Here is a 57,315-nt window from a genome sequence, read left to right on the forward strand (position 1 = left end):
ATAAAGTGGTTGAGGTCAACAACCTGCGCAAATCTTACGGTGACCGTCTGCTGATTGACGATCTCTCCTTCTCTGTTCCGAAAGGTGCGATTGTTGGCATCATCGGTCCGAACGGCGCGGGTAAATCGACCCTGTTCCGCATGATGTCCGGTCAGGAACAGCCTGATTCCGGCAGCATCGTACTGGGCGAGACCGTGAAGCTGGCGTCAGTGGATCAGTTCCGCGACAGCATGGATGGGTCTAAAACCGTATGGGAAGAAGTGTCCGGCGGTCAGGACATCATGCGTATCGGCAACACCGAGATGCCAAGCCGTGCCTACGTTGGCCGCTTTAACTTTAAAGGGGTTGATCAGGGTAAACGCGTTGGCGAGCTGTCCGGTGGTGAGCGTGGTCGTCTGCATCTGGCTAAACTGTTACAGGTTGGCGGCAACATGCTGCTGCTGGATGAACCAACCAACGACCTGGATATTGAAACCCTGCGCGCGCTGGAAAACGCCCTGCTGGAGTTCCCGGGCTGTGCCATGGTGATCTCGCATGACCGTTGGTTCCTGGACCGTATTGCCACCCACATTCTGGATTACCAGGATGAAGGCAAGATCGAGTTCTTCGAAGGTAACTTTACTGAATACGAAGAGTACAAGAAACGTACGCTGGGTGCGGAAGCGCTTGAGCCAAAACGTATTAAGTACAAGCGTATGATCAAGTAAGCGACCGGGCTTACGGGGCGACCAAAAAAAGGTCGCCCCCCTACGTATAAAACTCCCGAAACACCGGCGACTGCATCGCAAAATCAATAAACCGCGACAGCGCAGGCGAGTTCAACTTACGGCTTGGGTACACCAGCCACAGCTCATTGCCCTCCACTTCCCACTCCGGCAGCACCTGCACCAGATCGCCCTGCGACAACACCTCATCGGTTAAAAAACGCGGCAACAGCGTAATACCCGCTTTGCCCAGCGCACACTCGCGCGCATACACCAGATTATCGGTCATATGCGTGGGCGGCAGCAGCCAGCGATAATATTCCTCATCACGTTTAAGCACCCATTCGGTCCAGGCGCGGTGCGCAATGCAGCGGTGTGCGGAGAGCTGGCCGGGATGGGTCAGCGGCGGCAACGATGCCAGATACTCTGGCGATGCCACCAGCAGGCGCTGGCAGTAGCCAATACGGCGGCCAATCAGCGACGAATCCTGCGGCCTTCCGGTGCGCAGCGCCACATCAAAGCCATCCTGCACCAAATCGCGGATTTCATCGGACACCGACACATCCAGCGTCACATCGGGATATTCCTGCTGAAAAGCCGTATTGAAACGCGCCAGCAGCGTGGCACCAATGCCGGCAGGAGAGGTAATGCGCAGCCGCCCGCTGGGATTATCGCGCAGTCGCTCAATCGCCATACCGGCGCGTTCACTGGCCTGCAGCATCTCCTGGCAGTGCACCAGATAGCGCTCGCCCGCAAAGGTCAGGTTGAGCTGGCGCGTGGTACGGTTAATCAGCCGCAACCCCAGCGCCTGCTCCAACTGGCTGACGCGCTGGCTGACGCTGGATTTCGGTAAACCCGCACGATTCGCCGCAGCGGTAAAACTCCCGCACTCGGCCACCAGCGCAAACAGCGCCATATCCTGCAACTGTTTAAACATGATTGTTCACCTCAAACGAACACTGCGTGCATCATTGTCCATCTTATCATTCGTTTGCTGATTACCTACACTGAGAGACAATTATTCAGGTATTCAGGAGAAACACTATGACCATTAAAGCCATTGCCATCAGCCCGGAAAACCCGCAGCAGTTTATTGAAATCCAGCAACCCCAGCCAACGCCGGGTGAATACGATCTGCTGGTCGACGTCAAAGCCGCATCAGTCAACCCGGTGGATACCAAAGTCCATAAAGGCGCACAGAAAAATGGCCTGCAACAGCCACGCGTGCTCGGCTGGGATGCCAGCGGTATCGTGCTGGCCGTGGGCAGCAAGGTCAGTGGTTTTAAAGCGGGCGATGAAGTCTATTACGCAGGCGACATTACCCGGCCAGGTAGCAATGCCAGCCAGCAGTTGATTGATGCGCGGATTACCGGCCACAAGCCTCGCTCACTGGATTGGGCAGAATCTGCCGCCATCCCGCTGACTGCACTGACAGCGTGGGAAGGCCTGTTTGATCGTCTGCAACTCGAAAGTGCCACAGCAGGCAAAACGCTGCTGATTGTAGGCGGCGCAGGCGGCGTCGGTTCGCTGGCGATCCCTCTGGCCAAACTGCGCAGCAAAGTGACGGTGATCGCCACGGCATCACGCCCTGATTCAGCACAGTGGTGTCAGGATCGTGGCGCCGACCTGGTGATCGACTACCGTGATATGGCTGGAGAGCTCGCGAAGCATGATATCAAACAGGTGGACTACATTTTCTGCCTGAACGATACCGATGGTCACTGGGAAGCGATGAGCACACTGATCGCACCACAAGGGCATATCTGTACCATCGTTGAAAACGAGAAACCGTTAAACATGGATCAGCTGAAGCTGAAAAGTGCCGCGCTGCATTTTGAGTTTATGTACACACGAAGCATGTTCACCACGCCGGATATCGCCCGTCAGGGAGAGATTCTGGATGTCACTGCCGCGCTGCTGGATGACGGTAAGCTGGCAGGTTCACTGAGCAAAACCCTGCATGGGCTGAGCGTAGAAACACTGACAGAAGCCCACCAGCTAGTGCTGGACGGCCATATGCGTGGCAAAGTGGTGATGGTGTATTAAGTTTCACCGTGGCGGGCCGATCGGAAAAAAGGATCGGCCCCTGCGGCGGGGCAGCGATGTTTAAGCGCCCAGCATCTCTTTCACCAGTTCGACGCAGCGCAGGAAGCGCTCGTCGTAGTTGTCCTGCTCAACGTGAACATAGTTGATGTTATTCTCGCCAAGCATGGCGATCAGCAGTGACTGGAACTCTTTGCGATCCACCGAGCTGCCCAGGCTGCGCAGCCCATCGGCCACCCAGGGCACGTTGTTTTCCACCAGGATCACCAGATCGAAACGATACTCGTCAATCAGCGCCTGAACAAACGGATGCTCACGGCCTTCATACTTTTTACAGAATGCCTGCGTGGTCACAAAGTCAGTGTCGATAAACGCCACTTTATTGGCGTATTTGACCGCAAAGTCGATGTACTGCGCCTGGCCGAGGGCGATCTTATCGTAGTCAGAATACTGTAACGCCATCTCGTCGCCGCCCAGATGCGAGAAGACGTAATCGCGGCCAAACTCCCAGGCACTGGTGGTATTGAAGATATTCGCCAGCTTATTGACCAGTGTGGATTTCCCGCTCGATTCACCGCCGAGTATCGCCACAGTGCGCACGAAGAAGGGCTTCACTTCAGTGGGAATATATTCCCAGTAGCGGAACGGATCCTGACGAATCTGCCCGCCGCTAATGTTCATAAATGAACGTTTTGGATCAATAACAATGGTCTCGACACCGAGGTGGGTACTGAACTGCTCGGCATCCCCCTCTTCACTGGTGTAGATACAGTTCGGCACAATGCCGTGATCGTCCATAAACGACTGCACGCCGTGGCTCCAGACGTCCCAGCCGTACGGATACGGCTCCATTCCCTCTTCATTGAATGAGTGAATACGGATGTTTTTCTGGTATTTAAAGGTCTGGAGCAGCCAGCGCAGACGGTCGCTGACCGTGGGCTGCTGTGACATGGCGCTGGCTTCAAACAGCTGACGATCGCGCGGCTCATCGTAACCCATGATGATATGCAGCTCGTCCACCTGGCTACAGGCGCGCTGGATCAGATAAATATGGCCGGTATGAAGCGGATAGAATTTACCAAACACCACGCCAATGGTTTTCTCGCGACGCGGAAACTCCAGCCCGAGAAAACGGTGCAGCGCCTCCAGCTTCTGCGCGCTGGGGCTTTTGATTTTCGCATTCAGCAGCTGACTGAGGTACCCCTTGGTCATACCGCTGGCATCAGATACCTGCTGTAAGGTGCAGCCCTGCTGGCGAATGGCGGTTTTAAGGTAGTCAAACGATGACATGGACTCACTCCATTATAATTCGTCAAGTATAGACAACGCGTCAGCCAGCTTCTTCACACCGTACACTTTCATATTTTCCGGTGGCTTCTTCGGCACATTCGCTATCGGCACAATGGCGCGGCGGAAACCATGTTTAGCCGCCTCGGAAATACGCTCCTGACCACTTGGCACCGGGCGGATCTCCCCCGCAAGCCCCACTTCACCAAACACCACCAGATCGTGCGGTAACGGGCGGTCACGCAGACTGGAAACCATCGACAGCATCAGGGCCAGGTCGGCACTGGTTTCCGTGACTTTCACTCCACCCACGACGTTGACGAACACATCCTGATCGGCCATTTGCAGGCCGCCGTGGCGGTGCAATACGGCCAGCAGGATCGCCAGACGGTTCTGCTCCAGGCCCACCGCAACGCGCCGCGGATTACCCATCATCGAGTGATCCACCAGCGCCTGAATCTCCACCAGCAGCGGACGTGTTCCTTCCCACAGCACCATCACTGAACTGCCGGAGGTGACTTCGTCGCCACGACTTAAGAATATCGCCGATGGGTTGCTCACTTCACGCAGCCCCTGCTCGGTCATGGCAAACACGCCCAGCTCATTCACCGCACCAAAGCGGTTTTTATGGCTGCGCAGGGTACGGAAACGCGAGTCCGCATCACCATCCAGCAGCACCGAACAGTCAATACAGTGTTCAAGCACCTTCGGCCCTGCCAGGGAACCGTCTTTCGTCACGTGGCCCACCATCACGATGGCGACACCTTTGGTTTTGGCGAAACGGGTCAGATAGGCTGCGGTTTCACGCACCTGCGCGACACTACCGGGAGAGGACTGGATATCGGCCATATGCATCACCTGTATCGAGTCGATCACCATCAGTTTCGGCTGCTCCTGCTCGGCGATCAGGCAGATTTGCTCGATGCTGGTTTCCGACAGCATATTCAGATTTTCAGTGGGTAATCCCAGACGATGGGCGCGCATCGCCACCTGTTGCAGCGACTCTTCCCCGGTGACATACAGGGTTTTCATCCCTTCTGACAGCTTGCACAGGGTTTGCAACAGCAGGGTACTTTTCCCCGCGCCGGGGTTACCCCCGATCAGAATCGCACTGCCCGGGACCACACCACCGCCCAGCACACGGTCAAACTCTTTAAAACCGGTGGAAAACCGCGGGAGTTCGTCGAGACTGATGTCCGACAGTTTCTGCACGCGGCTTGGCCCGGCGCTACCGGCGTAACCTGTCAGGCGCTCATTGCGCGCAACAACAGGCGATGCCGCCAGACGCACCTCAGTAATCGTATTCCATGCATGGCAGGCGCTACATTGGCCCTGCCAGCGAGGATAATCTGCGCCGCACTCGTTACAGACAAAGGCGCGCTTTACCGCTTTGGCCAAATCTACCCCTTAACGCTCTTCGTGGATCAGGCTGCCGCTGAGAATACAGAAGACGCCCATCAGGTCAGCATGACGAATAATCACTTCGGTCTGCTCGTTCACTTTCGGTTTGGCATGATAGGCGATGCCCAGCGCTGAGGCTTTGATCATCGGCAGATCATTGGCGCCATCACCGACGGCCACCGTCTGCTCTGGAGCAATCTCAAACCGGGCAGCCAGCTTACGCAACGTGTCTGCCTTATATTGTGCATCAACGATGTCGCCCAGCACTTCGCCGGTCAGCTTGCCATCGCGGATTTCCAGCACGTTGGCGGCAATCGCCGACAGGTGCAGCGTATCGCGCAGGTATTCAGCAAAGTACGTGAAGCCGCCGGAAGCAATCGCTACATGCCAGCCCAGCGCCTGCAGCTTAGCAACCAGCGAAGTCAGGCCCGGCATCAACGGTAGCTGGTCACGCACGGTTTTCAGAATGTTGGCATCGGCATCTTTCAACGTGGCCACACGCTGACGCAGGCTGGCAGCGAAGTCCAGTTCACCGCGCATCGCACGCTCGGTGACTTCCGCCACCAGCTCGCCGCTGCCCGCCAGTTTGGCGATCTCGTCGATGCATTCGATTTCAATCGCCGTGGAGTCCATATCCATCACCAGCAGACCTGGCGTTTTCAGGTGGGGAATGCGCCCTAACGGAGCAACATCCATGCCCGCATCGTGGGCCAGCTTCATCGCACGCGGTGTCAGGGAACCGGCCAGGCGTACCACCTGATAATCCTCCACCACCCAGGCACTGACGATCACCATCGCAGCGCCTAACTGGCGCTGATATTCTGTCAGTCGGGCCTTATCGAGTTGGCGCCCATACAGCAACCAGCCGGTACGGCCAGCACGGTAATCCAACGGCATCACTTCATCACCGCTCAAAGATAGAGGTAACCCCGGCCAGAGAGAGACTTCGGCAGGCAGGTCGCACCAGGTGAGGCTATTTGGCATCACAGCTCCTGTAAGGACTTAATTATCACTATTGTTGCTCAACATAGGCAGAGCATTAAAACCACGCAAGAGGCTACCCTGTAAGCCCGCCTTCTGGCAACATAAAGCTAATGACCGAAAAGCGGTTCTTTCTCCAGGATTGAAGGGTTGAGATGGCAAAAGCCAAACTGAAGTTTCGTCTTCACCGTACGGTGATCGTCCTGATTTGCCTGACACTCCTGGTCGTGCTGATGCAGGGCGCCTCGTGGTTCAGTCTGGGGCACCAGATGGCGCGTTCTGAACAGGTTGAAGAACTGGCCCATACGCTGACACGCCAGGTCGCCTGGACGCTGACGCCGCTGATGGACAATCCGGATGATAATCATCAAAAAATTATCGATTCACTCGACCAGATGACCCATGAAAGCCGCATTCTTGATGCTTCACTGTATGACAGCGAGGGAAGTTTGATCGCACACAGCGGTGAAAGCATTAACGTACGCGACCGCCTGGCACTGGATGGCCAGCGTGCCGGTAGTTACTTTAACCATCAGATTGTCCAGCCGCTGGCTAGCAAAGACGGCCCGCGCGGATTTCTGCGCGTCACGCTGGATACCCATGTACTGGTCACCGAAGCTAAGCAGGTGGATAACACCACCAATATACTGCGCTTAATGATGATCCTGGCGTTGGCCATCGGCATTATTCTCTCCCGTACTCTGCTGCGCGATCGTCGTACCCGCTGGCAGCAGTCGCCGTTCCTGCTCACCGCAAACAATCCGGTGAAAGAGGATGATGACGAGAGTGAAACAGACGCTGAAACAGTCGGTAGCCCTCCGGCTTCCGATACAGAAAATAAAGCGACGTCTTCCTTATCTAACAGCAAATAAAGCTATTCCGTTGAAATAGCTTTTCGTGTTCTGTACTCCTTTTCACCTCCGCTGCATCTTAAACACTCCCGAGCGCTTATGCGTTCTTGATGCCTGAAAACTAAGGAGTACAACGATGAAACGGAGCTTTATTATCATCACGATGACCACTGTGGGCCTGTGTTTTTCTGCTGCTGCTGTTGCCGCAGATCAATCCGGGATCGCTGTTTATTCCACTCAAAAAGAGTTGAAATCCCTGTCGTCAGATGGCCTGGATAATTACGGGAAAACGTTTAACGTTACGCTGAAAAATACCACAGCGAAAAATATCGACTTGCAGATGTTTTGCCTGAAAGGGTATTCGCATGATGGCCGGGTATTCCCGGTTGACCGTGTTGACGATCATCTGGCGCACGGGAAATTAAAACCTCAGGGCAAAGTCACAGGTCCGGTGATTTTCTCTGCCGCTGATGACAGTGTGTTTGATATCAATCAGGTGAAGATTACGGACAAATGTCGTTAATGAAGGTCGGCTGTGCGGGGCATTTCGCGTAATTTTTTGACAGGAACGCTGATAAACGGAGGCTGGCTGAATGCCAGCCTCGCGGGAGAAATTACTCTTTATCGCCCAGTAACACAGACTCCAGTGCGATTTCAATCATCTCGCTGAAGGTGGTCTGACGCTCTGCTGCAGTGGTCTGCTCATGGGTACGGATATGGTCAGATACGGTGCAGATGGTCAGCGCTTTGGCGCCAAACTCTGCGGCCACGCCGTAGATACCGGCAGCTTCCATTTCCACACCCAGAATGCCGTACTTTTCCATCACGTCGAACATCTGTGGGTCTGGCGTATAGAACAGGTCAGCAGAGAAGATGTTGCCCACACGCGCTTTCACACCCAGCGCTTTCGCTGCATCAACCGCGTTACGGACCATGTCAAAATCAGCAATCGCTGAGAAATCGTGGTCTTTAAAACGCATGCGGTTCACTTTGGAATCGGTGCAGGCACCCATACCAATGACCACGTCACGCAGTTTCACATCGGCACGTACCGCACCGCAGGAACCCACACGGATGATTTTCTTCACGCCGAACTCGGTGATCAGCTCTTTCGCATAGATAGAGCAAGACGGGATGCCCATGCCGTGTCCCATCACAGAGATCTTACGGCCTTTGTACGTCCCGGTGTAGCCCAGCATACCGCGCACGTTGTTCACTTCCACGGCGTCCTGCAGGAAGGTTTCAGCAATGTGCTTTGCACGCAGCGGGTCGCCCGGCATCAGCACAACATCAGCGAAATCGCCCATCTCAGCGTTAATATGTGGCGTAGCCATGTTTCATCCTTATCTCAAAAAATAGAGTGTTACTTCAACCTTCAGAATAACGACTTACCGTATTCCATGGGTGAAAGACCAAAATAGTGAGCGACCGTCTGACCGATATCGGCGAAGGTATCGCGATAACCGTAATCACCCGGCTTCACGCCCGGCCCGTAAATCAGCACAGGAATATGCTCGCGGGTGTGTTCGGTGCCCGCCCAGCTTGGGTCACAGCCGTGGTCGGCGGTGAGGATCAGGATATCCCCTTCTTTCACCTGCGCCATCAGCTCCGGCAAACGGCGGTCGAACAGCTCCAGCCCACCGGCATAGCCAGGAATATCGCGGCGGTGTCCCCAGGTTGAGTCAAAATCAACAAAGTTAGTGAACACAATACTGTTGTCCGGCGCTGTTTTCATTTCAGCGACAGTGGCATCAAACAGCGCATCCAGGCCGGTCGCCTTCACCTTTTTGGTGATACCGACATGCGCATAGATATCCGCAATTTTACCCACTGAAATCACTTCACCGCCCTGCTCGTCAACCAGCTTTTTAAGGACGGTTGGCGCAGGCGGCTCTACCGCCAGGTCGTGACGATTCCCGGTACGCTCGAAGTTTCCTGCTTTGTCGCCAATAAACGGACGCGCAATCACGCGGCCAATATTGTACCCCCCTTCGGTAAGCGCTTCACGGGCAATCTCACAAAGTTCGTAGAGGCGATCAAGGCCGAAGGTCTCTTCGTGGCAGGCAATCTGGAACACCGAGTCGGCAGAGGTATAGAAAATCGGCTTACCGGTTTTCATATGTTCTTCGCCCAGTTGGTCGAGGATCACCGTGCCGGAAGAGTGGCAGTTGCCGAGATAACCCGGCAAATTGGCTTTTTCCACCAACAGATCGAGCAGCTCCTGCGGGAAGCTATTTTCCAGATCGCTGAAGTACCCCCAGTCAAACAGCACAGGTACACCGGCGATTTCCCAGTGACCCGACGGCGTGTCCTTCCCGGAGGAGAGCTCGCTGGCGTATGCGTAAGCGCCAATAATCTCGGCGTCTTTATCCAGCCCCAGCGGGAATTTACCGCTGGAGGCTTCCGCCGCTTTACCTAAACCCAGTGCCGTGAGGTTGGGCAGATGGAGTGGGCCTTTACGCCCTTTGTCTGCTTCACCCTTGAAGCACGCCTCAGCAATATGTCCGAGGGTATCCGAGCCTTTATCGCCAAACTTGTCGGCGTCTTTGCTGTACCCGATCCCAAAGGAATCAAGCACCATGATAAATGCACGTTTCATCCTGATCTCCTGCGCGATAGTCGCGATGAGCGTTAAAAAAATGCGATCAGAACAGAATACTCCTTCTCAGGATATTCTGCGATAAATAACTGGCGTTGAGGCGGGTACGCCCTCCCCAACGGCAACGGCGCGTTTTACCGCGCTGGCCGCTTCCTGCCAGCTGGCTTCATCAGACGCGTGGATCACGGCCAGCGGACGCTGACCGTCCACCGCATCACCCAGTTGCGCCACCTCGCTGAAACCTACGCTGTAATCAATACTGTCACTGGCGCGACGACGGCCGCCACCCAGCGATACTACCGCCATGCCAAGTGCACGCGTGTCCATGGCATTAACGATGCCAGGCCTGTCGGCAAACACCGCTTTGCTCAACATCGGTGCAGGCAAATAACTGTCCATCCGTTCAATAAAGTCTGTCGGTCCTTTCTGTGCTGCCACCATACGGGCAAATATTTCAGCCGCACGGCCATTATCCAGCACAGCCTGAAGCTTGCTGCGCGCATCATCTGCCGACGTTGCCAGGCCACCGGAGAGCAGCATCTCGCTGCACAGCGCCATCGTCACTTCCAGCAGTCGCGGATTGCGGTATTCACCGGTCAGGAACTGCACCGCTTCGCGCACTTCCAGCGCATTTCCTGCACTGGATGCCAGCACCTGATTCATGTCCGTCAGCAACGCGGTGGTCTTGCATCCCGCGCCGTTCGCCACGCCAACAATCGCCTGCGCCAGCGCCTCTGATTTTTCAAACGTCGGCATAAACGCACCTGACCCCACTTTCACGTCCATCACCAGCGCATCCAGGCCTTCAGCCAGTTTTTTGGCGAGGATCGACGCCGTAATCAACGGGATCGAGTCAACTGTGGCGGTAATATCACGTGTGGCATAGAAACGTTTATCTGCCGGTGCCAGTGAGTTGGTCTGGCCAATGATCGCCACACCCACGTCTTTAATGATCTGACGGAAACGATCGTCCTGCGGGAAAATATCAAATCCAGGGATCGCCTCAAGCTTATCCAGCGTACCGCCGGTATGACCGAGGCCACGGCCAGAGATCATCGGCACATAGCCGCCACAGGCCGCGACCATTGGCCCCAGCATCAGGGAGGTCACATCGCCAACGCCCCCCGTGGAGTGTTTATCCACCACCGGGCCATTGAGATTAAGCGCTTTCCAGTTGAGTACCGAACCGGAGTCACGCATTGCCATGGTTAACGCCACGCGCTCAGGCAGCGACATATCGTGGAAGTAGATCGTCATTGCCAGTGCAGCAATCTGCCCTTCAGAGACCGTGTTATCACGCACACCATTGATAAAAAAGCGAATCTCTTCTTCGCTTAATACCTGCCCATCACGTTTTTTTCGAATAATTTCTTGTGGCAGAAACACGGTAACCCCCGGTATTAATAGCGAAAATGCTTAAACGGGTCGGGCATGCCCAACCCCTACAAAGGCCAGGCAGACCTGACCCGACAGCTGTTAGTATTTGCTGTCGCTGGTTGCGCCTGAGAAGCCCGCCGCATTTAACAGGCTGGCCAGCAGACTGGAAGCACCAAAACGGAAATGACGGGCATCGGCCCAGTCGCTACCCAGAATGTCATCAGCCAGTTTCAGATACAGTGCAGCATCATCGGCGGTGCGTACGCCACCGGCAGGCTTGAAGCCGACCTGCTGCTTCACCCCTTTTTCGGCAATAACACGCATCATGATTTCCGCCACAGCAGGAGTGGCGTTAACCGGCACTTTCCCCGTTGAGGTTTTGATAAAGTCAGCGCCCGCATCGATGGCAATTTCGGAAGCTTTACGGATCAGCGCTTCCTCTTTCAGCTCACCCGTTTCAATAATCACTTTTAACAGCACGTTGGCGTCTGAACACGCCTTTTTACAGGCTTTTACCAGTTCAAAGCCGACCGTTTCGTTACCCGCAATCAGTGCGCGGTACGGGAATACCACATCCACTTCATCCGCACCGTAGGCGATCGCTGCACGGGTTTCCGCCAGCGCAATATCAATATCATCGTTGCCGTGCGGGAAGTTGGTCACCGTCGCGATGCGAATATCTGGGGTCCCCTGTTCACGCAATGTCTTGCGGGCAATCGGAATAAAACGCGGGTAGATACAGATGGCTGCCGTGTTACCACCCGGAGATTTAGCCTGATGACATAACGCGATCACTTTAGCGTCAGTATCATCCTCATTGAGCGTGGTTAAATCCATCAGTTGCAGCGCACGCAGCGCCTGAGTTTTCACATCGGACATCATTCTCTCCAGACAGGTTTTATGAGGGCGGGGTCGACATATTCTCAACCCGCGACGCCCTGTAATGTTAAAATTATAACAGTCAGCATGAAACTATTTTGTGGGTAATTTCACAATAAAAGGATTCTTGTTTCATCATTTCCGTAAGAAAATTGAAGCCCATCACACCAAGAGGCGCCATGGAGGCAAGTGACGGCGCTCAGCGACATCATAAGGAAATGTTATAATTATAACATTCTGTTTTTCGTGATGTGGCAGGATAAAAGTATCGTCAGCTCACACGCCAAATAGCGTACGGGTGTTTTCTCGCAGAGTATCAGCAATATGTTGCGGGGATTCGGGTCTGAGCGCACACAACGTTTCCCAGACATCCCTGACCCGCTCCGGGCGGTTGGGCTGCCCCTGAAATCCCTGTAAGGGCATGTCGGGTGCATCCGTTTCCAGCAGCAGCGAGGTCAGCGGCAGCCGGGAAAGTGTCTGCCGGGTTTTACTGGCGCGTTCATAGGTGATAGTACCGCCCACGCCAATTGCATAGCCCGCACGGATAAAGGCCAGCGCCTGCTGTTCGCTGCCGGCAAAACCATGTACCACACCGCAACGCGGCAGGTTGATACGGCGCAGATGCATCGCCAGCTTGTCATGAGTGCGGCGTGAATGCAGGATCACCGGCAGGTCATAATCACGCGCCATCCTTAGCTGCGCATCCAGCAGCGCCTGCTGTCGTTCGAATTGCGGATTGTCGATGTAGAGATCGAGGCCAATTTCCCCAATCGCCACCAGCTTCGGGTGCCGCCGTTGCAGATGCTGCTCCAGCGCCTGCAAATCCTCAGGCCGATGCTCTGCAATCGCCATTGGATGCACGCCGAGCGCGGCATAAACCGCATCATGGCACTCAGCCAGCGCAATCACCCCATCAAAGCGCTCTGCGGAGACGCCAACAGCAATAATTCGCTCCACGCCTGCGGCAGCCGCCCGTTGCAGGCTGGCCGTTTCATCCCCCACAAACGGCGGAAAATCAAAATGGCAGTGGGTGTCTACAAAGCGCAGCGTCATGCCAGCGATCCTTTATCAAAATCTTCATCATTACCCGGCAACGATGGCAGGTTAATCCCCTGCCGATGCGGTTCATTGGCAACGGGCAGCAATGGCACCACCGGCCGCCGGATAAGACGGTTGCCGTCGTTTAGCCACTGACCGAGCGTGGCAAGAAAATAACGCCCACAGCGGCGGCCAAGGTGATAATCCTGATTGAGCGCAGCAATCCGACTGCCGAGCGCGTTGCTGGCCAGTGGGCGCGGCGGATAGATTTCAATAATGCGCAGCGAATCCGGCGGGTTGTCGATAAAGCGCTGGATCTCGCGATAGCTCTCTTCATGCACCTGCAAAACGTTGATCAGCGGTTGCAGTGCGCCCTCACTCAGCCAGCGTTCAACGCGTTTCAACCACAAAGGAGTATAGGTCATCTGCGAGGGCACCGTGCGGATCACCACAATGGTTTCCGCCCCGCGCCGTGCGGCTTCGCGCACCGGGATGGCATCGCGGATGCCGCCATCAAGATAGCTGACGCCGGAGAGATCAACACCCGGCCGGTAAAAACCCGGAATGGCGCTGGAAGCCTTGATAATGTCATGCCAGGTATCGGCGGTCGGTGAAAAATAATCAGGCGTATAGTCGTCGCTTCGACAGGCGCACATATAGAATTCCCGCCCGCTGGAGAACAGCTTCTCTCCGGCATCAACGGCCAGTGGAAATTCCTGGCGGGTGATATCGATCAGCCAGTCGAGATCGATCAAATGCCCCCCACGCACAAAGCGCAGCGGATCGAAAAACTGTTTACAGGTGGTGTAACGAGTGATGACGCGGCGAGCGTATCCCGGCTGGGCGCAGACAAAGGCAGACAAATTTTGCGCACCGGCAGAAGTGCCGAGCATCAGATCAAAGGGGTTGAAGCGAGCCTGCTGGAAAGCGTCCAGAACACCGGCGGTGAAAATACCGCGCTGCCCACCGCCTTCGCATACCAGGGCAAGTTTACCTGGCCGGAAGGGGGTTAACGCCAGTGGCTCAATATTGCCAAGGGTTATCGGAATGCGTGTGCCCAAGCCAGGTATCCTCTCGAGGTAAAGAGAAAGAGGATACCTGTTCTTGGTCAGGTGCGTGAGGCGCTTATTGCTTAATTAGCGACTCAGGCCAGGGACTAGAGTTTTTTACGCCCGGTAAACAGGCTGACAAGGAAAATAATAATACCGACGAAAAACACAATCTTAGCTGCGCCTGTAGCCGCACCCACTAAATTACCGAAGCCCAGGACTGCGGCAATCAGCGCAATGATCAGAAAAATAATACCCCATCGAAACATATGTCTCTCCTTACCAGTAGTGAAGTCTAACTATTTTTTATCATTCACCTCTCCTGCCAGGCAGGGGGAATGTTTGTTCTGTGCAGATGAATCAACTGGCGGCCCCGGTAAACCAGGGCCGCTGGTTTATCACGATTTAACGGTCAAATCGTTTTTAACGCTCTTAACGCCTTCAATCGCTTTGGCAATGCCTTCAGCGCGTTCAGACTGCGCCTGTGTTTTCACCGTACCGGAAAGCTGTACCACACCATTGGTGGTTTCCACTTTCACATTGCGCGAAGGAACGATGTCATCAGCTAACAGTTTAGCTTTAATTTCGCTGGTCGTTGCTGCATCACCGGCATAGCCGCTAACTGTCTGTTTTGTGCCGTCTTTTACGTGCAGTTTGTCACTAACGGATTTCACACCTTCCACTTTCTTCGCAGCGGCAACGGCCAGTTCAGCCTGCTCCTGCGAGGTCACGAAACCGTTAAGTGTCACCACACCACTGTGTGTTTCAACGGAGATATCGGTGCTTTTGATCGCATCGTTATCCACCAATGCGGCTTTTACCTTAGCGGTAACGCCGCTGTCATCCATGTAGCCACCGACTTTTTTCATAGAGCTATCGATTTTCGAACCCGCGCTATCCGCCGTAGACTCTGTTTTGTTCATCAAAGTGCCTTCTGCCAGAGCAGAACCGCTTACCAGAGCAGAACCTACCACTAACGCCATCAGGGTTTTTGTCATCTTAGTCTTCATCATCGATTCGTTCCTTTTGTCTTTTACCACTCACAACGGTGAGCTTTTCAGTCACAAACGGCGTGACTGTAGTTGTCGGCAATTCGTGCTGCTTTTGCCATCGAACGTTGCAGCCATCGCGCCGCATATTTTTCGTCCTGTAGACATGAATATAGTCGGTAATGAGGATTTCACCGGGAATGGTGGTTGATTTGATGGATAAAGAAGCAAAAAAGAGGGGTTTTAGGAGGAGTCTGTAACTATTATTCAGGGCGGACCGGGAAACAAGGTCCGCCCCTCTGCGGGATTAATGCTCGCGGGTTTTGCGGAACACCACGTCAGGATAACGCTCCTGGGTAATATTCAGGTTCACCATGGTCGGTGCGATATAAGTGAGGTTGTCACCGCCATCAAGCGCCAGGTTGACCTCATTTTTACGCTGGAATTCATCAAACTTCTTCGCGTCACTGCACTCCACCCAGCGGGCGGTAGAGACGTTGATCGCTTCGTAGATCGCTTCCACGTTGTATTCGCTTTTCAGACGCGCAACGACCACATCGAACTGCAATACCCCGACAGCGCCAACGATCAGATCGTTGTTGTGCACCGGGCGGAACACCTGCACTGCTCCCTCTTCTGACAGCTGTACCAGCCCTTTCAGCAGCTGTTTCTGCTTCAGCGGGTCGCGCAGACGAATACGACGGAACAGTTCCGGGGCAAAGTTCGGAATACCGGTGAACTTCATGTTCTCACCCTGGGTAAAGGTGTCGCCAATCTGGATGGTACCGTGGTTATGCAGACCGATAATATCGCCCGGATACGCTTCTTCAACGTGCGAACGGTCACCCGCCATAAACGTCAGCGCATCGGCGATCACCACATCTTTCCCGGTACGGACCTGACGCAGTTTCATGCCTTTTTCATATTTACCGGACACCACTCGCATAAAGGCCACGCGGTCACGGTGTTTCGGGTCCATATTGGCCTGGATCTTAAACACGAAGCCGGTAAATTTCTCGTCCGTGGCGCTGACGGTACGCACGTCAGTGTCACGCGGCATCGGTGAGGGTGCCCACTCCACCAGCCCGTCCAACATATGGTCAACGCCGAAGTTACCCAGCGCCGTACCAAAGAATACCGGGCTTAGTTTACCTGCCAGGAAAGCATCGCGGTCGAACTCATGCGAAGCCCCCTGCACCAGCTCCAGCTCATCACGCAGCTGTGCCGCCAGATCTTCACCAATCGCCGCGTCCAGCTCCGGATTATCCAGCCCTTTGACGATGCGCACTTCCTGAATGGTATGGCCCTTACCGCTCTGATAAAGGTAGATTTCATCTTTGTACAGGTGGTAAACGCCCTTGAACAGTTTGCCACAACCGATAGGCCAGGTGATTGGCGCGCAGGCGATTTTCAGCTCACTCTCAACTTCGTCCATCACTTCCATCGGGTCGCGGATGTCACGGTCAAGTTTGTTCATAAACGTCAGGATCGGCGTATCACGCAAACGGGTGACTTCCATCAGCTTACGGGTACGATCTTCAACGCCTTTTGCGGTGTCAATCACCATCAGACAGCAGTCAACCGCCGTCAGCGTACGGTAGGTATCTTCGGAGAAGTCTTCGTGCCCTGGGGTGTCCAGCAGGTTGACCAGGCTACCGCGATAAGGGAACTGCATCACCGAGGTGGTGATCGAGATCCCACGCTGTTTTTCCATCTCCATCCAGTCAGATTTTGCATGCTGGTTAGAGCCACGGCCTTTTACCGTACCGGCGGTCTGAATAGCCTGTCCGAACAGCAGCACTTTTTCAGTGATGGTGGTTTTACCGGCATCCGGGTGAGAAATGATGGCAAAAGTGCGGCGACGAGCCACCTCTTGCATAAACGGTGCATTTGACATGAAGCTTCTTCTGGTTTGGCGCTGTGCCAGTGCACGGCAGAGCGCGTGCGACGGTTTTCACAGCCGATTAATCAATAATGGTCGGCATTTTCGCCTATCCCGGCGTCAGACACAATGACTGACCGGCGCTTATTCAACCGAAAGCGTGCGCGCAGGCTTACTGCTCTTCAGCACGGCCTGTGCAATGCCGCCCGTTCAGCTTCACACTCGGCCCGGCAGCAGCAGCCCTCAAGGTGATCGTTCACCAGCCCCAGCGCCTGCATCAGCGAGTAAGTGGTCACTGGTCCCACCCACGTCCAGCCCCGTTTTTTCAATGCTTTCGACATCGCTGTCGCTTCCGGTGAGGTGTTTTGCGTTTGCCAGTAATGCAGGTCAATGCGCTGTGGGCGATCGGCTGCTGTCGGTTCAAACTGCCAGAACCAGGCTGCCAGTGACCCGGCTTCTGCCACCAGTCTCTGCGCACAGCGGGCATTGTTAATCGCGGAGAGGATCTTGGCGCGGTTTCTGACAATACTTTTATCTGCCATCAGTCGCGTCACATCCTGCTCGTCATACTGCGCGACGAGAGAGAAATCGAAACCGTCGAACGCACGGCGAAAGTTTTCGCGCTTGTTATAAATCATCTGCCACGACATGCCAGAGTGAAAACTTTCCAGACAGACTTTTTCAAACAGCAGGCGATCGCTCACTACAGGCCTGCCCCATTCGCGATCATGATAGTCAGGCATTGTCGCCTGCCAGGCGCAGCAGCGCCGTCCATCCAGGGTTGTTATCAGCCCCTCCTGCTCAAGATGCGCGTTGTCAGATGCCGCCATTTTTCCTCTCCTTTTGATCAACAGTGCTCATTGAGGATAAACCTGGGGTTGCAGAGAATGCTATATGTGAACTGTATTTATCGGCATGGTCCATACTTTCAGGCCATCGCGATCCCGTTCCCCTAAGAAAGGACCATTACTGCTATGAGTAACAACGACTATCAACCAGCCAAAGTCTGGAGCGAGAATAAAGGTCTGGGTGGCACCTGGGGCAGCATTAACCGCCCAACCGCGGGTGCACGTTCTGACGCCAGCCTGCCCGTCGGGAAACACCCGTTGCAGCTCTACTCCATGGGCACACCAAACGGCCAGAAAGTGACCATCCTGCTGGAGGAGTTGCTGGCACTGAACGTGCAGGGCGCGGAATATGACGCGCATCTGATCCGCATTGGTGAAAGTGAGCAGTTCACGTCCGGTTTTGTTGCGGTTAACCCGAATTCAAAAATCCCGGCGCTGCTCGACACCACCACGGTTCCGGGCACTCGCGTGTTTGAGTCTGGTGCAATCCTGCTGTATCTGGCGGAGAAATTCGGGCATTTCCTGCCAAAAGATGCGGCGGGACGTACTGAAGTGCTGAACTGGTTATTCTGGCTACAGGGCGCGGCGCCTTATCTTGGTGGCGGCTTCGGGCATTTCTATCACTATGCCCCGGTCAAAATTGAATACGCCATTGACCGGTTCACGATGGAAGCCAAGCGTCAGCTCGACCTGCTGGATAAGCAACTGGCAGAGCATCGCTACATTGCCGGAAACGAATACAGCATTGCCGATATCGCTATCTGGCCGTGGTATGGCGCGCTGGTGCAGGGATTGATGTATGAAGCCGCAGAGTTTATTGATGCCGCCTCATACAAAAATCTGGTGCGCTGGACCGAAGAAGTCGCACAGCGCCCGGCCGTCAAACGCGGCCGCATCGTCAACCGGACATGGGGTGCGCCGGAAGAGCAGTTGCCTGAACGTCACGACGCATCAGATTTCGACAAACTGGGGCGGTAAAACACCTGACCGGGCAACGTAAACGGGCCGATCGAAAACAATGATCGGCCCCTACACGTCGGGGGCGTGCCTTTTTTTCGGTCCGCCCTTACACTAATTTATCCTGGAGTTCTTTCAGCGATGTGACCTGCCAGGTCGGGTTGATCCCTTCCGGCTGCGCCCGACCCTCAGCATTCAGCCAGCAGGTGGCCAGACCCGCATTAATCCCCCCCAGAATATCTGAATCCGGGTTATCCCCGACCATCAACACCCGCTCACGCGAAGGATTGCCCATGCGGGTCAGCGCATAATCAAAGATCGCCGGATGCGGCTTGGCATAGCCCACCTGCTCAGAAATCACCAGCAGATCAAACACGCCCAGGAAGCCGGTACGTTCCAGACGCGCCTGTTGAAGGGCCGTAAAGCCGTTGGTGATGATGCCTATTTTCACCCTGCCCTTCAGCGCATTCAACAGGTCGACGGCACCAACCAGCGGCGTGCAAATCTCAGCCATTGCGCTCAAAAAGCCACTGTTCAGGTCCTGAGCGGTCACATCCAGCTTCGCGGCCCAGCTCTCAAAACGTTGATGCTGTAACTGCAAGGCGCTGATCGCCCCGTTCTGATAATCCACCCACAGCGGTTTATTAATCGCCTGATAATCATCGTAATCGGCACGGCTAAACTGCACGTCGTACTGCTGAAACAGACGCTGCAAACCGGCAAACGCATCGAAGTGGAATAACGTGTCGTCAGCGTCGAATAAAATCCAGTCCCAGTCTTTTAGCATCAGTGAGATTCCCTGTTAAATAGTTAAAGCCATCATGATCGCGTCTTCTTTACCGTCTATCGTCGGATAATAGTTGCGGCGTATTGAGACTTCATTGAAATCCAACTGCTCATAAAGCGCGATAGCCGCCGTGTTAGACGCGCGCACCTCCAGCCACAGCGTCAGTACGCCGCGCTGTTCCAGCTCGCTAATCAGATGCTGTAACAGCTGGCGCCCGAGGCCACGGCGCTGAAACGCCGGATCAACGGCCAGGTTAAACAGCGTAGCTTCATCCAGCACGACCTGCGTAATGGCAAAGGCGGCCAGCACGCCGTCCACCTCCAGGCGAAAGTTCAGGTAACGTTCGCCCTGATTGCTGGAGAAGGTTTTTTCTGACCAGGGAAAAGCGTGGCTGCGCTGCTCAATGGCAAACGCCTGTTCAAGATCGTTCGGGGTGAGTAAAGAAATCTGATTCATGTTGGCAAATCTGCAGCCAGAGCGCCCGTTTGGCGTCGGCATTGTGATAAAGCTCCGCCAGCAAAGGCGAAGCCAGTTGGGTTCCGGCCAGTGGCACCGGAGCATCGAGCCCTAAACACCAGCTGGCACAGCGGGCGTCATCCGGCAGCATCATAAGTTGGTCAGGGGTAAATATCTGCACCTGCGGCTCATGCAGGTTCAGTGCGCGCAGAACGTCCATCACTAACGGATCGTTCAGCACCGGGGGCGTTTCTGCCACAATCACCAGGCGAATTTCTGCGGGCAAGGTCACCGCAATTTCCCCCTGCAAGGCACGCGGACGCCGCAGCGTATACTGCGTTATGCCCATTTGCTGTAATAACCAGTCACGTCTGGAAGACATCTTTTTTTCCTGTCTGGTCGCCTGATTGCGTCGCCATGCTAGCAAATTCGTCGAAACTGCGCCAACAAACGACTATAATCGCCGCTCTGATTTATAAGGAGCCATCGATGTCCGCATTTACCCCGGCCAGTGAAGTGATACTGCGCCATAGTGATGAGTTTACTGAACGCCGCGTGCTGTTTGCTGGTGACCTGCAGGATGACCTGCCCGCCCAGTTGGAAACGGCACTGAGCCGGGTACATACCCAGCAATACCATCACTGGCAGATCCTCAGCCGTGCCCTTGGGGAAAGCGCCCATTATGGCCTGGTTGCCACCGCTGAGGTGGTCGCCGACTGCGACACTCTGGTCTATTACTGGCCAAAGAACAAACCAGAAGCACAGTTCCAGTTACAGAATCTGCTGTCACTGCTGCCCGTGGGCTGCGATATTTTCGTTATCGGCGAAAACCGCAGCGGCGTTCGCAGTGCGGAGCAGATGCTGGAAGGCTGGGCAACGGTCACTAAGATCGACAGCGCTCGCCGCTGTGGTCTCTATCATGGCCGCCTGGACAAGCAACCGACCTTCGACGTTGACAGTTTCTGGGATGAATACCCGCTCGGCGATCTCACGATTAAAACGTTGCCTGGCGTGTTCAGCCGCGATGCACTGGATATTGGCAGCCAGCTGCTGCTCTCCACCCTTAAACCGCACACCAAAGGTAAAGTGCTGGATATGGGCTGCGGCGCGGGGGTAATTGCTGCCCTGCTGGCCAGTCACTCGCCGAAAGTGCGCCTGACGCTGACCGACGTGAATGCGGCGGCGATTGAAGCCAGTAAAGCCACGCTGGCGGCGAACCAGCTGGAAGGTGAAGTGTTCGCCAGTAATGTCTACTCCGACATTCCGGGCCGCTTTGACATGATCCTCTCCAACCCACCGTTCCATGACGGCGTGCAGACCAGTCTGGATGCTGCACAGACGCTGATCCGGGGGGCCATTACTCACCTTAACACCGGCGGTGAACTTAGGATCGTGGCGAACGCCTTCCTGCCTTACCCACAGGTGCTGGACGAAACCTTTGGCAGCCATGAAGTGCTGTTGCAGAACGGACGCTTCAAGGTTTACCGTGCCGTGAAAGGCCGTCCACCGAAGAAATAATCCTCTGTGACGTGTCGGATGATGGCACCGGGCGAGGCTTGCCTCGCCCCTGGGATTTCAACTCAGAATCCGTAGGGGTCAGGGCCGCATGAGCCGCTTCCGTTGGTTTTCCAGGCGATTGTTTCGACAATAAGAAATAACTGTTGACGTACTTCATAAAATCTCTAGAATGCGCCTCCGTGGTTGCGATATAACGTTGTTATGTTGCGGGTATGCGAAGGTGGCGGAATTGGTAGACGCGCTAGCTTCAGGTGTTAGTGTCCTAACGGACGTGAGGGTTCAAGTCCCTCTCTTCGCACCAAAAACCACGTTGTTCATATTACGCAGCATCTGCGCGAAGGTGGCGGAATTGGTAGACGCGCTAGCTTCAGGTGTTAGTGTCTTAACGGACGTGAGGGTTCAAGTCCCTCTCTTCGCACCAAATGCGGTGATATGAATAGAAAGTTCAACAGGACGCGAAGGTGGCGGAATTGGTAGACGCGCTAGCTTCAGGTGTTAGTGTCTTAACGGACGTGAGGGTTCAAGTCCCTCTCTTCGCACCATGTTGAATCCCTCTGCAGTGACTCCCACGATATCCTTCTGATTTCATTATTCATCCGCCTTATCTTTATCCATACCGTACTTCTGACGCCAAAACGCTCCCTGCTATTTGTTTATCAGCCCGGATGATCTCCGCTGGTCAGATCGTCGTAAAATTCACTGAAATCGCCGCAAGACCGCCAGCCAGTGCGATGCAGGAAGGCAGCAGCATATAGTGGCGCAGACGCTTGTGAAACAGCATCACCACGGTTGCCAGAAATGCCACGACCATCAGCACACGCCACTCACTGAATGACAACTCCATTAACGCCACCAGCGGCATCATGGCGCAAGGAATCAGTACACCCCACCCACTGTCCAGTCTTTTACCGATCATCCCGCTAACCCCACACAACCTCAAATGATAATGATTACCAATAGCATATGATAGTTTTTATCACTTTGCAGCAACATTGTTGAAACTTTGTCCCTGCGGATGACAGCCCCAGGTTTAAGTGGTAAATTGGCAACGATTACCATTCAGAAAAATCTAATAATAACGGCTCTAAACTATTCCAATTACGAGATATCAGTCGAGTCTGCGTGCCAGCACTTTGATATTTCAGGGCAGTCACGAGTAACTATAATGAAATTACAAAGCTACGATGAATTGCTTCACAGCAAGCATCGGCTATCGCTGATGCTATTTCTTTTTTTAAACACAGCTACCGCCATCTTTTGTCTGTTTAATGTTAATAGCATTGCCACATCCATGGTTACTGTACCAACGGCAGCCATCATAATATTGAGCATTACGTTGTTAATATGGATGGTTTTAAAACCTTTAGGTCAATTTCCGCTATTAAATATTGCCGCACTGCTGACAGGATTACTTTGGGCATGGCAAATCGTATTGAAGTATCACCAGAGCTTTTATTTTGATGGCAGCTATCTGCTGATCGCTCTGGTCAGCGTATTCTTTATCAGTGCGATTGCGCTGGGCGATCACCTGTTCGCCTTCTGTCTGCACACCCTCCCGGCGTCTGTGGCGGTACTGGTGCTGGATCACGGCCAGAATACGTTGGTTATCCTCTTTACCATCATCCTGCCGCTGTTTGGCTTTACCCTGCACCATCTGATGCAACGGCGGCGCGATAACTTTACCCGGCGCCTTGTCAGCCAGTTGTATGAAGAGAAAGAGACCTACAGTGACCTGAGCATGTTGGACCCGCTCACCGGGCTGTATAACCGACGCGGACTCAAAAACCGTCTGGAAAATATTCTCGATAATCATGCCGGCAGCCACTTCGTCCTGCTGCTGGATATTGATCATTTCAAAGCTTATAACGACAACTATGGCCATGCGATGGGAGATCAGGCGCTGGCTCGCGTTTCAGTGGCTATCCGTGACGCGGTGCGATCACGCGATATCGTCACACGCTACGGCGGTGAAGAGTTCCTGGTATTATTGACGAATGTTAATGAATCGATTGCGATGAAGCTGGCAGAGCGTATTCGCCAATACGTACTGGATCTGGAAATTCCTCATCGTTTTAATGATCGGGTGGCGACGCATGTCACCATTAGCGCCGGGATTGCCCCGTTGATTGAAGATGACTTTGATAATGCCCTGGCCAATGCTGACCGTGCGTTATATCTGGCAAAAAATCAGGGCCGTAATACCATCCTCTCTCATCAGGATATGATAAAAAAACCGCTTAACCAGCCCGCCGATGCACTTTAAAAATGAAATTGGCCTTTTTTAGGGCCAATTCATTTTAAAAACTTAACCTTTTTTTTAATACAAACTCCCGCCAAACAGCCTACCATTAAGGTATTAGCGCGAATTAAGTTTTTTAATGATTAATATCTCAGTTTATTCTTTACCAGTGAATACCTGTTTTTCCGTTTTACAGACCGCTGACAATATGGCAATTTTATCTCCTTAAAAAGCAGGAGATCAGCATGAGTCTGGAGTCTGTACGGCAGTTTTTTGCCGATCGCGCACCCGAAATTGACATCATTGAACTGTCAGAAAGCACTGCCACCGTTGCCCTTGCCGCCGCCGCCCACCGGGTTGAACCGGGGCAGATTGCAAAAACGCTGTCACTCAAAGTGAAAGACCAGGTGGTATTGATCGTGACCCGTGGCGACGCCCGGCTGGATAACCGCAAACTGAAAGAGGCGCTGGGTGCCAAAGCCCGAATGCTGAACACCGATGAAGTGGTAAGCCTCACCGGGCACCCGGTGGGCGGCGTCTGCCCGTTTGGTCTGGAAAATCCGCTGACGGTGTATTGCGATATCTCGCTCAGGGACTATCAGGAAGTCCTGCCCGCCGCAGGTGCCATCCACAGTGCAGTACGCATTTCGCCAGAATATATGGCACAGCTGACCGATGCCAAATGGGTTGATGTTTGCCAGCCCCCGGCCCTGTAAGCACACAGGGTCAGGCATGCCTGGCCCTACGCGCTGTCGGAGATCTTCACCCCACGCGTTTCGCGACCAAACGCCACAATCAGGCAGATCAGCACCGCCACCGTTCCAGCAACCACCGCCATCGCCATCCCGTAGTTATTCCCGTTGGCCACGGCAATTTTCGATTGCAGTGTGGCATTCACCGACGCCACCAGATTACCCAGTTGATAGACAAACCCCGGCAACACCGCTCGCGCAGTGGCTGGCACCAGTTCGGTTAGCCAGCCCGGTACCACGCCCCACGCGCCCTGCACCATAAACTGCATCAGAAATGCGCCGATACCCACCATCCATGAACCGCTGGAAAACGCCCACAGTGGCAGCACAGGCAGCGCAAGGAAGGCCGCGATCATAATGGCTTTCTTACGGCCAATTTTTTCCGACAGTGAACCAAAGAAAATGCCACCGAGGATCGCCGCAATATTGTAGAAGATGGCAATAATGCTGACCGTGTGGGGATCAAAACCGTGCTGCACTTTCAGGTAAGTCGGATAGAGGTCCTGCGTACCGTGGCTGAAAAAGTTAAAGCAGGCCATCAGCAGCACCAGATAAACGCACAACTTCCAGTGACTTTTCAGCACCGGCAGCAACGCCACCGTCTCTTTACGCTCACGGGCAGCCAGCCAAACCGGCGACTCCGGCACCTTATAATAGATAAACGGCAGCAGCAGAACCGGCACGGCACCAATCAAAAACATGCCGCGCCAGCCTACCAGGCCGTAGCACAATCCAAAGACGATCGATGCCAGCAAATACCCGCAGGGATAGCCCGCCTGAAACACGCCGGACATCAGCCCACGCGAACGGTCAGGAATGGTTTCCATCGCCAGCGAGGAAGCCACGCCCCACACGCCGCCCATCGCCACGCCATAAATGACACGGAATACCAGAAACCATATCAGCGTGGGCGACCAGGCGGAGAGCAGCTCAAAGATAGTGAACGCAATGATATTGAGCATCAGAATCGGACGGCGACCATACTTTTCTGCCAGGCGGCCGAACAGTAGCGCCCCCACAGGCCGCACGGCCAGCGTCAGCATAATCGCCAGTGACACATCGGTAATGCTGACATGAAAATTCGCCGCAATATCGCTGAGGACAAACACCAGAATAAAGAAGTCAAACGCATCCAGCGTCCAACTGCCAAAGCTGGCGAACGCCACGTTGCGCTGAGTCGAAGTCCAGTTAAACATAGGAGAGAGTCCTGTCTTAAAGGCACACAAACAATGTTAATTATTTGTTTATAGCATGTAAGACAGACGTAGATTACGGCGCTTTTGTCAGGGTTCTCTTCAGACTGTAAAAGGCGATGTCATTATGTTAACAGGCTAATAATTATCCTGTTAATTAACATTTCACCACTAAATATCGCGGGCTATCATAGCCTGAAGCCCAACCTGCTGGCCGTATGACAGTTCCAGGGTGTTGCCATCCGGGTCCGCAAAAAACGCCCAGTACCCAACAGGAGCGGGAGACGCAACCGGGGCTTTACGCAGTACCCCTTCTTTCTCAGCCATCACGACTTTAGCGTCAATCTCTTCACGCGTGGCGCAGGCCACACCAAGATGGCCGAAGGGGCCAAGCGGCGTGTCTCTTCTGACCGCCGTCTGCACCAGTACCAACGCAAACGGGCGGGAGAGGTCAGAAAGCCAGGCAACCTCTTGTGCTTCTGGTACACCCGGCTGGCGCTGATGCACCACCTGCATACCGGCGTAACGCTGATAGAAATCGATACTCTTTTGTAAGTCCTGCACTTCAAACGCTACATGGGTGAATCCCACATCGTGAGCACTCATCGCCCGCTCCTTCTCGTATCATCAGATGGGTTTATCATGGCGTGTGCCGGGCAGAGCAAGTGATCGTCAGTGCGGGACAAAACGAGGAGAGCACGGAAAGCGCTATTTATGTGCAGAAAACAAGCAACAGCAAAGGGGCAGGATCACTGTTCGGAAACCAGTCGCACCATCTTCTGCCAGCCGCCATCCTGTGGCAGATATTTATTACCGTAAGTGACGTTAGCAATAGGTTTCAGCACCCACTGACCATCTGCGTTTTTGACCAGCTCATTCGGCCAGGCACGGCACCGATACATTTTCAGATCAACCGCCTGGCTCAACTGATAGTAGTGGCCCTTTTCCGGAACAAAACTGACGATGTTCATGCAGCGGTTCTTACCGCGATTATAGCTGTGATATACCGTGGTTTTTCGGCCCGCATAAATCGGTGTTTCGAAATAATCACTGGTGTAAGTGGCTTCCTTACCGCTGACCTTTGGCATGCCCTGATCCTGCGTATTGCGCAACACCCAGTTGCTTTCACGAATCAGCCCGCCGCGCAGTTTACCGTTCTCCATTTGATACAGGGCATTACTCTCGGTGCTGCCCATAATGCGCAGCCCGGCAACCTCAGCCCCCGCCGGTGGGGGGGTGAAGAATTCCTGCTGTGGCAGCAGGCTACAGCCGCTGAGCAGCAGCACCGCCAGCGGTAATATCCGTTGATAATGCATCGACTTACTCCACAGTATCAGGTCCAGACTTCCTGCCCGTCAGCGGTGATCCACACCAGCCCGGCGGGCGCTTTTGCCAGAAACCAGAAGCCAGTATCATCAAGATCGTCTAACTCATCGTCAGAGTCGGGCTGCGGCCAGGCCTCATTCAGACACTTAAGCTGTTCCTCAACCGTGCCCGTCAGCCAGGTACCGTCGCACGCCAGCCGGACCTGACCGCTCTTCATCAGTTGCTGCAACAGATCAAAGAAAAGCTCTTTTCTCAGGGCGCTGTTATCCGCAATGCTGCGGCACTCAACCTCAAGATGTTGCCAGAGGGCGCCGAGTGACAATCCACGGGCGCTGGCGATCACGGCCTGATAAATGCCTTCTCTTTTCAGCGCACTCAAGGTGCTAAGACTTTGGGAGGCACCTGTGTATCCGGCATTTTTTGCCAGTTTGCATCTTCATGACCATATTTCCCCCCCCAGACGACATCGCTGATACGCTGAAGCTGCCACTCTCCCCGGTTATTTTTTGTCAGCTCATACGGCAAACCACGGCACTGGCGCAGACGCAGGTCAACCTGCAGGCCAAACTGGTAGTAGTGACCTTTCTGCGGTACAAACGTCATCGAACTGCTGCACTGGTTATTACTGCCGTGATACACCAGGCCAATACGGGTTTTTCTGCCCGCTATCACCGGGGTTTCATAAAAATCGCTCCAGGACGCTTTATCCTGTCCACTGGCCACCGGCATCCCGCCGTCCTGAGTGTGAGTTAACATAAACTCACTACTGCGCACCAGCCCCCCCGTAAGCTGGCCCTCATTTTCCTGCTGAATTGACGCCAGCTCGGTGCCGCCAACAATGCGCACCGATGCCGTATCCGGGCCTGGCGCAGGCGGAGTAAAGAACGAATTATGCGGAAACTGGCTACAGCCGCTGGCGGTGACCAGCAGCAGGGACAGCGTGGTTTGACGGAACATCAGCATTTCTCCTTGTGGGCTATCAGGCGGTCAGGGCCAGCAGATCCGCCACCAGCTCGCGGGCATCCTGGCGGTAGTTTTCGCACCAGACTGCCGACCAGTCAGCGGGGCGCCCCTGTTCTTCCCACTCTGCCAGCGCCAGGCCATTGACGATTTCCAGCTCAAACCACAGGCTCTGCCAGGCATCGGCATACTTAACCAGGGCGCTGTCCTGCCACAGAAACTCGGTCTCAGCGACAAAGCTGGCCCAGGCAAACAAATCCTCCGACGCCCGCGCTCCCCGTTCAATCAACTGCGCCTTATTTACCATATTTGACCGTCACCACTTTTCCAGAGCTGTTCGTGACCACCGAGACATTATTGGTGGCATCGTAATAGACCGTTGTATTACCCCGGCTTGAGGTAGCATTGCCTGTTTTAATGGTGTTTTCCACCACCGACGGCATGATGCCACGGTCCTGCATTCTATCTAAAGCGTGACCTGAATACTCGCGGTTGCTGATCGTGCCCACCTCGTTTCTTACCGGCTGATAAGACGGGTTTTTAGGCTGATTCATCTGGTTTTGTTTGCTGCCCAGCGGCAGTGCCGGGTCGCGTACGCTTCCGGTTACCGGCGGCGTCGGCGTGACGTTGCTGCCCGTTCCGCCGCTACCGCTGACAGGACTGCTGACCTTGCTGCTGCTCACCGTCGGGGTGCGTGAGCCCTTAATTCCGCCACTCAGCGCCCCCAGCGCGGCACCGGCCAGAAGCTGCGCTCGCTCAGAATCCATCCCGTAGCGGCTTTGCAACTGCTTCGCAAACTCCGTGCTGGACACCACCCCTTCCGCCTCAATCTGCTGGGCATAGAGTGACGACATGTCGTTCTTCATCTGCCAGGGCACGTCATCGGCGCCCAGCACCCGATCGATCGCCTCGCGAACCAGCATGCCATTGGCCGTCACATCGCCAAAGTTAGCCTTACAGGCCGCCGCATCGGTGGCGCAGACCGCAATCAGCTCATCCTGCTGTTTCAGGCTGAGTTCCTGCATCTCTTTTCTGACCGTGGCGCAGTCACCGCGTGCCTTACATCCCTGAGCTTTCGCAGCAAACTTATCAATCTGCTCAGGCTTCAGGTAATTATTGGTCATCGCGTTGTCGCCCGCCTTGTAGGCATCCACAGCGCCCGCGGTATCGCCGGACACCAGTGAGCCGGTCAGGCTGGTGGCAATAAGAGCCAGGTTCTTAATCGTTTTCTTCTGCTGGTCGTCCAGTTTATCCGTGGCGACATCCGGATAAAGTGACTGATGGATTGCACGGATAGCCAGTTCGCCACCCCCACCACCCACGGCGCCTGCCAGCGCATTCTGCCCACTCATTTCCGCCACCACGCCACCGAGGATCGCATGCGCGAAGGCATTGGTGGCGATCTCCTGCGCAGTCGGATTTTTAGGATCATTAAAGGTCACGTCTTTAATCACCCCGGCAAGATACGGTGAAGAAGCCTGAGCCAGCGCTTTCGCCGGGTCGCCTCCCGCCAGTGCACCAATTGCTGTGACAGCCGCATTTCCCGCTTTAACCCAGGTATCATCCGGGCCGTAGCCTTTCATTGCCTGTTTGTAAGCAGAGCTCTCTTTCACCGCCTTCCAGTAACTCTCACGATCCGCCGCCGTAGCATTGGCCCCCGGTTCTTCACCGACAGCCTCCATCCCCTGCTTGTTGGCATACAGCTGCCGCTCAGTAAGCACGGTGTTCATCGTGGAAGCCGCAATCGAACCAATTAACTGCACTTTTTGCAGGCGTTTCTGCTCCGCGGCCTTATCAAAGATCGGGCTGAGTGTCTGATTGGCATGTTCCACATCACGGCTCAGCGTGCTGACATCCTGCTGCTGGCTGTCGCCATTGCGCACGATCAGCGTGCCATCAGAGACCGCAGAATGGGTGATGCTCGACCCGTCGCCAGACACCTGGGTCGCTGACATTGATGTTGGCGCAATATTCTGGCCCAGTTGCGTCAGCTTCGACGTGGAAGGTGCTTTCTCTTTGGTCTGGTCCTCGCCCGATGCCGCGCTGTCTTTATCCAGATTGAACTGGCTGGTCAGCCCTACACTCACTCCCGAGGTGGCATAATCGGCCTGATTTTGAATATCGCTGAAACCGAGCGTACCGGTATCCAGGCGGTTCTTCGCCGCCTCTGCGGTGCTGCCAATCACCGCACCATTAAGCTGGGTGTGGTTACCGACCGTGACATCGTAGCCGCCGTCACCGGCGAACAGGCCACTTTGTTCCTGCACGCTATCGTAGTTACTGTTGATCTTGTCATTGCTGATCGACAGGCTGCCGCTGGCGGTCATCGAGCCAAGGGTGAAGCTCAGGCCACCGCTGATATTCTGATCTTTTGACTTGTAGTTATTGCTGTCCTGTTCGCTGGTGATCGTCAGATCGCGCCCGACATCAGCCACAATGCGATCGGCACTGACCTGTGCCCCGGTCAGGGTCGTATCCCGCCCACTGAGCAAGGTCACCTTGTTACCGGCATCCAGGGTGGTTTCGTTATGGGTCAGGCCATCGCCATTTTCGCTGCCTTTTCCTTTATTACCATTGGCAAAAATACTGAGGCCGAAGCCGCCAGAACCGACCCCGATACTGGCACCAACGGCACCGCCGCCGCTGCTTTTACTGCTGCTGGAAATCTGGGTATTTTCCGCCGACAGCAGGCTGATATCGCGCGAGGCTGACAGCAGCATCTCATCACCGGCCTGAAGCTGGCTGCCCTGCACGACGATATCGCCATCCTGGGTTGAACCATCACTGCCGTTAGCAAAGATATTCAGATTCTGGGCGGCCTGAATCGCACTGCCCGCCGAGGTCATCTGGTCACTCTGGCTTTCACTCTGTGCCTTTTGCATGCCCAGCGACAGGCTGATACCGACGAAGCTGGTATTGGTCGGATCCTGCACAGCACCGCGTACCGCCTGAGCGGCCTGATAGCCATCCAGACCTGCTTTCACCTGTTGCAGGCGTGCTACGCGGTCATCCTGCTTATCGGTTTCCATCTCGGAAATGGTTTTTGCGGTACTCAGCGCAGAGCCAACCGCGCCGGAGAGCGCCAGGGTCAGACCGCTGGAGCGTGACTCGGTGGTGCTGTGTTTACTGGCACGATTTTCTGCTGAGCTGATTTCAACGTTTTTACCGACCAGATTGATATCGTTACCGGCGATCACCTCCGATCCTTTGATTTTCAGATCGTTACCGGCAATCAGCGTGGTATCACCGCTCACCGATCCCAGCTGGCTGCCCTTCGCCGTCTGCCCTGTGGTTTCATCGGTCGATTTATTAAAGGTTGAACCGACGGTAAAGCCAATGCCACCGCTGCTCATCAGGCCGGACTTGGTTTTCTGCGTCATCGCCCAGCCGTCGCGGCTCTCCTCAGCGGTATCAACGGTCAGGTTATTACCCGCTTTGGCGGTCAGCGAATTGTCTGCCGCAACGTTGCTACCGCTAATACCGAGGTCGTGCCCGGCCGACAGCGTAATATCCTGCCCACCCAGATTGCTGCCTGCCATATTTTGCTGATTAAACCCGGCACGCGTCGTGGTGGTATTGCTGGAGAGGAAGCCCGACCCTTTCACTTTGGAGGCCATATCCAGCGACGACTGCTCACTGGCCGTGCCAATAGTGATGTCATTGCCCGCGGCGAGGCTCAGGCCGCTACCGGCATTCAGCGTGGCCGCTGCCGCTGCAATATTGTTTGCCGCCTGCACGACCACATCACCGGCACCCGTAATTTCGCTGCCCACCGCCGTGGTGTTGCTCTGGCTCAGGTGGTTGTCTTTATTCCATACCACATTGTCGCTGGCACCGGAGTTGACCGTTGTCAGATTCACATCACGCCCGGCAACCACGGTGGTCTGGCTGTTTTCGCCCGTATTCACCACCTTCGCCCCTTGCAGATTGACGTCACGCACCGCCTGTAAGGCCAGTTTGCCATCATCCTGCTGCACATACATGCCCGCCACACGCGACACCGTATCGCGACTAAAGGTGTTGCTGCCGTTGGTGCTTTCCGTATGGGTGGTTTGCGACACGAGGTTGAGATCGCGTCCCGCGCTGGCCACCAGCGAAGTCTGCGCCTGGATGATGCCGCCATTGTTGGTCAGATCGTTGTTCGCCAGCAGTTGCACGTTGCCGCCGCTGATGATCCCGCCCACGTTGGTAATGGTATCGCCGCTGATGCTCAGCAGCTGGGTGGCATTTACGCGGCCCGAGTTCAGCATATTGCCGCTGACACCCACCGCGATATTACGCCCGGACAGCAGCGCGCCGCTGCCATCGATATCGCCCTGTTTCACCTGGGCATAAACCTGCGGCACCAGCACACTCTGACGGCTGCCATCAGCCAGTGTGACATCACGCGCCACCAGCCACACCATATCGCTCGAGATGTTCGCCATCTGGCTGGCGGTCAGCGCCACGCCCGGCACCAGATTAAAGGCTTGCCCGAAAGCGACCCCGACTTCCATCAGCGCCTTGTACTGATCCTCATCGCTCTGATAGCCCGCCAGATAACGCTCGCCGGTCAACTCCACCAGCTGTTCGCGCACCAGGCGCTGCTCGTAGAAGCCATCCCCCAGGCGTTTCTGGGTGATATCAGGATCGGACCGCAGCTGCGACAGCATATAGTCAGAGCTGAGCCAGTTTTTCTGGTTGGTGTAGCGGGGATCGGTTTCGATCAGGTAATTGCTGGAGGACGATGGCAGTGGGTTAAACAAGCTGTTCTCTGGCAGCGTGGTGTCCGGCACCTGTGAGCGGATCACCGTGGCATCGGTGCTGCCCGCGATCTCAATGCGCTGACCGCCAGGCAGTGAAGCCAAGTCCTCACTGTTCAGTAAACCGAGGCTGAAACCGCTGAGCGCAGGCGAACTGCTGTCCACCTTCGTGTTGCCTTTCGCCACGCTCGGTGACAGGGCAATCGACTGGATCTCATCCGGTGGTGTATAAGCGGAGGCATCATGTTTCTGCTTGTCGTGACCTTTCTTGTGGATACGATCCCACTCGATCACCTGCCCCACTTTCTGCACCAGCAGCGTTCCGGCCAGTTCCACGTTGTTCAGGTTGGCATTGCTGACCAGCAGATCGCCCCCGGCAATAATGCGGCTCTTATCGTTAAGGGTATTGTCAGCGTTGATCGCCAGACTGCCGCCCGCAAGGATCTGCGCCGGATCGCTTTCCGTGATCTGTTCCTGCCAGGTGCTCTGGGTGTAAGCATACTGGTAGTAATGATCCTGATTACACACCACGCCGCTAATGCAGATGTGCTGCACTTCGTCATGATAGAAGCTGATGTCATAATCGCTGGTGCCGTAATGCACACCATTATTCAGACCGACCACCATATATTCTTCTTTTTGCTCGTCCGAGAGGTGCACCATCTCGGTAGCAAAGTGGTCGTTAATATTGTTCAGGGTGGCGGTATTGATCAGCATGTTGCCGATAGATTCGATCGTCGCGCTGTGGTTGTTGATCGTCGTCGCCCGGCCGCTGGCGGCATTGTTCTCATCCAGCTGACCACCAATCGACATATCCCCATCGCTGTAAATCAGGCTGTGGGCGCTGTTATTCAGCGTTCCGACACCGAGATCCAGGCGCTGGCGTGCAGCAATGGTCGCCGCACTCTCACCTTCCGCCACGTTATTCAACTCACCGGCCTGGATCGCCAGATGATCGCCATAAATACGTCCGCTGCCGATATTGTTCAGCGTTCCGGCACGCAGCACGGTTTCCACACCGTCAATAATGCCACGGTTGGTCAGGCTGCTACCGACATCCACGTGGGTGATCTGACCACTGATATCGCCACTCTGCTGGTTGTTCAGGCTGGCGGCCGTCACCGCTAACTGCTTGCCGGCATTGAGTTGCCCGGCGTTATCCAGCGCGCCCTGCACGTTAAGGTCAAGATTGCCGTTCGCCAGCGTACTGCCCACGTTACTGAAGTCACCGTTGACCGCCAGCTGCATGTCTCCGAGTGAGAGCAACTGCCCGTTACCGCTCACCGACTGAACGCCGGCGTTGAGGTTTTTCCCGGCAATCACCTTGCCGCCCTCATTATTCAGCGCACCTGCCGTAAGCGTGACGCCCTCCGTCGCCGCAATGCCGCCATTCTGGTTGTTGAGTGCCTGGCCAGCGCTGTCCAGCGTCAACTGCTGGCCAACCATCGTTCCGCCAACGTTGTTAATCCCGGCGCTGCGCACCTGCACCTTGCCCGCCGACTCCAGACGCCCACCGTTATTATCAAGCTGCGCACTGGTCAGGGAGAGATCGCCGCTCAGTGCGGAGATCATCCCGCGATCGTTATTCAGTGCGCCGCCCGAGGTCAGGGTGACGTCCGATCCCGCGCTGCGACTGTCGCTCAGGTCGATCTCTGCAGCCTGCACCGTGAGTTTTCCGGCGGCCAGATTCTGCCCGTTACTCGCCAGTTTCCCGGTGCTGGTCAGCGTCAGATTGCCGCTATTTCCCACGCCGCCATCCGCATTAATCCCCGCGCCGAACACCGAATTTTTACTGCTGTTCAGCTCACCGGCGCTGGCGCGGGTATCGCGTCCGGCGGCGATCAGCCCGTCATTATTCAGCTGTCCGCTGACGCTGGCATGCATATCACGTCCGGCATACAGCGTACCCCCGCTGTTGCTTAACTGACTGCTGGTCAGGGTCAGATCGCCGCTGTGCGCAGAGACCGTTCCACGATCGTTATTCAGCGTGCCCTGAGTGGTCAATGCCACCTCCGCTGCGCTGGTCTGGCTGTCGCTGAGGTCAATATCGGCCGCCTGCACGGTGAGTTTTCCGGCCGCCAGGTTCTGCCCGTGGCTGGCCAGCTTGCCGGTGCTGGTGAGATCCAGATCGCCGCTTTCTCCCAGGCGGCCATCGGTTTTCACCCCACCGCCAAAGACGGCATTTTTGCTACTGTTGATTTCACCTGCACGGGCGCTGGTGTGACGCGCCGCGACCACCATGCCATCGTTGTTCAACTGACCGCTGACGCTGGCACGCGTATCGCGTCCGGCATACAGCGTACCGCTGTTGCTCAGCGCACGACCACTCACCTGAATATCTTCACTGGCGTTGATCTTACCGCTGTTTTCGATATGCCCGTCGGCGCTGAGGGTGACACTACCGGCCTGCGCCCCCAGCGTTCCCGCGTTACGTACGCCAACACCGCTTTCTGTACCAATCAGCTGGATTTTCCCGGCGTACATGCCGCCAAGGTTGGCCACATCCAGCGCCAGCGCTGGCTTCACATCGTTATCACTGTCCGTATTTTTGCTGACGCTGGCGCCGTCAGCGCTGACGCGGTTTTTACCGGTCGTCACTTTCAGATCGCTGGCCCAGATACCACTGTTCACTTTCACCGTGTGCGCAATCAGATCGGTATAGTCCTGGCGGCTGCTGTCCATTCCCGCCCCCTGCACCACAATCTCCCCGCCATTGACCTGATATCCGGTCAGCTGGCCGTTCTGCATAATCGCTTTACCCGTGGTCAACGTGGAACGGTTCGCATTGATAAAACCGCAGCCGTCACAGGTGATACCGGCGGGGTTAGCGATCACCACCTGCGCCCTTTTACCCGCGACTTCGATATAACCATTCAGCTTGCTGGGGTCGCGTGAGTTCACCTCGTTGAGGATCACTTTGGCTTCTCCGCGTGCCAGATAAGGGTTCGCCGCCACCCAGCCGCCCTGCTGCGTCTGTGTATTGCGGTGGGAGTTATTGAGGATCACGCCCTTTTTATCAACGTCGAACTGGCTATAGGTATTACGCGATACGCCACCCGCGCTCGGTGCCTGAATATTCACCTGCGGCGTGCCGTTGGCTGTTTTCCCAATCATCGGCTGCTGGCCGGAAGGCGCACTGCCATCGGCGACAATCCCTGCGGCCTGCGCCTGTGGCATCAGCGCTACCATGCCCAGCGCACCCAGGGTGAAGAATGCCAGCGGGGAGAGCTGGCCAATCAGCTGGCTGAGCGTATGCCCTTCGCCGCTCACCGCCGGACCTTTACCATGACCACGGCCATTTTCGGCCACCACCATCAACAGGCCACGCGCCTTGTTGAAAATTACGCGATACAGATTCTTATTCACCTGGGTTCATCCCTTCCAGTTAATGGCTTGCCAGCGGGGTGTCGCGCTGCCAGCGTGCGAAATCCTGATGCGTTACCGCATCACCACGGAAATTCATAACGCGCAGACCGCGCTCCTCACCTTTGTGATACAGCGAACGTACGCAGTGATGCGGAAATAACGTGCCGCCGACCAGGCGACGCAATGCCTGCTGATCGCCAAACGGCGCAATCCAGTCGCGGATCCACAGACGGTCACCGCTGTTCCAGTCCCGCTCCTGAACGTGAATGCCGGGCTGCGTGAGATAACGCTGCTCGGCTTCATCATCCAGCCAGGCCCAACTGAGGAAAAACACCGGCTTATCGTCACGCATCGCCAGCGCAAACTGCTGATGCTTGATCGCAGGCAGCAGCAGCGTGGGGAGCGCACTGAGGGGAATGTCGCGGTGCTGTGCTGAATGCATCCATAACCAGACGCTGGCACCCAGCACTTCAGATTCGCTGAACCCGCTGCTCAACAGCGGGGAAATCACCTGAAAACCATTAACGGGGATCGTCATATCAGTATTCCCAGCTCAGATTGAAACCGAGGGAGACCGGGCTGGTGCTGAAACCGTCCGGTTTGGAAAACGGCACGCCCGCAAACAGGTCGTAGCCGGTATTCAATACGTTGCCGCGCAGGCCGATGACACCGCCTGCCAGATGGCGACCGACCTGATAATCGATGCCGCCTTTCACTTCGCCATAGTCCGCGCCGAGGTAGAGTTCCTGATTCGGCAACGGGGTTTGCCAGGCGATGTCATTACGTACAAACCAGCCTTCGTCACCGTTCAGAGTGTATTCACCATCGAAGCCGCGTACCGTCCAGCGGTTACCAATGGACATCTGATCCTGCGGTGTCAGCGGAGAATGGGTCATCTGGCGCTGGAACTGCCCGTTATAACGGAAGGATTGCCCCCACAGTTGGAACGGCGCATTCAGCTGCACGGAAAGCTGAATAATCTTCGCCAGCCCGGTGCCTTCGCCATAGCTCTCTTCCGGTGCTGGTTCCGCGCCAAACCAGCGCGTCCCGCGCTGATAGCTCACGCCGGTATCCAGCGTGGCCTGGCCGATATAGTGACGATGCTGCAAACCGAGACGCCAGGCGGCGGTCTGACGACGCTGCTGCTCAATCTCGGTATCTTCGATGTAGTTGCGCGACTGGCGCGTCATCACTTCATAGCTGAACGAGGTTTTCTGGCTGCCGCTGCGGTGCAGTACGCGCCCCAGCTGGAGGTTCATGCTTTTGCTCTTACCCTTGTATTGGTAGTCAAAACCACTGCCCAGACCCGACTGGTGGTAGTCGTAGTCGCTGAAGGTGACGCCCGTCGTCCAGTAACCAAACGGCACTGAGTAGTGGATCAGGGTATTTTTGCTGCCTTTGTCGCCGCCCTGCTCTAAATCCTTACCTGCGGATACGTAGAACATATCGCTGAGTGACAGAGGATTATCGAGGTAGAGCGTCAGGCCGCCCTGATAGCGCCCGGTACTTTTGCTACCGGAGTCATCCAGCGTGGCACCGAGTCGCCAGTGGCGCGACTGCTTCCAGCTGACGTTGATATCACTTTCGCCCGGCTGCTCACCGGGAACAATCTGCATATCGGCCTGCACGGTGGGCAGGCGCTGTAAGTTTTCCAGCCCCTGTTCAATATCACGCAGATCCAGCAAATTCCCGGCATGGGCCGGCATGGCGCTCCAGAGCTGAACGTAACGATCGCTGTCTGGCGTCAGACGGACATTGCGCACCTTGCCCGGTACCAGCAACAGCTTCAGGGTGCCGCTATTAATATCCTGGGGCGGGGCCAGCACGCGGGCGGTGACGTAGCCGTGATCCACCAGACGGTTCTGCAAGGCACTCATCAGCAGGTTAATACCCTTACCGCCAAGGCACTGTCCCTGCGCCTGATCGGCCAGCTTTTGCAACGGCATCCAATGCGGGAACGCCTCTCGCCCCTGTAACTCGATATGTTGCAGGGCAAAGCACGGCTCTTCAGCAGGAAACTGAATACGGCTGAAAAAGCTGCCCGGCGCCTGTAAACGGACGTCCGGGGCAGGAGGTGCCAGCTGACGTTCAGTGGCGCGCTGACGTTCCTGCTGGTTAATTAATTGCTGATCGCCGATCGTGGCAGCAGCCACATTCGTGACATGAAAGAGACTGATAATAACGGCCAAACTACTGAGACGAGCAGGGGTTATCCCGTCTTTTCCAGACGCAATCCGTAGCATAGTAATGCCCTGAGCAAGGTTTATTATTTATACGATGTTGATGCCAGGTACTTTAACGATTTCTTATCCAGGATTGTTCCTAAACTTACATAACGCTTACAATTGAATGATGGTTATAACAACAACAACATAAGGAAAATCCTAATATCAGGCACAAAAATTAATGTAAAAAATGTTATTTATCATAAATATAATCTATACATTAGAAAAAATACAAAAATACACATAAGTCAAATCACCCTCAGGGAATTAACCGGAAACAAGTAGAAATAGTTAAGATTATTCCTCAGTTATATAGCGCCGACTGGCCCTTAAATTGTCGATATTAAAAACGGAAACAGAGATTACCTTTCCCCTGTTCTACTAAATTAAAGTACACTCCTTGCGGTATTCCTGCTGAAAGAAAAGACGTGTCACTGATCTCATTTTCTGCCCCCCGCAATCGCCTCGCCGCCTGGCTTGGTCTGCTGGCAATACTGCTGCTGTTTATTGCTCCGGTGATTTCAAAATCACTGGCGCAGACGCGCGGCAGTAACAGCATGATGATGATGCATCATGGGATGGCGATGGACATGTCTGAGATGCCGGACATGCATCATGATATGGACGCCACCTCCACTAGCGCGACGAAACAGGAACATCATCCGATGTCGATGATGGATGACAGCGCCTGCGGTTATTGCGTGCTGCTGGTGCATCTGCCGCTCGACCTGATGACACTGCCGCTGCTGTGGTCGACATTACAGGCCGCCACCCAGCCGGATGTTCCTCTTTTTCAACCCGTGGTGGCGCGTTTTGTTCCCCGCTTCTTCCATCCCCGCGCCCCGCCTCTCTTCCTCACCGCACGCTTCAAATAACAATTGATCTGTGGGTTCCCCCACAGTCCCTGCGAATGCCTGTAAAACAGGCTGATGGAAGAGACAATGTCAGAAAATATCCGACGTGCGACCACGCACGCCACCCGCAGCAGCAGCGCGCTGATCCCGCTGCTGCGTCGCCTGCATTTCTATATCGGGCTGTTTATCGCCCCCTTTATCTTTGTCGCGGCCCTGACCGGCACGCTGTATGTGCTGACGCCTCAGCTGGAAAATGTGCTGTATCAGTCACAGCTGTTTACCTCATCAACCGGACCGGACCAGCCGATCTCAGCCCAGATCGCCACCGCCAGTGCCCTGATGGGGCCGAAGGCCAAAATCGCCGCCGTGCGCCCGGCACCCCATCCCGGTGAAACCACGCGCGTGATGTTTGCCAGTACCGATCTCGGCCCATCGGAAACCCGGGCGGTGTTTGTTGATCCAAAGACGCTGGAAATCCGTGGCGAAATGACGGTTTACGGCACCAGCGGCGTTCTGCCATTCCGTACATGGCTGGATTATCTGCACCGCAATCTGCTGCTGGGTGACGTGGGTCGCAATTACAGCGAACTGGCGGCGAGCTGGCTGTGGATTGCCGCACTGGGGGGGGCCCTGCTCTGGGCCACCAGCCGCACGCCGCGCCGTAAACCCTTGCGATCTCCCCCAACGCGCGCCCAGCGTCTGGCGGGGCAACGCCACTGGCACACAACGCTGGGTCTGGTATTGCTGCTCGGGCTGGTGTTCTTCTCCGCCACCGGGCTGACCTGGTCACGCTGGGCCGGGGATAATATCTCCCTGATGCGCAATCATTTTGGCTGGATGACGCCCTCGGTGAATACCGTGCTGCATTCTGAATCCGCGATGATGATGGATATGCCAATGGATGAGCATGCGGAGCATAAAGGCCACATGATGATGACGCAGGATGCCGCTCCGGCTACGGTCAATCCGGCGCAGTTCGATGGCGTGCTGAGCGCAGCGCGTGCGGCGGGGATTGATGCGGCCAAACTGGAGATCCGTCCGTCATACCGGGCTGATAAAGCCTGGACGGTGAATGAGATTGACCGCCGCTGGCCAACGCAGGTCGACAGCGTAGCGGTAGATCCGCAGAGCAACGCGGTGATTGATAAGGTGGAGTTCGCCAACTTTGGCCTGCTGGCCAAACTGACGCGCTGGGGCGTGGATGCCCATATGGGCGTGTTGTTCGGGGTGGCGAATCAGCTGGTCCTGGCACTGTTTGGGGCCGGGCTGTGCGTGATGATTGTGATTGGCTATCGCATGTGGTGGCTGCGCCGCCCGCAGGGTGGGCAGGTTTCCCCACTGGATACGCTACTGGGCTGCTGGCAACCGTTGTCGATTAGCGCACGTTTTCTGCTGCTGGTGATCACGTTGATTACGGCGGTCTGTTTGCCGGTGATGGGCGTGAGTTTGCTGGTGTTACTGGGCGTGGATGTGTGGCGCTGGCGGCGTGCAGTGCACGCCTGATCATCAATACGGGGTGACCGGAAAAAAGGGTCGCCCCCTGAGGGATCCCCACTCATTTTTTGTGGCTGACAGTTTGGCTTCAGGTCTGAGGCCAGTTTAAGCACGCCGGATCGGCAAAATCCACGGGCAGGCTTTACGCTAACGGCTTCGCCAGATAATGCTCCAGCATCGCCAGCAACAACTGGTTATCCACCGTCTGCAACACATGCACCTGGCCACCCTGCGGCTCACCGATGCCCACATCCACACGCAACGGCTGACGGAAACGCCATGACTTACCGCGCGTCATCCCCTCGCGCAGCTCCACGTCGACAAAATAATCCGCCGCCGTGCTCACTCGCTGGTTCAGCAACCAGGCCACTACCAGCGCATCGTGGATCCAGCAGCCCGGCAGATGACGGGTCTGAATCGAGTAATCAATCCACGGGCGCAGCGTCTCGGTGACAAAACGCGCCAGCGGTGTATCAATCTGTGCAATGCGATTCAGATCCTGATGCGTCATCAGCGTTTGACTGGTCACATCCATCGGCACCAGCGTGATATTCGCGCCGCTGGTCAGCACCTTATGTGCGGCCTCAGGATCAATGCCGAAGTTGGTGTCTTTAATAAAATCATCCAGCGCAAACACACCGCCCATAATGGCGATCTCCTGCACCGCATCGGCCATCTCCGGATAACGTTCTAACGCCAGCGCCACATTGGTCAGCGGACCAATCGCCACCAGGGTGATTTTCCCCGGATTCGCGCAAATCAGCTGGCCCATCGCATCCGCGGCTTCCAGAGCCGGGGCGGTAAAAGACTGCGGCTGACGCACGCCGCGCCACAGATGCGCCAGCTGGTTGCTGTGCACCCGCTGATCTAACGCTTCGCGCCACGGTTGCGTCGGCTCGCATAAGGCCGCATCGGCCCCTTTCACCACCGCTACCGACTGCCCGATACGCTCCATCAGATCTTTCACCACGCTGTACCCCACCTGGCTTGGGGTATTTCCCGCCACGGTGGTGATCAGCTCCAGCGAAATTTCCGGTGCAGCCAGCGCCAGTGCAATCGCCAACCCGTCATCGACGTTGGCCCCCGTAATACCATTCCCCGGATCACAATCAATAATTAATCGTTTCATATCGTTATCTTATTATCGGCCAGCTTGCAGCCACAGGACTCGCCAAGTTCAAGATGATGAGAGAACTCACTCAGCATGCTCTCCCCTTTCCACGCCGCCAGCATGTTGATAGCGGTCTTTGCCATCTCGCGCACGGGTTGACGAACAGTCGTCAGCGATGGCACATGATAGGCAGATTGATCGGTGCCGTTAAAACAGACCAGCGCCAGCTGATCCGGCACGCGGATACGGTGTTCAGACAAAGCACGAATACAGCCAATCGCCTGTGCTTCGTTCGATGCAAACAGAGCACGCGGGCGCGTCTCGCTCTGCATCATGCGCTGTGCGGCCTGATAGCCACCCACGCGGGTATAGGGGGTATGGAATATCCACTCCGGGCGTTCTTCCACGCCATGATCCGCCAACGCATCGCGCCAGCCTTGCAGACGATCCTGCGTATTCAGCATCTCCGGCGGGCCGCAGATAATGCCGACATGCTGATAACCGTGGCTCAACAGATGGGCCGTCACCTGACGCGACGCCTCGCGTTCATCCACGCGGATCACATTGACCTGCAAACTGGGATCAACCCGGTCGAGCATCACAAACGGAGTGCCGCTGGATTGCAGAAGATCAATATAGGGATGGCGGTCAACGCTGATGTAAAACAGGCCATTCACCTGCTGGCCCAGCAGATTGTTGATCAGCTGCAACTCGCGTTTTCGGCTGTCACCGGCATCGCCCAGCAGCATCACCATATCGTTCGCCAGCGCCTGCTGTTGCAGCTCATGGGCCAGCGAAGCAATAAACGCATTGCCAATATTCGGCACCACCAGTCCATAGGTTCTCGTGGTGCCTGAAGCCAGCGCACGCGCCACACTGTTCGGGCGGTAACCGGTGCTTTTAATCGCCGCCAGCACGCGTTCACGTGTCGCGTGCGCAACCGGTCGCGGTCCGTTATTCACAACGTAACTCACTACGGCAACGGAAGTTCCGGCGACTTTTGCCACATCTGCACGGGTAGCACGATGATGAATCTGTTTTGCCACAGGCAGTCTTCCTCACAAATAAACAGCGTCGGGCCGGATAACAATCCGGCCCGTGAGTCCCTTAGATAATGCAATTAAGGGAAAAAGAGCGGGGGAAAACCCACACTCTTTTCCGCTTTCATCCGTGATTAAATCGCATCTTCCGGTGCGTTAAGGTCGCGACCGCGTGTTTCCGGTGCCACAAACGTGGTCAGGAAACCGATACCTGCCATCACCGCAAAATAAGTGGCAATCGGCCACCAGTGACCCGTCCAGGCCAGCAGTGCCGACGCTACCAGCGGTGCCGTACCACCTGAAAGAATTGACCCCAGCTCTTTAGCCGTGGCCATTTTGGTATAACGATGATGAACGCCAAACATCTCCACGCCCCAGGCCGCCTGTACGCCGAAGATCCCCAGCGATGCCAATCCCATCCCGACGACGATCGTACTGATGACAATGGCCGGTTCACGCGAGTCCAGCAGCATAAAGGCCGGGAACGCGTAGAGGATCAGCAGCAGGCAGAAGCAGCGATAGGTAATACGGCGACCAAAGCGGTCCGACAACCAGCCCGCCAGCGGGATAATCAGGAAGCCCAGCAGCGAAGCAATAAACACCGCCGTGGTCGCCACCGATTTATCCACTGCCAGCACTTTCACCACATAACCGATAATAAAGCCCTGCGCCAGATAGGATGGACCGTTCTCACCGATACGCAGACCAACCATGGTCAGGAAGGCACGGCTACGGCGCCAGAATCCACGGGTATCCTCTACGACGGGCGCGGCGGCCAGCACCTGCTCACGTTCGGCTTCCAGCTCTGCTTTTTTGCGTTCAAATACCGGGGTTTCACGTAAGTGACGACGGATCCATAACGCCACCAGCGCAATCAGCGAACTGCACAGGAACGGAATACGCCAGCCCCACTCTTGCAGTGATTGTTGGTCCATCTGCACCACCGCCAGCCAGACCAACGATGCCAGCAGCGTGCCGCTGTTAGAACCGAGCGCAATAATGGAAGAGACCAGACCGCGACGCTGCGCGGGTGCGTATTCACCCAGCATTACCGTACCGCCGGACAGCTCTGCACCCGCACCAAAGCCCTGACTAAAGCGTAGCAGCACCAGACACGCCGGTGCCCAAAGGCCAATAGAGGCATAGCTGGGGATAAGACCAATCAGTGTGGTGGAGGCACCCATCAGGATGATGGTGGAAACCATAACGACTTTTCGACCTTTACGATCGCCGAGCCAGCCAAAGAACAGTGCGCCAATCGGACGGGCAATAAAGCCAACCGACCAGGTCGCGAAGGTAGAGAGGAGTGCCATTTCTGGCGTTGCTTCGGGGAAGAAGACATCACCGAAGATAATCCCGGCGGCCAGCCCATATAAAGCGAAGTCGGCATATTCCATTGCTGTGCCAAGCCAGCACGAGAATGTTGCCCGCCAAAAATCCTTACGCCCTTCCGGGGTGGCTAAACGTTCATCTGCCGCCGAGTTGGCCGACATTGCAGTATCCTGTGCAACGCTTTGAGGTGTAGACATGAAAAATTCCCTGATGTGAGGAGTTTTATTCGGCGCCATCCCTGGCACGCACTCCTCCGTCGGAGGAAAATTCGCCAGTGAACAGGCCGTGTTATAAAGCCATGACGAAAGGTCGTTTACCCTAAATAATTCGAGCTGCAGGAAGGCGGCAAAGGAGCGAACCCCGATGAGCTTACTGAAGTAAGTGATTCGGGTGAACGACTGCAGCCAACGCACATGCAACTTGAAGTATGACGGGTAAAAAGGTTCCCTGGTGTTGGAACGCTATATTCGCTTTGCGCCGACGGTCTAAAATTGACCAATCGTATAAGTAACGCGAAACAAATTTGACCTTCACGTAGCTGCTAACCATCAAGCACCGTGAATTTTCACTACGCAGCTATTGTATCTACGCGTGTAGATAAATCAAGGTAACGAAACGGCAATCGTTAGATTTTCTTGACATTCAACACAACTGATTGCTTAGAAAATCAATAAAATCAATGAAATAAATCGTCCAAAAAACATGCGATTTTTTTTCACTATTGAAACCGTGCGCAAACTTAAGGCAAATGAAGCTGAACACGCTTTCAACACTGACGTTTTAGCCCCCGAGTATTGCGAAGAGATGACAATCTGCACATTAGCTTCAGGTTTGTGTTTGTCGGGGGGGATGGTTAAGCTGAAAAACACACTTAGAGCCTGGCCCAGTAGGCGTACATTAATGGCAAATAAAATAGCCTAATGGGCCAGGCACTTATCAGGCGGGAAATAATGACGATTACATTAATGCGCCACGGCAAGCCCGATCACTCTCTGCCAGGCCGCCGCTCCTCACTGGCGATGGCGGAATGGTGCGAGGCCTACGATCTGGCCGAGATCTGTGACCTGCCGCCAGAACGCAGCCTGAGGCTGGCCGCAGAGGCGGATTGGATTGTCACCAGCACATTACCGCGTGCCATTTCGTCGCTGGCAAAACTCGGCAGGCAGGCCAACCGGGTCGATGCAGTCTATCGTGAAGTGGCACTGCCCGTTATGCCGCTGGCCTTCCCGGCTTTATCGCCGCTGCTGTGGCTGCCGCTGCTGCGGGTGATGTGGCTGCTGGGCTACGCCGGACAGGTAGAGTCTTACGCTGAGGCAAAACAGCGTGCGGTGCTCGCCGCCGATCGCCTGATCGCCCTGTCTGCCGAAGGCAATGTACTGCTGGTGGGTCACGGCATTATGAATAAGCTGATTGCACGCCGCTTACGTCATCTTGGCTGGCTGGGAGAGAAACACGCCAGCAGCCGCTACTGGAGCAGCGCCATTTATCATCCACCGGTGATTTAGCGCTAAAGGCGCATGAGAGCAGGTCTGGAGAGATAATGGTTATGATTCAACCAGTTCGCGATATCGTATTTTTGCCTGGAAATGCATCATACACATGTTAAGCGCTGGATCGTGCCGCAGAGTTACATTATAATCCTGCGCCTCAGGCCCCATAGCTCAGTTGGTTAGAGCACGCGACTCATAATCGCTTGGTCGCTGGTTCAAGTCCAGCTGGGGCCACCAAATAAAACAAGGACTTAGACAGGAAACTGGCTGAGTCCTTTTTGTTTTCTGGCGTTACAGGTGAGGTAGTGGGTGATGTCATCCACATGCTGCATCACCTGCTATCAGCACACAGAACATAGGAGCCTGTTTGACAGACTCGACAAGAAAGTGAGTGAGCGGCGTGACAAAGAAGCCGGCTTCGTCAGCCTTAAACAAATTTGCTTGTAGTATGAGATCTGTCAGGCCATCAGCGTCATGGCAAGATCTTGCCGCGCTTATCAACGTTAATTAGAAACGGGCAATACTTATCTTCGTTATGCAACGGGTGGGCATCTGTGGTCTGTGCTTCGCTGTTGTGTGCCCTGATTTTCATCATTAGTGGGGCGAAGCCTGGCGTGAAGAAAGTTTTGACTATATACCCCAATCTACTCTGACAGATTGTTACAACATAACACGTCCTGCGCATTCAGGATGTCTTCTCGCTTTTCATTGAGTCGGGTAGCCGCGTAGACATCGATATTCAGCTTTGACGATTCGTGATCGGACAGCTCCCGGTAGCATAGCCCCTCCTGATTGAACGTGCACTTTGACTGCGGCATCAAGGCAAACCCCTTGCCCCGGGCGATGTGGGTGAGCATAACCAGTGAGTCATCTGGCTCTTTGATCCGCTTAAGCGGAAACCTGAGCCGATCGAAGTAGCTTTCACACTTATCGTAGAAGGTGGGATTGGCGCTTCTTGCAAACCAGAAGAGCGGTAAATCACAGATGTCTTCCAGCGAGACTTTTTCTTTCAGGCTTGCAGGATGCATAGCCGGCATTGCCATTAACAGCGGCTCGCGGTAGACCCAACGGTACTGGACGATGTCTTCATGACCAGTGCCTTTCTCGCCGGTGAGCACAAGATCAAGCGTGTTTTTTGACAGACATTGAAGCAGCTGCGCCGATGTCAGATTGGGAGTTTCAACATCATCGCCGGCATCCAGTTTATTGAGCTGTTTGTTGATAGGCTCTATCAGCTCAAAATTCAGCGTACGGGTGAGACCGATACGCAGATTCTTCTTTGAGGAAGGTGAAGCCGTTTTCATTTCGCTGAGCTGCTGAAGGAGCTTCTCTGCCCTGATAACCAGTTCGCGACCAGCCTCTGTCAGACTGACCTCGTGCGTGCTGCGGCTGAACAGCTGTATCTCCAGCACAGCTTCCAGGCACTTTATCTGACGGGTCAGAGGAGGTTGGGTCATCCTGAGACGTTCTGCGGCTCTGCGGAAGTTCAGCTCATGTGCGACAGCGAGAAAGCACTGAAGCTGCTTAACGCTGGGGAGGTTGCTACTGATTAAATGTTCTGCAATTGCCATAGATTCCATCCTTCAAATAGAAAAATTATTCTATCTTATTTATACGTAAAGATATAACACGGAATTTCATTTCAGAAAAAGGCTCTTTTACAGTAATACAAAATTTATATTACACATTTAACAATTCCACCTGCGTCACAGATTGATAAATTACACTCGAAATCTAATCCCATATCCTTTCGGAGATAATAATGTCATCTAACTATGTGCTGGTGTCTCGATTCCCATTAAAAAATACTGTTTCTGCTGATACTTTCTCGTCATTAAAAAACACTGAGAGCACGCGCTATTATTTTTGTGAAGAACAGGGTGTAAATGAATTACTGGAACTTCGTTCGTTTAACGACATTAAAGAAGTATCATGGGTGGAAGAAGAGATGGAATCTATGTTCCATCAGTTTGCTGACGTTCTTTCCGCGGATATTCGCAGAGAACTTCTGAAGTTTGTCGAGTCACCTATCGACAGCAAGAGAGATCTCCCTGAGACAAAATATATTCAGCTGCGCCATGTTGAAGTTCCTGCACACAATTATCAGCAGTATCGCCAGTGGCGCGACGAAACGATCTTCAACGTTGTAAGAGATAATAAAGACAAGATCGAAAGCTTTGAAGCTTTTCACTCGCTCATCAGTGGCGTGCCAGGTGTGATGTTCATTTCTGCGTTCAATGGCGATAAAGAAACGTATAAAGAAGCCTTTACCAATGCACGCTACCAGGAAATCATTCAGCAGGCAGGTGATAACTATATTACCGGAGGAAATGAAGGTCTCTATACCCGTATCTATCGCGCTTGTTGTTGCTGAGGAATGATTCATGAATTGTAAGAAACTGGTTGTTGTCGGCGATAAATTCAATGAATTCGCAAATGGAAAAGATGTCCTGACTATTTCTCAGCTGGAGCTGTTAACGCAAATCCCTGCAAATATCATCGATAAAGAACATGAAATTATTATCGGGCAGGGTGTACGTAAGGATTTTGCCGGGAAAGTGCTTTCAAATCAGGCGAGAAATACCATTCACGGCAATAAACTAAAAATGTGTTCTCTTGAAAAACTTGTTAACGATAAAAAGAATGAACACTGCCATAAACGGCTGGAGCAGAATGTCCTGATAGGTCCTGCAGAACAGACTGAGCACAACAGTAATCTTTTTGCTATGCCGCTGTTGATCGATGAGCGCTGTGAGCTGATGGCCGATCATCAGACCGGTCAGCATATTCAGGGAATGCTCCTGGTAGAGGCAAGCCGTCAGGCGTTTATCGCCATTACTGAAGAATTTATCTACAAGCAGGAAACGGGGCGTTACTACGTCATTAACAGCATGGCGATAAACTTTTCGAGTTTTCTGTTTCCTTTACCTGCGCTGGTTCATTTTGAGTACCTTGAGAAGGACGTTAATGACCGCCGTGGCCGTTTCAAAGCCCAGGTGCGCGTAACGCAGCATCAGATGCTTTGCGCCAGCATGGACGTCTCATTCACCGTATACCCTTCAGGGCTGATTTCTGAGAAAGAGAAATCCCTGGCTGAGGCGGCTATGCAGGCAGCGATAGTAGAACATCAGGGTGCGACCTTTGAGGTAGCGCATGCCTGAAATAAGCAGTCAGAAATACCGTCTGACTGCTACCACGCAGGGGCCGCTTTATCCCCCTGCGGAGGTAATGGATCAGGATGGTAACTTTGTCGTGGTCGGTATGGTGCCAGGAGACAACGGCCTGGCATGGCGCAGCATGATTGTGGCGGCAGACAGCCCGCTTCCGGGCTTTGGAGAAACGGCACCCTACAAAATATTGCGTGATATCGATGACATGTCACAGGCAGAACTGAAGGACGTGATCCTGCATACCCTTCCGCTGCCGGTACCGCTGAATAATTACGGGATGCTGTTCGCGCCAGAGCAGCGGCCACAGGCTAATACCGAAAGCCGGCCTAGCCTGCCTTTGCATGAAGGCTACATCGCAGATTACCGCAGCAGTGACGGTAAACGTCAGATCCCGCCTGTCACGCTGGCAGACTGGTTACGCGCTGAAGGCAGTCTTGAGGTGTTTCTGTCAGGAGACAGCCGGCGCGCGCTGTTCAGGTTCTCATTTCGCAGCCTGGTTCCCGACAGTGTTTATACCGTAATGAGCCTGCGTGAGCAGGATCTGGCAACTGAAAATCCAAGCCGGCCAGGACCGCTAGGTATCCCTAACGTATTTATTACCGACCACGATGGCAATGCGGATTACTGGGCGGAGTTACCCGATCCGTTCCCGGCACATGAACGCAATGATAATCGGGTAATTAACGTGGTTGTCCTTTATATGAGTTCCCGCCAGAGCTACGGGGGCGCAATTGGGCTGTATGGGCTGGGTGGTGATATCCATGCACATCTGAAACTGAAAAGCCGCTCATTCGATGAATTAATTACCGTAAAGTGAGTTAACAATGCCATTTGTACATATCACGACCTGGCCTGCTAAAGACGAAGGCGACATGCTCAGGCTGCATGAAGACATTACCTATGCCGTGCATAAAAACACCGGAGCACCGCTGGATAAAATCTCTGTAGTGATTTCTGAAATACAGCCCTCACGCTGGTCTGATGCAGGTATTCCCGGGGATCATAAAGATTTCCCGGTAAAAAGCCGAAGAAAGAGTTACGAGGAATAAGCTTTGCAGAAATCAGCCGCATTTTTTGATGTCGACGAGACCCTTATAACAATTAAAAGCATGTTTGATTTTTACGCATTCTGGTGTCGTGAAAATAATGAAATGAACACGCTTGAATGCTATATGACGCAGTTTAAGGAAAACGTTCAAAAAGGAACGAGTCGCGAGTATCTGAACAGAGAGTATTACCGACAGTTCTCTGGGGTCAGTTATAAAAAACTGGAAGAGGTGGGTGAAAAATGGTTCCGATCACAGTGTGTCAAAACTCTCTTTATTAACAGTGCCGTCGCAGCCCTTAAGCAGCATCAGGCAGAAAACAGACTGACTATCTTTGTTTCAGGATCGATGCGTCCTGTACTTGCACCGGTTGCCCGATATCTGGGTGTCACGGAGATTCTCTGTGCCCCACTGGAACTCACTGAGGCAGGAACACTGACAGGTGAAATAGGCACGCCGCAGACCATTGGCAGTGGCAAACGGGAGGCACTTATTGCGTTCTGTCGCGGAAAAGAAATCAGTCCTGCGGATTGCTATGCCTATGGAGACGATCTCTCCGATATTCCCATGCTTGAATCCGTCGGCCATCCGATTTGCGTAGGAAAGAAGTCATCGCTTGCCAGTCATGCGATTCACCAACACTGGCCCGTTATTTAAATCATTCCAGAGGTAAAAAATTATGAACGTAGAAAGCACTCCGCAGGATATGACCTTAAGGTCGTGGCTTGCTCTTTTTATTCTGGCTCTCTCAACGTTTACGATCGTCACCACAGAGCTGGCACCTGTTGGCCTGCTGACGCCAATCGCAAACGGCCTGCATGCGTCTGAATCAGCCGTGGGTATGACGGTCTCACTGTATGCATGGGTAGGTGCACTGAGCGCACTTTTTGCATCAGTGTTTCTGGGCAATGTGGCCAAGAAGCGGCTGCTGCTTACGCTCACCGTGATCCTTTTCCTGTCTAACGTACTTGCCGCGACGGTGAGCACTTACACGGTACTACTGGCTGCACGTGTGCTGGGAGCGCTGGCACACGGTGCATTCTGGGCAATGATTGGGGCAACGGCCGTTTCCATTGTGCCGACAAGATATATTGGCGCCGCTACCTCAATCGTATTTGGTGGCGTATCTGCAGCCAGTGTGTTTGGCGTGCCGGTTTCAAACTATATCGGCATTCACTTCGGCTGGCGGCAGGCGTTCTGGCTGATGGCGATACTCAGCGTGGTGGCATTTGCCGGTATCAGCGTGCTGATCCCACAGATCACCAGCAAAAGCGCAATTGGCTTTGAGGCGCTCAAAAGCGTACTGAAATCATCTGCACTGTGGAAAATCTATTCTGCTACGCTGCTCGCTGTCACCGCGCACTTTGCTGCCTTTACGTACATTGAACCCTGGCTGCACACGCAGCATTCACTGGCCACATCGGTTATTCCGGCTGTGCTGTTTGTATACGGTATTGCGGGACTTGCCGGCAATTTCCTGACCGGCATGATGATTGATAAATATCTCAAGGCGACAGTATCCATTTCAGTACTGCTCATTTGTGCGGTACTGGTATTCCTGGGAACATCCGGTTCAGCGCTTTCAGGCACTGCTGTCTTCACCGCTATGGTTATCTGGGGCGTGGCAGTATCCGGAATCTTTGTGGGCTTCCAGACGTGGGTCCTGCGCCTGGCTGAAGATAAAACCTTTCCTGCCTCTGCGGTTTACGTTTCATTTTTCAACACTGCTATCGGTATCGGTGCCTCTGCCGGTGCGTGGATGGTATCCGCATTTTCAGTTCCGATGCTCTACGTCGTAGCTGGCGTGGCCATCGGGCTCTCTGTACTGCTGGTGGCGGCTATCCCGACGCGCGTGGCGTCTGCACAAAACGTTCTGGAGAAATCTTATGAGTGAAGCTAGCGATCTGACCCGTTATGGCAAAGACATCATGGACCGCCTTGAACCCGGTCTTGCCGATAAAGTCACCGGACGACTGGCTGAACTTGATCCTTCATTACCGGCCCTGATCACCGACTACGCATTTGGTGCTGTGGTGGGGCGCCCCGGACTGGACCTCAAGACCCGTGAAATGCTGACAGTGGCATCACTTGTCACGCTGGGTAATGCGATGCCGCAGCTGGAGCTGCATATGAGAGCGGCTCTCAATACCGGCGTCACGCCCGAGGAGTTGCTTGAAATCGTAATTCAGATGGCGGTTTATGCAGGCGTCCCGGCTTGTATGAATGGCCTGACTGCCTATCGTGCCGCAATGGCGGCAACCGGGCATACATTACCCGGTCTGAAAGGAAAAAGTGCATGAATGAAGTAGTGATTGTTTCTGCAAGACGCACGGCAACCGGTGCATTTATGGGTGTACTGTCCGGGCACTCCGCCGTCGCGCTGGGAAGTCATGTTATACGCGCGCTTCTTGAAGAGTCCGGCGTCAAAGCCAGTGAGATTTCACAGGTCATTATGGGACAGGTTCTGACCGCTGGCTGCGGTCAGAACCCCGCACGCCAGTCCGCACTGAAAGCCGGACTGCCTGTCGAAACACAGTGTATGACCATCAACAAAGTCTGCGGTTCGGGCCTGAAATCGGTTCATCTGGGTATGCAGGCACTGCTCACCGGAGAGGCAACGTTTGTGATTGCTGGTGGTCAGGAAAGCATGTCCAGTGCACCGCATATCCTGACATCGTCGCGTACCGGGACACGTCTCGGAAACAGCGAGATGAAAGACAGTCTGGTATCTGATGGGCTGTGGGATGCTTTTGATGATACCCACATGGGCGTTACTGCTGAAAACGTGGCGGATGAGTTTGGTATCACTCGTGAAATGCAGGACGAATTCGCGCTTTTATCTCACATGAAGGCAATCAGGGCGCAGGAGCAGCACCTCTTTGAACGCGAAATTGTTCCTGTAGAGTGGCAGAACAGAAAGGGTGAAACGCAGAGGGTTGATACTGATGAAGGTCCGCGTCAGACCAGCATTGAAAAGCTCGATAAGCTCAAACCTGTATTCAGAAAGGGGGGCACAGTAACTGCTGGTAATGCCTCCTCACTTAACGACGGTGCCGCCGCTGTTCTTCTGTGCACCCGGCGTACGGCTGAGGCACAGGGATTGCCGGTGCTGGCTTCTCTGGGAGAGTTCACCAACTCAGGTATCAAGCCGGCACTAATGGGTGCCGCTCCGATACAGGCAATCACAGACTGCCTTACCCGTTCAGGCTGGAAGCCAGAAGACATTGAACATCTCGAATCAAATGAGGCGTTTGCGGCGCAGGCTCTCGCAGTTATCGCTCAGACAGGCATTTCACAAGAGCGCATCAACCCTTACGGTGGTGCTATCGCGCTTGGTCATGCTATTGGATCGTCGGGGTGCCGTATACTGGTCACGCTTGTACACGGCCTGATACGAACCAACAGCCAACGCGGTATGGCTGCACTGTGTGTTGGCGGTGGCGAAGGTGTCGCGCTGAGCGTTTACCGGCAGAAAAGCTAACAGTCAGCCGTCGTATCCAGAAATTAAAAACCGGGCAATGCCCTAATGCTGGTCACTTAAGGTGATCAGCCGTTTTTCTCGCCGAATATTTCTGTGCATTTACTCTTCGTTTCCGAGGGTAACTTCGCTCTCTTCTCCCCCGGTAATACCCGCCATTTTCTTTCTCATACAACGTTGTTAGCTCGCCACTCCTGCCGCACCAGTTCTGGCAACTTGCTGCGTAACGTCCAGCGACTGTCCAACATTCCCTGTTTCACTTCCCGATAACCCCGTTCGATTTTCCATCTGTGTCGATATAAGTCACTGATATTATTGCCCGGATAGCGATTCTGGTCTGTACGTACGACTTGATATTGTGTGTGTGTTTTCAGCGGCTGAAGGCAGCGCTGTTTTCCGGCGTGTCTGCCGTGCGCCAGACAACACCATCCATGGATTCAAGAGGAAGTTTGTGTTTGCGGAGCGTGACAGTGTCAGTCAACGTTAACGCTTTCTGAATGAATTCAGCAGGAATGAGGTCTGAGAGGCTACGGGCGTACTCTGGGAAGGTGGCATTGATCATGCCGAGGGCTTATGAAAGTTCCATTTAAAAAGGGTCCATGATGAACATGAACCCTTTTTATACCAGCCACCGGATCGGCATTAGGGCATTGCCCGGTTTTTTTATGAGCTCAGTACTCAGGCGTTAACGCCTTTCATGCCCTCCTCAGAGTAGCGGCCGCCTTTGATCTCAACGCGCTGATGAATGTTGTTCAGCAGGGTGATATCGGTTGCTTCCAGAACAATATTGGCCGCCTGCGCATTCTCGGTCAGGTAACTGATGTGCTTGGTTCCTGGGATAGGCACCAGCTTGTCATACTGTGCAAGCAACCAGGCCAGCGCAATCTGACCCGTAGTGCAGCCATATTTTTTCGCGAGCGGGCCCATAACGTCAAGCAGCTGAGCATTGTGATCAAGACTCGACTGGATGAACCGCTCATTGTTTTTGCGGAAGTCACCTTCTGCAAAATCACTATTATTACGATACTTACCGGTCAGGAAACCTCTGCCCAGAGGAGAGTAGGGAACCAGACCAATGCCCAACGCTTTCACAGCCGGCAGAATTTCCTGTTCAATATCGCGCGTCCAGAGTGAATATTCGGTCTGCAGGGCTGCCAGCGGGTGTACGGCATGTGCCCGGTGCAGGGTAGCCGCAGAGACTTCACAAAGACCGATGTGGTTAATCTTGCCTTCTTTAACAAGGCGGCTCAGGCATTCCATGCTCTCTTCGATGGGCGTCGCCTGACTGACCCGGTGCAGATAAAAAAGATCAATACGTTCAACGCCCAGTCTTTTGAGAGATTCATTACAGCAGCGGGTGATGTAGTCAGGCTGGTTGTTGATGGTGCGGGCGTAGGATTCATCAGGCGAGCGATCGATGCCACACTTGGTGGCGATTTTGAACTGCTCACGAGTCGTCTTGTCCAGACCGGCAAGAAAATGGCCGATCAGACGTTCATTGTGGCCACGGCCATACAGGTTTGCGGTGTCAATAAAGGTGATATCGAGGTCAACGAGTTTATGTAAGAGCTTCAGGGAGGCCTGATCGTCAGTCTGACCATAAAATTCGCTCAGCCCCATGGCACCATAGCCAACAGAACTGACAGAGAGGTTTTGAGATAGATTTCGGGTATGCATAAGTTCTCCTTTTTAAGCTATCTGATTGTTTCATCTCTATTCCAATTGATGAATTGTCATTTTCGTTATGCAAAAAAAGTATCGGACTGCGTGTTTAGATAGTTGGTATGGCTTCAATATATATATTACCGGTATGACGCTGTCCGAGAACGATACGTGGGGCGTTTACGTACTCAGCCCACTCCCCCTACGGGGAGGTGACGAGTGACATATTAATTGATAGGATACCTATTCATTTATCTATTCACTTATCTATTCACTCAGTGATTCAACATTATGCCTGATCGCTTCGACACAATACGCCAGTTGCTCAGTCAGGGGCCAATGCAAGCACGGCAACTGATTGAAAAAATGGAAATTAGCCAGCCAACACTGTCCCGCGCATTGAGGCAGCTTGGTGACGATCTTGTTCGATTCGGGGCGGGTCCCTCTATTCAATATGCCCTGCGCGATACCTGGCGCAGATTCAGGTCTGCACCTGTTCACCGCATCACCGATGAAGGGCGCGTTCAGCCTCTTGGCGAGCTGATTCCGGTTCGCCCTGACGGGTTTGTCATGGTGCAAACCGACAATGTGAGCCTCCATAGCGACGGGCTGCCGTGGTGGCTGTTTGACATGCGACCGCAAGGATATCTCGGGCGAGCCTGGGCATCGACGCACGCGGTCGGGCTGGGCCTGGCGGCGAACCCAGAGCAATGGTCAGACGCGGATGTGGTCAGGGCGTTGCTCGCACAGGGTCATGATGCGATCGGCAACCTGCTGATAGGGGAGCAGGCACGGGAGCGTTTCCTGGAGATGCCAGAACCCCACCCCGTTGATCGCGACACAACCTACCCCGCGCTGGCCGTGGCGGCGGGTGCGGGTGAGGCGCCAGGATCATCTGCGGGTGGTGAACAGCCGAAATTCTGTACCTATACAGAACGTGGCCATGTGTTAGTGAAATTCTCGGCCCCGGATGACAACCCGGTTAGCGAACGCTGGCGCGACCTCCTGCTGGCCGAACACCTGGCGCTAAAGGTGCTGGGTGTTAAAACAGAGGTATTTGATTTTGCTGGACAGCGTTTCCTCGAGATCCCCCGATTCGATCGCATTGGCCAAATGGGCCGTGTCGGCGTCTTCTCGCTGCGGGCACTGGATGCAGAGTTTGTCGGTAATGCCAGGGCTTCATGGCCAGCGCTGGTCAATAGCCTGATTACGGAGGGGCATGTCCATCCTGATGCCGCCGTCGACACCGCACGGCTTTGGGCATTCGGGGTCCTGATTGGCAATACCGATATGCACCACGGAAATCTGTCGTTCATCAGTCACCACGGTCGCCCATATCACCTCGCACCGGCCTATGACGTTCTGCCTATGGGGTTCGCACCCAAAGCGAGTGGCGCAATCGTGAACGAGCTCCGACCCGCGTCACTATCGGAAGTGATTAGCGGAGAGATCTGGCGGGAAGCACTGGATCTGGCGGAGAACTTTTTTGCTATAGCCAGCAACTGCGATCGCTTTTCTGCCAGTTTCACCCCGTGCCTTGAGGCCTTACGCCGCCACCTTGACGAGGCCAGATCGCGTATCGCCCGCCTGGGATAAGAAGCGGGTTCAACGTTATTGGGCGGTAAATTTCCAGGTCAATACTTTCCCAGATAAATTCATAACCACTTGATTAAAAACAATTAAAAATAAAAATAGATACAATGGCGAACCATCAAGAACAAACCAACATTATAACTCCGATATCGCTTGGTCGCGAGTTCAAATCCGGCCATTTCAATGAGATTTTATCTTTTAAATCAGTATATTAAACAAATTTGAAATGAGTGGCTTTTTTGTTTTTATACCCATATTGTAATACAAACAAGTCTAAGCCCCGTTCATCCTATTCAGGTGTAGGATGAATGGGGCTTAGGGTGAGACATAAAATCAATCTTGCGTATAATAGCCGGATTAAAACTTTAAGAAATTCTGAGTATGCAAAAATTGAAAGCAATTGATTTGTTTGCAGGTGCTGGCGGTTTTTCGCTTGCAGCTTTTAAGGCAGGCGTTGATGTTCAGGCGGCCATCGAACTTGATAAACTGGCATCTGAAACGTACTACAAAAACCTTGTCATCAAATTTGGTGCACAAACTCAGGTATTTTCTCAAGATATCAATGATGTGGATATTGATTCGTTGATGCGTTTTCA

General features: G+C 54.3%; 54 protein-coding genes, 4 tRNA genes and 1 pseudogene (2 of these 59 cut by a window edge). 25 read left to right on the forward strand and 34 right to left on the reverse strand.

The features are described from left to right. Positions 1-707 carry the 3' portion of an energy-dependent translational throttle protein EttA gene (gene ettA / locus LJN55_RS19870; RefSeq protein ID WP_133842390.1) on the forward strand. Its footprint begins 961 nt before the window's first position, so only the last 707 of its 1,668 coding nucleotides appear in the window; the start codon falls outside the window, past its left edge; the stop codon is at positions 705-707. A gap of 40 nt (positions 708-747) precedes the next feature. On the opposite strand, the gene LJN55_RS19875 is transcribed toward ettA, so the two are convergent. Continuing rightward, positions 748-1,644 carry a LysR family transcriptional regulator gene (locus tag LJN55_RS19875; RefSeq protein WP_133842391.1) on the reverse strand — a complete coding sequence of 299 codons (897 nt, stop codon included), beginning with the start codon at positions 1,642-1,644 and terminating at the stop codon, positions 748-750. A 104-nt stretch (positions 1,645-1,748) separates the two neighbouring features. On the opposite strand from LJN55_RS19875, the gene LJN55_RS19880 reads away from it, so the two are divergent. Then, positions 1,749-2,750 carry a zinc-binding alcohol dehydrogenase family protein gene (locus LJN55_RS19880; protein ID WP_227535115.1) on the forward strand — a complete coding sequence of 334 codons (1,002 nt, stop codon included), beginning with the start codon at positions 1,749-1,751 and terminating at the stop codon, positions 2,748-2,750. Positions 2,751-2,810: 60 nt separating this feature from the next. Here the strand turns inward: LJN55_RS19880 and nadR are convergent, their stop codons facing one another. Genes nadR through serB form a run of 3 tightly spaced genes read right to left on the reverse strand, consistent with a single transcriptional unit; the run spans position 2,811 to position 6,419 of the window. Beyond that, positions 2,811-4,037, reverse strand: coding sequence for a multifunctional transcriptional regulator/nicotinamide-nucleotide adenylyltransferase/ribosylnicotinamide kinase NadR (gene nadR / locus LJN55_RS19885; protein WP_133842393.1), 1,227 nt, complete (start codon positions 4,035-4,037; stop codon positions 2,811-2,813). A gap of 12 nt (positions 4,038-4,049) precedes the next feature. Further along, complete coding sequence (radA, locus tag LJN55_RS19890; protein ID WP_133842394.1) at positions 4,050-5,432, reverse strand: DNA repair protein RadA; 1,383 nt, start codon at positions 5,430-5,432, stop codon at positions 4,050-4,052. A 9-nt stretch (positions 5,433-5,441) separates the two neighbouring features. Beyond that, positions 5,442-6,419: a phosphoserine phosphatase gene (gene serB / locus LJN55_RS19895; protein ID WP_133842395.1), complete on the reverse strand. Its 978-nt coding sequence runs from the start codon at positions 6,417-6,419 to the stop codon at positions 5,442-5,444. 152 nt (positions 6,420-6,571) lie between these two features. On the opposite strand from serB, the gene LJN55_RS19900 reads away from it, so the two are divergent. Further along, the gene (locus LJN55_RS19900) at positions 6,572-7,288 is read left to right on the forward strand and encodes a YtjB family periplasmic protein (protein WP_133842396.1); all 717 of its coding nucleotides are present in this window, start codon (positions 6,572-6,574) and stop codon (positions 7,286-7,288) included. Positions 7,289-7,403: 115 nt separating this feature from the next. Continuing rightward, the gene (locus LJN55_RS19905) at positions 7,404-7,790 is read left to right on the forward strand and encodes a DUF4354 family protein (protein ID WP_227535116.1); all 387 of its coding nucleotides are present in this window, start codon (positions 7,404-7,406) and stop codon (positions 7,788-7,790) included. Positions 7,791-7,881: 91 nt separating this feature from the next. Here the strand turns inward: LJN55_RS19905 and deoD are convergent, their stop codons facing one another. From deoD to LJN55_RS19955, 10 genes are all read right to left on the reverse strand, one after another. Next, positions 7,882-8,601, reverse strand: a complete 720-nt coding sequence (deoD, locus tag LJN55_RS19910) for a purine-nucleoside phosphorylase (protein WP_133842398.1) — start codon at positions 8,599-8,601, stop codon at positions 7,882-7,884. Between the two features lie 41 nt (positions 8,602-8,642). Next, positions 8,643-9,866 carry a phosphopentomutase gene (deoB, locus tag LJN55_RS19915; RefSeq protein WP_227535117.1) on the reverse strand — a complete coding sequence of 408 codons (1,224 nt, stop codon included), beginning with the start codon at positions 9,864-9,866 and terminating at the stop codon, positions 8,643-8,645. Between the two features lie 66 nt (positions 9,867-9,932). Continuing rightward, complete coding sequence (gene deoA, locus LJN55_RS19920; protein WP_227535118.1) at positions 9,933-11,252, reverse strand: thymidine phosphorylase; 1,320 nt, start codon at positions 11,250-11,252, stop codon at positions 9,933-9,935. A gap of 90 nt (positions 11,253-11,342) precedes the next feature. Beyond that, a complete protein-coding gene (gene deoC / locus LJN55_RS19925; protein ID WP_200641722.1) occupies positions 11,343-12,122 on the reverse strand; it encodes a deoxyribose-phosphate aldolase in 780 nt (259 codons plus the stop codon). Between the two features lie 276 nt (positions 12,123-12,398). Then, positions 12,399-13,175 carry a TatD family hydrolase gene (locus tag LJN55_RS19930; RefSeq protein WP_227535119.1) on the reverse strand — a complete coding sequence of 259 codons (777 nt, stop codon included), beginning with the start codon at positions 13,173-13,175 and terminating at the stop codon, positions 12,399-12,401. Next, complete coding sequence (locus LJN55_RS19935) at positions 13,172-14,221, reverse strand: patatin-like phospholipase family protein (RefSeq protein ID WP_227535120.1); 1,050 nt, start codon at positions 14,219-14,221, stop codon at positions 13,172-13,174. The genes LJN55_RS19930 and LJN55_RS19935 overlap by 4 nt, the downstream gene beginning before the upstream one ends. A 95-nt stretch (positions 14,222-14,316) precedes the next feature. After that, positions 14,317-14,478, reverse strand: a complete 162-nt coding sequence (locus LJN55_RS19940) for a DUF1328 domain-containing protein (protein ID WP_133842404.1) — start codon at positions 14,476-14,478, stop codon at positions 14,317-14,319. A gap of 129 nt (positions 14,479-14,607) precedes the next feature. Further along, positions 14,608-15,222 (reverse strand): molecular chaperone OsmY, encoded by a 615-nt coding sequence (gene osmY / locus LJN55_RS19945; protein ID WP_200641725.1) that lies wholly within the window; start codon positions 15,220-15,222, stop codon positions 14,608-14,610. Between the two features lie 283 nt (positions 15,223-15,505). Then, a complete protein-coding gene (prfC, locus tag LJN55_RS19950; protein ID WP_133842406.1) occupies positions 15,506-17,095 on the reverse strand; it encodes a peptide chain release factor 3 in 1,590 nt (529 codons plus the stop codon). Between the two features lie 167 nt (positions 17,096-17,262). Next, positions 17,263-17,910 (reverse strand): DNA-3-methyladenine glycosylase I, encoded by a 648-nt coding sequence (locus LJN55_RS19955; protein ID WP_227535121.1) that lies wholly within the window; start codon positions 17,908-17,910, stop codon positions 17,263-17,265. Positions 17,911-18,054: 144 nt separating this feature from the next. On the opposite strand from LJN55_RS19955, the gene yghU reads away from it, so the two are divergent. After that, positions 18,055-18,906 (forward strand): glutathione-dependent disulfide-bond oxidoreductase, encoded by an 852-nt coding sequence (yghU, locus tag LJN55_RS19960; protein ID WP_227535122.1) that lies wholly within the window; start codon positions 18,055-18,057, stop codon positions 18,904-18,906. Positions 18,907-18,994: 88 nt separating this feature from the next. On the opposite strand, the gene yjjG is transcribed toward yghU, so the two are convergent. From yjjG to LJN55_RS19975, 3 genes are read right to left on the reverse strand one after another with little or no spacing between them, the layout of a single operon-like run. Then, on the reverse strand, positions 18,995-19,672 hold the full coding sequence (yjjG, locus tag LJN55_RS19965) for a pyrimidine 5'-nucleotidase (protein WP_227535123.1): 678 nt from the start codon (positions 19,670-19,672) through the stop codon (positions 18,995-18,997). 15 nt (positions 19,673-19,687) lie between these two features. After that, positions 19,688-20,128: a ribosomal protein S18-alanine N-acetyltransferase gene (gene rimI, locus LJN55_RS19970; protein ID WP_133842410.1), complete on the reverse strand. Its 441-nt coding sequence runs from the start codon at positions 20,126-20,128 to the stop codon at positions 19,688-19,690. Beyond that, complete coding sequence (locus tag LJN55_RS19975) at positions 20,091-20,510, reverse strand: DNA polymerase III subunit psi (protein WP_133842411.1); 420 nt, start codon at positions 20,508-20,510, stop codon at positions 20,091-20,093. Before LJN55_RS19975 ends, rimI begins: the two co-directional genes overlap by 38 nt. Positions 20,511-20,617: 107 nt before the next feature. Here LJN55_RS19975 and rsmC point away from each other — a divergent pair, with 107 nt between their 5' ends. The 4 genes from rsmC (at position 20,618) to LJN55_RS19995 (ending at position 22,188) form a co-directional block, all read left to right on the forward strand. Then, positions 20,618-21,646, forward strand: a complete 1,029-nt coding sequence (gene rsmC, locus LJN55_RS19980) for a 16S rRNA (guanine(1207)-N(2))-methyltransferase RsmC (RefSeq protein ID WP_159336852.1) — start codon at positions 20,618-20,620, stop codon at positions 21,644-21,646. A gap of 214 nt (positions 21,647-21,860) precedes the next feature. Continuing rightward, positions 21,861-21,947: transfer RNA gene (locus LJN55_RS19985), tRNA-Leu, on the forward strand. Positions 21,948-21,980: 33 nt separating this feature from the next. Next, a tRNA-Leu gene (locus tag LJN55_RS19990) sits at positions 21,981-22,067 on the forward strand. A 34-nt stretch (positions 22,068-22,101) separates the two neighbouring features. Next, positions 22,102-22,188, forward strand: a tRNA-Leu gene (locus LJN55_RS19995). 137 nt (positions 22,189-22,325) lie between these two features. Here the strand turns inward: LJN55_RS19995 and LJN55_RS20000 are convergent. Beyond that, positions 22,326-22,562: a DUF1435 domain-containing protein gene (locus LJN55_RS20000; RefSeq protein WP_133842413.1), complete on the reverse strand. Its 237-nt coding sequence runs from the start codon at positions 22,560-22,562 to the stop codon at positions 22,326-22,328. A gap of 249 nt (positions 22,563-22,811) precedes the next feature. Between LJN55_RS20000 and LJN55_RS20005 the strand changes: the two genes are divergently transcribed. Beyond that, on the forward strand, positions 22,812-23,909 hold the full coding sequence (locus tag LJN55_RS20005) for a GGDEF domain-containing protein (RefSeq protein ID WP_133842414.1): 1,098 nt from the start codon (positions 22,812-22,814) through the stop codon (positions 23,907-23,909). Positions 23,910-24,130: 221 nt separating this feature from the next. After that, positions 24,131-24,601 carry a YbaK/EbsC family protein gene (locus LJN55_RS20010; protein ID WP_133842415.1) on the forward strand — a complete coding sequence of 157 codons (471 nt, stop codon included), beginning with the start codon at positions 24,131-24,133 and terminating at the stop codon, positions 24,599-24,601. Between the two features lie 26 nt (positions 24,602-24,627). Here LJN55_RS20010 and LJN55_RS20015 read toward each other — a convergent pair whose 3' ends face one another. The 9 genes from LJN55_RS20015 to LJN55_RS20055 all read right to left on the reverse strand — a co-directional run bounded on the left by LJN55_RS20015 (position 24,628) and on the right by LJN55_RS20055 (position 38,467). After that, a complete protein-coding gene (locus LJN55_RS20015; RefSeq protein WP_171149246.1) occupies positions 24,628-25,833 on the reverse strand; it encodes an MFS transporter in 1,206 nt (401 codons plus the stop codon). 168 nt (positions 25,834-26,001) lie between these two features. Then, positions 26,002-26,436: a VOC family protein gene (locus tag LJN55_RS20020; protein WP_212813289.1), complete on the reverse strand. Its 435-nt coding sequence runs from the start codon at positions 26,434-26,436 to the stop codon at positions 26,002-26,004. A 143-nt stretch (positions 26,437-26,579) separates the two neighbouring features. Then, positions 26,580-27,146: a hypothetical protein gene (locus tag LJN55_RS20025; protein WP_227535124.1), complete on the reverse strand. Its 567-nt coding sequence runs from the start codon at positions 27,144-27,146 to the stop codon at positions 26,580-26,582. Between the two features lie 17 nt (positions 27,147-27,163). Beyond that, positions 27,164-27,535, reverse strand: coding sequence for a DUF596 domain-containing protein (locus LJN55_RS20030; protein WP_320443509.1), 372 nt, complete (start codon positions 27,533-27,535; stop codon positions 27,164-27,166). Further along, complete coding sequence (locus LJN55_RS20035) at positions 27,532-28,113, reverse strand: hypothetical protein (RefSeq protein ID WP_227535126.1); 582 nt, start codon at positions 28,111-28,113, stop codon at positions 27,532-27,534. Before LJN55_RS20035 ends, LJN55_RS20030 begins: the two co-directional genes overlap by 4 nt. A 22-nt stretch (positions 28,114-28,135) precedes the next feature. Beyond that, positions 28,136-28,423, reverse strand: coding sequence for a hypothetical protein (locus LJN55_RS20040; protein ID WP_227535127.1), 288 nt, complete (start codon positions 28,421-28,423; stop codon positions 28,136-28,138). After that, on the reverse strand, positions 28,413-36,224 hold the full coding sequence (locus LJN55_RS20045) for a two-partner secretion domain-containing protein (RefSeq protein ID WP_227535128.1): 7,812 nt from the start codon (positions 36,222-36,224) through the stop codon (positions 28,413-28,415). Before LJN55_RS20045 ends, LJN55_RS20040 begins: the two co-directional genes overlap by 11 nt. 19 nt (positions 36,225-36,243) lie before the next feature. After that, positions 36,244-36,762 (reverse strand): toxin-activating lysine-acyltransferase, encoded by a 519-nt coding sequence (locus LJN55_RS20050; protein WP_133842423.1) that lies wholly within the window; start codon positions 36,760-36,762, stop codon positions 36,244-36,246. A 1-nt stretch (position 36,763) separates the two neighbouring features. Further along, the gene (locus LJN55_RS20055; protein WP_227535129.1) at positions 36,764-38,467 is read right to left on the reverse strand and encodes a ShlB/FhaC/HecB family hemolysin secretion/activation protein; all 1,704 of its coding nucleotides are present in this window, start codon (positions 38,465-38,467) and stop codon (positions 36,764-36,766) included. 410 nt (positions 38,468-38,877) lie between these two features. Here LJN55_RS20055 and LJN55_RS20060 point away from each other — a divergent pair, with 410 nt between their 5' ends. Next, the gene (locus LJN55_RS20060; protein WP_227535130.1) at positions 38,878-39,324 is read left to right on the forward strand and encodes a DUF2946 domain-containing protein; all 447 of its coding nucleotides are present in this window, start codon (positions 38,878-38,880) and stop codon (positions 39,322-39,324) included. A 54-nt stretch (positions 39,325-39,378) separates the two neighbouring features. Next, entirely contained in the window at positions 39,379-40,806 is a 1,428-nt protein-coding gene (locus LJN55_RS20065; RefSeq protein WP_227535131.1) for a PepSY-associated TM helix domain-containing protein, read from the forward strand. A 133-nt stretch (positions 40,807-40,939) separates the two neighbouring features. Here LJN55_RS20065 and LJN55_RS20070 read toward each other — a convergent pair whose 3' ends face one another. The 3 genes from LJN55_RS20070 to LJN55_RS20080 form a co-directional block, all read right to left on the reverse strand. Then, positions 40,940-41,926 carry a nucleoside hydrolase gene (locus tag LJN55_RS20070; protein ID WP_133842427.1) on the reverse strand — a complete coding sequence of 329 codons (987 nt, stop codon included), beginning with the start codon at positions 41,924-41,926 and terminating at the stop codon, positions 40,940-40,942. Beyond that, entirely contained in the window at positions 41,923-42,954 is a 1,032-nt protein-coding gene (locus LJN55_RS20075; protein WP_159336848.1) for a LacI family DNA-binding transcriptional regulator, read from the reverse strand. The genes LJN55_RS20070 and LJN55_RS20075 overlap by 4 nt, the downstream gene beginning before the upstream one ends. 128 nt (positions 42,955-43,082) lie before the next feature. Then, positions 43,083-44,477 carry an MFS transporter gene (locus LJN55_RS20080; protein WP_167863334.1) on the reverse strand — a complete coding sequence of 465 codons (1,395 nt, stop codon included), beginning with the start codon at positions 44,475-44,477 and terminating at the stop codon, positions 43,083-43,085. Positions 44,478-45,230: 753 nt separating this feature from the next. Between LJN55_RS20080 and LJN55_RS20085 the strand changes: the two genes are divergently transcribed. Beyond that, positions 45,231-45,785 carry a histidine phosphatase family protein gene (locus LJN55_RS20085; RefSeq protein ID WP_133842430.1) on the forward strand — a complete coding sequence of 185 codons (555 nt, stop codon included), beginning with the start codon at positions 45,231-45,233 and terminating at the stop codon, positions 45,783-45,785. A 145-nt stretch (positions 45,786-45,930) separates the two neighbouring features. Next, positions 45,931-46,007 (forward strand) — tRNA-Ile (locus tag LJN55_RS20090). A gap of 407 nt (positions 46,008-46,414) precedes the next feature. On the opposite strand, the gene LJN55_RS20095 is transcribed toward LJN55_RS20090, so the two are convergent. Beyond that, positions 46,415-47,341: a LysR family transcriptional regulator gene (locus LJN55_RS20095; RefSeq protein ID WP_133842431.1), complete on the reverse strand. Its 927-nt coding sequence runs from the start codon at positions 47,339-47,341 to the stop codon at positions 46,415-46,417. 191 nt (positions 47,342-47,532) lie between these two features. On the opposite strand from LJN55_RS20095, the gene LJN55_RS20100 reads away from it, so the two are divergent. From LJN55_RS20100 to LJN55_RS20135, 8 genes are read left to right on the forward strand one after another with little or no spacing between them, the layout of a single operon-like run. Then, entirely contained in the window at positions 47,533-48,144 is a 612-nt protein-coding gene (locus LJN55_RS20100; RefSeq protein ID WP_227535132.1) for a hypothetical protein, read from the forward strand. 10 nt (positions 48,145-48,154) lie between these two features. Beyond that, positions 48,155-48,931, forward strand: coding sequence for an AfsA-related hotdog domain-containing protein (locus LJN55_RS20105; protein ID WP_133842433.1), 777 nt, complete (start codon positions 48,155-48,157; stop codon positions 48,929-48,931). Beyond that, positions 48,924-49,757, forward strand: a complete 834-nt coding sequence (locus tag LJN55_RS20110; RefSeq protein ID WP_227535133.1) for a hypothetical protein — start codon at positions 48,924-48,926, stop codon at positions 49,755-49,757. Before LJN55_RS20105 ends, LJN55_RS20110 begins: the two co-directional genes overlap by 8 nt. Positions 49,758-49,764: 7 nt before the next feature. Continuing rightward, positions 49,765-49,989, forward strand: a complete 225-nt coding sequence (locus LJN55_RS20115) for a tautomerase family protein (RefSeq protein ID WP_133842435.1) — start codon at positions 49,765-49,767, stop codon at positions 49,987-49,989. A gap of 3 nt (positions 49,990-49,992) precedes the next feature. Continuing rightward, entirely contained in the window at positions 49,993-50,643 is a 651-nt protein-coding gene (locus LJN55_RS20120) for an HAD family hydrolase (RefSeq protein WP_227535134.1), read from the forward strand. 22 nt (positions 50,644-50,665) lie between these two features. Next, the gene (locus LJN55_RS20125; RefSeq protein WP_133842437.1) at positions 50,666-51,880 is read left to right on the forward strand and encodes an MFS transporter; all 1,215 of its coding nucleotides are present in this window, start codon (positions 50,666-50,668) and stop codon (positions 51,878-51,880) included. Continuing rightward, complete coding sequence (locus LJN55_RS20130; RefSeq protein ID WP_133842438.1) at positions 51,873-52,286, forward strand: carboxymuconolactone decarboxylase family protein; 414 nt, start codon at positions 51,873-51,875, stop codon at positions 52,284-52,286. Before LJN55_RS20125 ends, LJN55_RS20130 begins: the two co-directional genes overlap by 8 nt. Then, positions 52,283-53,467, forward strand: a complete 1,185-nt coding sequence (locus LJN55_RS20135) for an acetyl-CoA C-acetyltransferase (protein WP_159336844.1) — start codon at positions 52,283-52,285, stop codon at positions 53,465-53,467. Before LJN55_RS20130 ends, LJN55_RS20135 begins: the two co-directional genes overlap by 4 nt. A gap of 188 nt (positions 53,468-53,655) precedes the next feature. On the opposite strand, the pseudogene LJN55_RS24080 reads toward LJN55_RS20135, so the two are convergent. The 3 genes and pseudogenes from LJN55_RS24080 to LJN55_RS20145 form a co-directional block, all read right to left on the reverse strand. Then, positions 53,656-53,805, reverse strand: a pseudogene (locus LJN55_RS24080) (transposase); the annotation flags it as partial. Between the two features lie 29 nt (positions 53,806-53,834). Beyond that, entirely contained in the window at positions 53,835-54,026 is a 192-nt protein-coding gene (locus LJN55_RS24085) for a transposase domain-containing protein (protein WP_167863376.1), read from the reverse strand. 116 nt (positions 54,027-54,142) lie between these two features. Next, complete coding sequence (locus LJN55_RS20145; RefSeq protein WP_133842440.1) at positions 54,143-55,141, reverse strand: aldo/keto reductase; 999 nt, start codon at positions 55,139-55,141, stop codon at positions 54,143-54,145. 276 nt (positions 55,142-55,417) lie between these two features. Here LJN55_RS20145 and yjjJ point away from each other — a divergent pair, with 276 nt between their 5' ends. Then, a complete protein-coding gene (gene yjjJ / locus LJN55_RS20150; protein WP_227535135.1) occupies positions 55,418-56,722 on the forward strand; it encodes a type II toxin-antitoxin system HipA family toxin YjjJ in 1,305 nt (434 codons plus the stop codon). A gap of 378 nt (positions 56,723-57,100) precedes the next feature. After that, a protein-coding gene (locus LJN55_RS20155) for a DNA cytosine methyltransferase (protein ID WP_227535136.1) crosses the window boundary here: on the forward strand, positions 57,101-57,315 show its 5' end (the start). It continues 1,069 nt past the right edge of the window; 215 of the gene's 1,284 nt are visible here — the first part of the coding sequence; its start codon is at positions 57,101-57,103; the stop codon falls past the right edge of the window.

The sequence above is a fragment of the Erwinia rhapontici genome (assembly GCF_020683125.1).
Lineage (GTDB): Bacteria > Pseudomonadota > Gammaproteobacteria > Enterobacterales > Enterobacteriaceae > Erwinia > Erwinia rhapontici.

What these genes read in the sequence shown, in the direction of transcription:
- LJN55_RS19880 (WP_227535115.1), top strand. Translation starts at nt 1,749, where the DNA reads ATGACCATTAAAGCCATTGCCATCAGCCCGGAAAACCCGCAGCAGTTT.
- nadR (WP_133842393.1), bottom strand. Translation starts at nt 4,037, where the DNA reads ATGTCATCGTTTGACTACCTTAAAACCGCCATTCGCCAGCAGGGCTGC.
- serB (WP_133842395.1), bottom strand. Translation starts at nt 6,419, where the DNA reads ATGCCAAATAGCCTCACCTGGTGCGACCTGCCTGCCGAAGTCTCTCTC.
- LJN55_RS19900 (WP_133842396.1), top strand. Translation starts at nt 6,572, where the DNA reads ATGGCAAAAGCCAAACTGAAGTTTCGTCTTCACCGTACGGTGATCGTC.
- LJN55_RS19905 (WP_227535116.1), top strand. Translation starts at nt 7,404, where the DNA reads ATGAAACGGAGCTTTATTATCATCACGATGACCACTGTGGGCCTGTGT.
- deoD (WP_133842398.1), bottom strand. Translation starts at nt 8,601, where the DNA reads ATGGCTACGCCACATATTAACGCTGAGATGGGCGATTTCGCTGATGTT.
- deoB (WP_227535117.1), bottom strand. Translation starts at nt 9,866, where the DNA reads ATGAAACGTGCATTTATCATGGTGCTTGATTCCTTTGGGATCGGGTAC.
- deoC (WP_200641722.1), bottom strand. Translation starts at nt 12,122, where the DNA reads ATGTCCGATGTGAAAACTCAGGCGCTGCGTGCGCTGCAACTGATGGAT.
- LJN55_RS19930 (WP_227535119.1), bottom strand. Translation starts at nt 13,175, where the DNA reads ATGACGCTGCGCTTTGTAGACACCCACTGCCATTTTGATTTTCCGCCG.
- LJN55_RS19940 (WP_133842404.1), bottom strand. Translation starts at nt 14,478, where the DNA reads ATGTTTCGATGGGGTATTATTTTTCTGATCATTGCGCTGATTGCCGCA.
- osmY (WP_200641725.1), bottom strand. Translation starts at nt 15,222, where the DNA reads ATGATGAAGACTAAGATGACAAAAACCCTGATGGCGTTAGTGGTAGGT.
- prfC (WP_133842406.1), bottom strand. Translation starts at nt 17,095, where the DNA reads ATGTCAAATGCACCGTTTATGCAAGAGGTGGCTCGTCGCCGCACTTTT.
- LJN55_RS19955 (WP_227535121.1), bottom strand. Translation starts at nt 17,910, where the DNA reads ATGGCGGCATCTGACAACGCGCATCTTGAGCAGGAGGGGCTGATAACA.
- yghU (WP_227535122.1), top strand. Translation starts at nt 18,055, where the DNA reads ATGAGTAACAACGACTATCAACCAGCCAAAGTCTGGAGCGAGAATAAA.
- yjjG (WP_227535123.1), bottom strand. Translation starts at nt 19,672, where the DNA reads ATGCTAAAAGACTGGGACTGGATTTTATTCGACGCTGACGACACGTTA.
- rimI (WP_133842410.1), bottom strand. Translation starts at nt 20,128, where the DNA reads ATGAATCAGATTTCTTTACTCACCCCGAACGATCTTGAACAGGCGTTT.
- LJN55_RS19975 (WP_133842411.1), bottom strand. Translation starts at nt 20,510, where the DNA reads ATGTCTTCCAGACGTGACTGGTTATTACAGCAAATGGGCATAACGCAG.
- rsmC (WP_159336852.1), top strand. Translation starts at nt 20,618, where the DNA reads ATGTCCGCATTTACCCCGGCCAGTGAAGTGATACTGCGCCATAGTGAT.
- LJN55_RS20000 (WP_133842413.1), bottom strand. Translation starts at nt 22,562, where the DNA reads ATGATCGGTAAAAGACTGGACAGTGGGTGGGGTGTACTGATTCCTTGC.
- LJN55_RS20005 (WP_133842414.1), top strand. Translation starts at nt 22,812, where the DNA reads ATGAAATTACAAAGCTACGATGAATTGCTTCACAGCAAGCATCGGCTA.
- LJN55_RS20010 (WP_133842415.1), top strand. Translation starts at nt 24,131, where the DNA reads ATGAGTCTGGAGTCTGTACGGCAGTTTTTTGCCGATCGCGCACCCGAA.
- LJN55_RS20015 (WP_171149246.1), bottom strand. Translation starts at nt 25,833, where the DNA reads ATGTTTAACTGGACTTCGACTCAGCGCAACGTGGCGTTCGCCAGCTTT.
- LJN55_RS20020 (WP_212813289.1), bottom strand. Translation starts at nt 26,436, where the DNA reads ATGAGTGCTCACGATGTGGGATTCACCCATGTAGCGTTTGAAGTGCAG.
- LJN55_RS20025 (WP_227535124.1), bottom strand. Translation starts at nt 27,146, where the DNA reads ATGCATTATCAACGGATATTACCGCTGGCGGTGCTGCTGCTCAGCGGC.
- LJN55_RS20035 (WP_227535126.1), bottom strand. Translation starts at nt 28,113, where the DNA reads ATGTTCCGTCAAACCACGCTGTCCCTGCTGCTGGTCACCGCCAGCGGC.
- LJN55_RS20040 (WP_227535127.1), bottom strand. Translation starts at nt 28,423, where the DNA reads ATGGTAAATAAGGCGCAGTTGATTGAACGGGGAGCGCGGGCGTCGGAG.
- LJN55_RS20050 (WP_133842423.1), bottom strand. Translation starts at nt 36,762, where the DNA reads ATGACGATCCCCGTTAATGGTTTTCAGGTGATTTCCCCGCTGTTGAGC.
- LJN55_RS20055 (WP_227535129.1), bottom strand. Translation starts at nt 38,467, where the DNA reads ATGCTACGGATTGCGTCTGGAAAAGACGGGATAACCCCTGCTCGTCTC.
- LJN55_RS20065 (WP_227535131.1), top strand. Translation starts at nt 39,379, where the DNA reads ATGGAAGAGACAATGTCAGAAAATATCCGACGTGCGACCACGCACGCC.
- LJN55_RS20070 (WP_133842427.1), bottom strand. Translation starts at nt 41,926, where the DNA reads ATGAAACGATTAATTATTGATTGTGATCCGGGGAATGGTATTACGGGG.
- LJN55_RS20080 (WP_167863334.1), bottom strand. Translation starts at nt 44,477, where the DNA reads ATGTCTACACCTCAAAGCGTTGCACAGGATACTGCAATGTCGGCCAAC.
- LJN55_RS20085 (WP_133842430.1), top strand. Translation starts at nt 45,231, where the DNA reads ATGACGATTACATTAATGCGCCACGGCAAGCCCGATCACTCTCTGCCA.
- LJN55_RS20095 (WP_133842431.1), bottom strand. Translation starts at nt 47,341, where the DNA reads ATGGCAATTGCAGAACATTTAATCAGTAGCAACCTCCCCAGCGTTAAG.
- LJN55_RS20100 (WP_227535132.1), top strand. Translation starts at nt 47,533, where the DNA reads ATGTCATCTAACTATGTGCTGGTGTCTCGATTCCCATTAAAAAATACT.
- LJN55_RS20105 (WP_133842433.1), top strand. Translation starts at nt 48,155, where the DNA reads ATGAATTGTAAGAAACTGGTTGTTGTCGGCGATAAATTCAATGAATTC.
- LJN55_RS20110 (WP_227535133.1), top strand. Translation starts at nt 48,924, where the DNA reads ATGCCTGAAATAAGCAGTCAGAAATACCGTCTGACTGCTACCACGCAG.
- LJN55_RS20115 (WP_133842435.1), top strand. Translation starts at nt 49,765, where the DNA reads ATGCCATTTGTACATATCACGACCTGGCCTGCTAAAGACGAAGGCGAC.
- LJN55_RS20125 (WP_133842437.1), top strand. Translation starts at nt 50,666, where the DNA reads ATGAACGTAGAAAGCACTCCGCAGGATATGACCTTAAGGTCGTGGCTT.
- LJN55_RS20130 (WP_133842438.1), top strand. Translation starts at nt 51,873, where the DNA reads ATGAGTGAAGCTAGCGATCTGACCCGTTATGGCAAAGACATCATGGAC.
- LJN55_RS20135 (WP_159336844.1), top strand. Translation starts at nt 52,283, where the DNA reads ATGAATGAAGTAGTGATTGTTTCTGCAAGACGCACGGCAACCGGTGCA.
- LJN55_RS24085 (WP_167863376.1), bottom strand. Translation starts at nt 54,026, where the DNA reads ATGATCAATGCCACCTTCCCAGAGTACGCCCGTAGCCTCTCAGACCTC.
- LJN55_RS20145 (WP_133842440.1), bottom strand. Translation starts at nt 55,141, where the DNA reads ATGCATACCCGAAATCTATCTCAAAACCTCTCTGTCAGTTCTGTTGGC.
- yjjJ (WP_227535135.1), top strand. Translation starts at nt 55,418, where the DNA reads ATGCCTGATCGCTTCGACACAATACGCCAGTTGCTCAGTCAGGGGCCA.